We start from the raw sequence: 57671 nt of genomic DNA, 5'->3' as shown, positions 1-57671 counted from the left end.
GAACAGGCAAGATGCCTGTTCCACAAGAAAATTTTGTGGAACAGGCATCTTGCCTGTTGCTGACAATGGTGCAAAATATCAGCTAAAATCGATAATTGCGATCGCCCACCCACAAACTCACAGGCACAGCATGGCCTGTTTTGTCAACCTTTACTTCTACCACAAAAGATTGTCGCTGCTTCCTTTGAGCTTCGCTAATCTCCTGATTGACTTTTTCCCTTTCATCCTCTGGCATATAATAAGTTTCTAAGCCATATTCCATCTGCCAACCGTTATATTTGCCCTTAATTGCGATTTGATTGGCGGGCAACTTGGTGGGATTTTCTAGACTGACGCGGACGGGTTTCCAAGCTTGGGGGCGGCCGGGATTAGTCGAGGCTTTTGGCGCTTCTAAGATTACATAAAAACTGGTTTTTGCCTTGACACTGTGCGTATTTTGTGGACAAACAACTCCGGGCGGACAATATATTTTTTCTGCCGGTAAATCTTTCCAGCCGGGGAGTTTTTGGAGATTTGTGCTAGCAGAAATATCATAGCTCAAAACTTGGTAATATCCGCGCAAAAAGTCGTAAGGGTCTACTGGTACTGTTTGCAGGACAACTGTTTTGCCAGTAATAAAAGTGTAAACGGCGGTGGCGGGTACGGCGGCAATTAGTCCGATTTGCAGCAGCAAAGGAACCCACAGCCGCCACGCAGGAAGGCGTTTTGCTTCCGGGGAAAGCTGAAACAGATTTGTTGTATCTGGATTTTCAACTAATAAGTCAATGTTGTTGGTGTTCATATTACTAATTGGGCATAGGGCATAGGGCATGGGGCAGGGGTCATTTATTCCTTAAATCCGTTACATCCGTTAAATAATCCGTTGCCGAACTTCTCTTTCTATTCATCTTTGATTGTGGCGAAGTGGCGCTCGAACCACAAACCCGCAGCAATAACACCGATTCCGCATAAAACAAATACAAAAGATTTGAGCAACAATTCTGTGTTATATTCAAATAATCGGCTGATTATTTGCAGGGTAATTAATACCATTCCTCCCCAAAAAACCTGGCGGTTTCCTAATGCTAAACCTTCTCTGATTAAGCCGGCAGCGAGCAGAAATGATAAAACATTAAACAGGAAAGTTGCTAATTGAGGAATGGGAGTAAAACTGAGGTGAAAAAACGGTATTAAGGCGTTGGCGAGGATGAAAATGCCGATCGCACCTGTGGTCAAATCGACTCCTTTTTGTTTTGGTCGCCGCCGTTCCAAACGTCCCAAACGCAGCCACTCAAACACCGTTAAAGCGCCCACAACCGCTACATTTGCGAGCAAAACCCCATCTGGCTGAATTTGCTCAGGATTCGGCAAATCTTGCCAAAACCAGTGGAAAGAAAGAACATAAAACACACCGGCGAGAAATAGCAGTGCTAAACTGCGGGCGGTAGGTTGAAACAGCTTGCTGCGTACTTTCGGCCAGATTGCATCGTCGTATCCCCACAGCAAAGCGGGCGGCAAAGCACAAAAAATTGCAGCAGCCCAGCTTGGATTTAACCCTTGGACAATAGAAACTTGTAGCGAAAAAATTATCGCGATCGCACCTATGGCAAAAATAGCACGCGATCGACACCAATAAGCCAGTGGCACAAACATTATACTGGCTGCGATCGGCATTTGCCGCACCAAAACTTCCAGCCAAGAAAACTCGACTTTGGAAGACCAATCTAAGACAGCAAGCCAATAGCCCAAACCGATTAAAAGTGCGGACAAAACGCCCAAGGAAGTCAACCGCAAACTGTAAGCCATTCCGAGCACGCCGATTCCCCAAGCAAGTAAAAGTCCGTAGGAAGAACCGCCTATGTGGAACATTTGCGCCATCAAAGCCATATTTGCTCCTAAAATCAGAGCTCCTAACAGCAACAATCCTTCACCTAGGAATTTGTTTCGCCCTTTTGTTGCGGGCAAAATATTTGGATTTGAGCTTTGGCTTCGGGATGGGGGAATTCGCCACAGATAGAAACCCGCCGCATTGACTGCGACGAAAAGACTTAGCAGCAGTGCGACTCTCACTTCGCGCGACCAAACTTGCCAGTTTGCGGCTACAAAGGTGATGACTCCTATACCGAGGAGAATGCCGCCGAGACTCATCAGAATGGTGAGAAAACGGTTGCGGGAGGCGGTTTCGAGTGTGTTGAATTGGTAGCGTTCCGAAAGTTGTTGGTAGAATGAAGTGTCGATGAGTCCTTCTGCTTGCCAGAGTTTGGCTTGTTCCTGCAACTCGCGTCGAAATTTATCTGAAATCATTGTTTATATTCCAGAGGATTTGAACTGTGATAGCTATTAATCTGTCACTTGTGGGGGGATTGTCGATGGAGGCTGGGACACCTGCTAAACTAGCACAGCAGATTTGATTGATATCCTTCGGCTGTTGAAACCGTTTCTACATAAACAAAATCCCAGCAGAAAGGAACGAATAAATCAAGGAATCTAATATTATGGTACAAGCTCAATCTAAAAAATTCACTTTTGACGAGTACCTTAATTACTCAAATGATACGGGTCAACGCTATGAGTTAATTGATGGGGAGTTAATAGCTTTGCCGCCAGAATCTGAACCTAATAATTTCATTGCTAACTATCTATTTTTCTATTTTGCCAGCAGCGGGCTAGTGCCACTCAGGCTGATTAAAACGCATAATTGCGAGGTTCAAGTTGCCGTTTTGCGTTGGCGAAGCCCTCGAAGAGGATCGGGAGATGCCGCCAATCGCTACCCCGATTTGATAATTCTGGAACCTGAACATATTCCGCTGACAGCAACCAGGCTAACTATCACTTTTGATATGCTGCCTCCTCGGTTGGTTGTGGAGGTAGTCAGTCGGGGTATAGTGGGCAGCGATCGGGATTACGAGCGCAAACGAGCTCAGTACGCAGCGCGGGGCATTGCAGAGTATTGGGCGATCGATCCAATAGAAGAAGTGGTGACGGTTTTGCGGCTTCAGGATGGGCAATATGTTGAGGTTGGGGTATTTCGGGATGGGGAGGCGATCGTATCTCCGATGTTTCCACAGCTAAGTTTGACGGTTCAACAGATTTTGAGTGGAGAGGTTTAAGGGCGGATCAATAGCTAATTGGTTAGCATTCATCTAACCACCTACCGATTAGTGAAAATCTCCACCCTCAACCTGATTGAGGCCATGTTTCAATCCCTAATAGGGATTTAGGTTGATTGCAACCTGTAAGTTTCGCTAACAGTCACACCATTTTTAGATAGTGACGTGAGAATATCACCAACCTTACTTTGCTAAATAAATCTAGGCGGGGAAACACACATTTCCCCGCCTAGAGCCTACAACCCTTAAAACCACATCAGGAAATATCCATAATTTCCTGATTTAGAGCTTCAAACGTATACTAAAGAATATCTATACAAAGCTATTGAATCTGAATATAAACATTTATATTTATTTCATTGATGTAGTTCATCGGCTGTAAGAAATGGTGAGTATTGAACTATCTTCAACCATATTTCGCCCCAAAAAATTAGTTAGCAATCCAAAAATTACATTTTCATCGCTCAAATCTAATAAGTTAATTTCATCCGATGATACCAACTTAGTAAAAACAGATTTATAGTACAAAAGCTCTTCATGTAACGATGGGTCTACATCTCTCCCCCGATGTAACATCAGATCGACAACATCGTTTTTTGAATAACCTTCTAAAAATTGAACATCACTACTGAATATAGAATATCTTTCTACTGGATATAAAGAAGAACTAAGTAACTTGTTTCTAACTATGTTAAAATCATTACCTAAATCAAAATAAACAACTGGATAAAGTGTTGAAAAGTGTTTAGTCTTAAAGTAATCAGTGACATAATTACCACGTCTACCAGAACTTACTTTTATTTGAATCCCGGCATTCTTACGTTTTCCGGCGGTTATATTCTTAGGAACCAATAATTCTATTGCTCTTGTCGCGTTATCAATCCAGCATATATCTCTGGGACTCTGGTAACTGTACCATGTAGGATTTTCAGTAAATGTTTTTGCAAAACCTGTTCCTATTGCACGATATTCATCTGGTTTTTGCAAAAGAGGATACCAAAAAATTTTCTTTACTAGATTAGTAAAAAAATTCTGTTCTTCTTTAAGAAATCGTGCAATATTAGCCCACTTAGCATTTTTATTTAGATCACTATTACATTCTCTTACAACAATTCCTTCTGCTGTGTATCCCAACATTTTAGATACCATTAATGAAAATCTTTTTTTTACATGATCACCCTTTATAAAGGGGTTGTAACTATACATATCAATTGTAGAATCGAAATATATAATCCCAACATCCTCTAACAATTTAATTAAATCTTTTGTTCGCTTATAAAGCTGAATATCAATTAACTGTTTACCCTCATCCGCAATAGATTCTTTTATATGGTCTTTTGGAAGGATTAATTTTTTACCTTCTTTCGCAATAGATTGTTTTATATGGTCTATGGGAAGAATTAAAACAGAATTTAACATAATAGTTTATTTCCTATAAAAGGCATTGTGAAAAATTAGAGCTTAAAATCATTACCTTTAGATTAACACAGCACTATTTTTGATGTAAATACTTTATATCTAGACCGTACAACCTTGCCACCGCTCCGACCGCTCCGACCTTTCCCGACCTTGCCACCTTGCCAGCGCTCCGACCGTGGTTAAGGTGCGACTGTTGCGACTGTGCAACCGTGCCTGTGGTGCGATTGTGCCAGCCGTGCCAGTGCCAGCCATCCAATCACCCCAAAAACCCCCACAATGCCCTAAATCACTGCATTTTGCCATCCGTGCCAGTGCCAGCCGTGACACCGTGCCAGCGAGTCGATCGCCCCGTTGCCTCGGAGTCATCCGATCGCCCTGTTGAATCTGGCAATTTGAAGGGGTAACGACAGCCGAAAAAAATTACTCCCTCAAAAAAACACCTACCCCTAGGCGCAAATTTTATCCATCAACCCGATTTAAATTCCAGTCGTAAGGCAAAAAAACGATCGCCCATCCATCACCCACAGCCGCCTCCGGCCCCAAATAACCGCCCACATACTCAGCCACCGAACCCGCCGCCTTTACAAAATCCTCGCCGTACCACTTAAAAATCTTGCTCAAATAAAGCGTCTTTTTCTGGGCATCATATCGCACCTTATCAGGATTGTGAATAAAACGGCTCGCATCCGCTTCTAGTTGAGTCCGTACCGACTCCGGGAAATAAGCCCCCCGGCGCAGCAGCGGGCACCCGACTGAAGCGCAAACTAATGCAAAATGGATGCGCGGTTCCGCAAATTCCGGCCGCAAAATTGCGTGTTCGATTTGATTGAGACTGTACTTTTTGCCGCCAATAATCGTATTTGAACGAGTGAAAAAATCCAAAAAACTCAGCCAGTTGGGAATTCCCAAAACTTTGGGACGGATGGATGCGATCGGGTATACTTCCAGAACTTGAGAAATTGCGATCGCATTATAGGCATTCAGCCACAAGGCCAGCCGCGCATCCGCATCTGTACAATCCGCCAAATCCACATCAGCCAAACTTTCCAGCCACGCCCTCAAAACATCCGCCCCCTCAGTTGTCCAGCGCCGATAATTGACGCGGCCCAAATCGTCAACGTAGCGTTGCAGCAACTCGTCCCAAATCGTAAAGTCGATCGTACCGATCATTGATTACTACCCATAATATAAGGCGGGCATGGCTTTAACTTGTGCTTCTATTTAATACTACCGTCAACCCAGATAACACCTGCAACGGTAGCATTTTTTAGATTAGCCCCGTCAAACGGGATCAGGTTAAATTAGCATCGCTCAAATTAGCGCCTTGTAAATTAGCTTGTCGCCAAGCAGCCCCGCTCAAATTTGCCCCGGATAAATTAGCATCTCTAAAATTTACTTCTCTCAAATCTGCCGCTGGCAAATTCGCATTTGCTAAAGTCGCGTGCGCCTGGGGAATGCCCATCAAATCCCCGCCCGGACACTGGTTAGTTTACCACAACTAATTGACTTGCTGCGGCTTAGGTGCAATCACCGGTGTAGCCAACCCGACAATCATTCCCCATGAAACTGCTCCCAAAGTTACAGATTTCCTGCTCTTTACATTCTACAATCTTAAAAGATTCTTAATTTCAATTTCAACGGGGATCGGTTTCTTCCGGCACAACACCAATCCCACTTTGAGCTGCATTTTTTTTAATTTCCCTTACCTTCCTAACAAATTATGACGGATCGAACCGACTTTTTCGATAAACTGTTAGCGGCTGTTGAAAGCAATCAAAGTTTGCTGTATTTAGCCCTCGACCCCGACCCGGAAACCTTGCCCCCGCTGGTTTCGATGACTGGGGAGGAAACTCAAACTTTTGTAACTGATTTGTTTGACAAGCTAAAAAGTGCGATCGACCAAACAGCAGATTTAATCTGTGCCTGCAAAATCACCCTCGGTTTTTACCAATCTCTCGGTATTCCCGGTTGGGCATTGCTGGAACAAATTTTAACAATTATTCCCCCTCACCTGCCAGTAATTTTAGATGCCAAACACTGCGATTTAAATACCAGCACAGTATTTGCCAAAATTGTATTTCAAGACTGGCGAGTTGACGCTATTACCTTAAGTCCCTATGCCGGATTCGACCAAGTAGCGCCTTTTTTGTTATACGCCGGAAAAACTGTTTTTGTACTCTGTGCCACCGCCAACCCGTCAGGGGCTGCTTTGCAAGAATATCCGACGCCAAAAAACCCTTTTTACTTGCAATTAGTCCGACTCTCTCAAACTTGGGGAACTCCCGAAAAACTCGGTTTAGAAGTAGGAGTAATGCCGGATATGTTAGCCCGGATCCGCAAAGAAGCTCCTGAACGCCTAATTTTAGTCGAAGGAGACATCGCCGAAGAAAATGACCTGACAGAAGAAAACGACCTCGCAGAACTGCTGGCAGTCGGTTTAAGCACAAATGGTGACGGTTTATTGCTGCCAGTCCCCCCGATTTTATTAGCGGGGAAAGAGCCGCGCCGAGAAATTGAGAAACTGCGGGATAGTATTAATAAACAGAGGGTGCGGGCAATAGAAGGTAGTCCCACTTGCGAACTGTGGCTGCCCGATGTTTGCTTTTTGCAACCGGAACCTCACCGCGATTTAATCTTGCAACTTTATGACATCGGCTGCGTAGTTTTTGGCGACCACGTACAAGCATCGGGAGCCGTATTTCCATATTACATCGACTTGCGGAAAATTATCTCAATTCCGCAGATTTTTCACCAAATTGTCAGCGCTTATGCAGACATTCTCAAGGATTTAAAATTTGATCGCATTGCGGGAATTCCCTACGGTTCTTTACCCACAGCAACGGGTTTAGCATTGCGGATGGAACGCCCGATGATTTTCCCGCGCAAGGAGGTGAAAACTTATGGTGCAGGTAAGTTAATTGAGGGGCATTTTCAGGCAGGAGAAACGATTGTCGTAGTCGATGATATTTTGATTAGCGGCAAAAGCGTAATGGAAGGCGCGGGCAAGTTAAAATCTGCCGGGTTGAATGTGGAAGATATCGTGGTATTGATCGACCACGAACAGGGAGTTAAAGATAAATTGCAGGCCAACGGTTATCGCGCTCATTCTGTGTTAGCGCTTTCGGAAATAGCTGAAGTTTTGTATCGAGCAAATCGCATTGATACCGAGCAATTTCAGCTTTTGACAGCGGAACATTAAACCCCAATTCCTGTAGGGGCGGGTTTTACCAACCATCTGGGCTAAAAATTAATAATCTTATAAACCCGCCCCTCAATGTACATTTTTTACCTGCGTTCAAAGTCAAGGTTGATATAGGTTATTAGTTGTGTGGGGGCGGGTTTATGAGGTTGTGTGTGTGCGTCGAATATTATTCGTAAAACCCGCCCCTACCAGACCATCGATCAACCTTGCAAAACTTCAATTAAAGCATCGCCCATCGCCCGACAGCCGACGAGTTTCATGCCTTCTGACATGATATCACCAGTGCGATAACCTCGATCCAAAACTTCGACAACTGCTTGCTCGATTTTATTAGCAGCTTCCGGCTGATTTAAGGCGTAACGTAGCATCATTGCCGCACTCAAAACTTGGGCGATGGGATTGGCTTTATCTTGTCCGGCGATGTCCGGTGCGGAACCGTGTACGGGTTCAAAAACCCCCGGCCCGCTTGCTCCCAAACTAGCAGAAGGCAGCATCCCAATACTACCAGTTAGCATCGCCGCAGCATCGGAAAGAATGTCGCCGAATAAATTGCCAGTGACAATCGTATCGAACTGTTTCGGCCAGCGAATTAACTGCATGGCTGCGTTGTCAACGTAGAGGTGAGAAAGTTCAACATCAGGGTATTCTGAAGAAAGGGCAATAATACGATCGCGCCACAGTTGCGAAACATCCAAAACATTCGCTTTATCAACGGAACACAGCCTTTTCCCCCGCTTCCTGGCAGTCTCAAAAGCCACTCGCCCGATTCTATCAATTTCCGACTCGGTGTAAGCCATCGTATTAACACCGCGTTTTTCGCCTGTTTCCGTCTCAAAAATACCTTTCGGTTTGCCGAAATAAATGCCGCCTGTGAGTTCGCGGATTACCATAATATCGACGCCTTCGACAACTTCCCGTTTCAAACTAGAAGCATCAACCAATTGCGGTAAAATAGTCGCAGGACGCAAATTTGCAAACAATCCCAATCCGGCGCGCAGTCCTAATAATCCCGTTTCTGGGCGCTGTTCGCGTGGCAAATTATCCCACTTGTAACCGCCGATAGCTGCTAACAATATTGCATCGCTGTTGCGGCATTTTTCCAGAGTTTCTTCTGGCAGCGGATTACCTGTTGCGTCAATAGCAGCGCCGCCCATTAAAGCTTCTTGAAATTCAAAGCCGATGTCCAATTGTTGACCGACAAGTTTCAGGACATCTACCGCCACAGCGATAATTTCCGGGCCGATGCCGTCTCCTGGTAAAAGAGTGATGCGGTAGTTTTGAGTCATATCGATTTAGGAGTTTTGATTTGAGATTTGAGATTGAGAGTTAATGGGAATTCTTTGGAAATGCAAGATATTCTCACAAGGCTATAATCATATCAGGATAAGCAACCTCAGAATTCATTATGACATTCCCGACTTACCCGCCTGCTCAAGCTGAACCGCCTCTAGACCCCCGGCAGAGTTTGCCAACAATGTATGATTTACCTAGCGAAGACCCAAAGGAGCCCGGTTTGCCAGATACGTTTCATTTAGATCAGCCGCAACTCTTGGAATTCACGTTTTTGCCGCCGGGATGGGATGCGGAACAAGTCTTTACAGCCAGTAACCTAAATTTGTATTACGATGCAACACAACCGCGCTGGCATAAACGCCCGGATTGGTTTGCTGCGGTGGGTGTGCCAAGGCTTTATCAAGGGCGCGATATGCGTTTGAGTTATGTAGTTTGGCAAGAACGGGTAAATCCGTTTGTGGTGGTGGAATTGCTATCGCCGGGAACTGAGGATGAAGATTTGGGGCGGACTGTTCAGCAAGTAGGGGAACCGCCGACTAAGTGGCAAGTTTATGAACAAATTTTGCGGATTCCTTACTATTTTGTGTTCAGTCGCTACACGGATGAATTGCGAGCTTTTCATCTTGTAGGAGGCCACTATGAACCGGCAGAATTAATTGATGGGCGGTTATTTATTCCTGAGTTGCAGTTGAGTTTAGGTTGGTGGCAAGGCAGTTATAAGAGTATGAATCGTTTGTGGTTGCGGTGGTTTACGGCCCAAGGAGGGTTGATTTTGAGTCCGGGTGAAAGAGCAACGGCGGCGGAACGGCAACTGATAGAATCTCAACAGCAACTGACAGAATCTCAACAGCAACTGACAGAATCTCAACAGCGAGAGGAAAGACTAGCGGCGCGGTTGCGGGAGTTAGGCATCGATCCTGAACAGTTGATTTAATAGTTCTCGCACCCAGGCCTGGTGAAACCCGGTTTCAACTCCTCGAATCCGCGCAACAGGAGTGAAATAAGATAAAAACAGTTCGATCGCACGCACGTACAAAAAAATCGGCAAGGAGTCGCACCAGTGGCAGAGGGCGAAGGCATACCAACATCAGCACAGATTGATTCTCGGGACTATTCTTGGGCTTTTTGGCCAGTCGTCCCCCTCTATCCCTACAGCAAGCGGCGCACCATCCGCAAGGAAATAGTCAAGGATACAATCTGGACTTTTGACCAGCTACAAGGCATTTTTTACGTTGTCGTCCCGATTCGGATGACTGTAATTAAACTAGAACCCGAAGGCCTTCTCGTCTACGCCCCCGTTGCACCGACTCCTGAGTGCATCCGCTTGGTAAAAGAGTTAGTAGCAGAGCACGGCGAGGTGAAGTACATCCTGCTGACAACGGTTTCCGGCATCGAGCACAAGGTTTTTGTCGGCCCCTTTGCGAGGTGTTTTCCCGAAGCGCAGGTGTTTGTCGCCCCGCAGCAGTGGAGTTTCCCCGTGAATTTGCCGCTGAGTTGGCTGGGTTTGCCCGCCAAACGCACCTCTGTACTGCCCTTTGACAGCAGCAACACCCCCTTAGCCGATCAATTTGACTGGGCAATTCTCGGCCCGCTGGATCTCGGTTTGGGCAGATTTGCTGAAGTTGCCTTATTTCACAGACGATCGCGCACGCTGATGTTAACAGATTCGATAGTTTCCATTCCCGAAAATCCGCCCGCGATCGTCCAACTCGACTCCTACCCGCTGCTATTTCACGCCAAAGAAAGCGCCTCGGACACGGTGGCAGACACCCACGAAAATCGGCGCAAAGGCTGGCAGAGAATCGCCTTATTTGCCATGTATTTTAGCCCCAGCGTGCTGGAAGTGCCGCCGTGGTCGGAGGTATTTGCCAGCGCACGCAAAGCGCCAGAACGCTCTAGGAAAGCTTATTTCGGGTTGTATCCGTTCAAGTGGAAAACACATTGGGAGCGATCGTTTGAGGCTTTGCGGGGAGGAGGGCGGTTGTTTGTGGCGCCGATTTTGCAGACTTTGATTCTCAACCGCGCGCCGAGGGAAACTCTCGATTGGGTGGATAAAGTGGCGAGTTGGGACTTTCAAAGGATTGTACCTTGTCACTTCGATAGTGCGATCAACTCCCGGCCGCGTGAATTTCGCCAAGCATTCTCATTTCTGGAAAAACACTCGCCTGTTAATTCCTTACCCGAAGACGATTTTAAATTGCTGAGGCAAATTGATGCCGGTTTGAATAAAACTGGTTTGGTTCCGCCTGCAAAAGACAAGGTTTAATCTTACATCTTGCACCTTTGTTCAGAACAGGCAAGATGCCTGTTCCACAATAAAATTGAGTTTTGTGGAACCGGCCGGAGAGCCCGTTGCTAAACAGCTAATTAAGAATGGTGCAACATCTCAGTTTAATCTTACACCTTGCACCCTTTTCAAGAACAGGCATCTTGCCTGTTCCACAAAGAATGAATTTCTTTCTTGTGGAACGGGCCGGAGAGCCCGTTGCTAAACAGCTAATTAAGAATGGTGCAACATCTCAGTTTAATCTTACACCTTGCACCCTTTTCAAGAACAGGCATCTTGCCTGTTCCACAAAGAATGAATTTCTTTCTTGTGGAACGGGCCGGAGAGCCCGTTGCTAAACAGGTAATTAAGAATAATGCAACATCTCTGTTGACTCAGATATCTGTAGGAACACGGCATTACCGTGTCCTTATCTTTCGCAGTTAAACTCATCAAACTTCACCACTTCCGACTCCGGTTTCCGCGTATCAAAATAGTAGCTGCTAACCGTACCCTCCCCCGTATCAAAAATAGTAAAAGCCGTAATATCATTGCTATCAATATACGGCAGCGGCCGCCCGTCTTCTCCCAACAAAGGCGCCACAGTCGGCACCACAGGTTCCAAGCCGTTCGGGTCTCCAATAGCGCTGTAATCTTCCCGATATCCCGGCGGCACAAATCGGCGCTTTTCCCCCGCAAAAGCACCGTAACTGTTGCCCACATTAGAAGTCTCCAAAAAGTGCATTCCGCTGGAACTGACAAATCGATTCCACAAGTGCGAATGTCCGTAAAATACCAACTGCACCCCCGCTGTTTCTAGTAGCGGCACTACATCCCGAATCAGATAATCTTGCTGTTTCGGATACTCGTAACGCACCATTTTAATCTCGCCATCGAGAGCGCGATCGACTATTTGCACTGGATCAGTATAAGCAGGTACAATATTGTCACCCAGAGAATGTGGCGGGTAGTGAAACATCACAATTTTATATTTTGCCTGCTGGAATTGCGAACTCTTTAACTCTTTTTGCAGCCAAGTATATTGAGCGCTGCCCTTGACAATCGGCTCAAAAATATGCTGTCCGTATCCCCATTTTTCGGGATTATTAAAATCTGCGTCCCGTTCGCGATACCTGCCTCTCGCACCCGGATCTAAATTCGGAGTCCGCCAGATATTCGCCACGTACAAAGTAACTAACCGCACGTCCCCAAAAGTCACAGCATAGTAATTTTTACCTCCAGGAAAATTGAAAATTTCGTCATAGGTATCGCTATTAAAAGTATTGTTTTTCAGCCAGATTTCCCGCACTGAAGAGTCATTATTAGGATTCAAAGAGGCAGCACGTTGAGCGTATATTTTCTCGGCAGCAGCGCGGGGAAAAGGATCGTTAAATTGGTCGCCGAGTGTGCTGTTGGTTGCAAAGCGACCCATGATTTCGTGATTGCCAATCGCCGGAAATAAAGGCGCGTGTTGGATCAGTTCGCCGCCGCTGTAAACGGTTTTGATGCCGTTTTTGTCCAGTTCGGAAAATGCGCGACCTTGCAAAGCGGGAAAGAAGGCGCGGCCTCGGTAGTCGTCAAACCATTCGGAAGCGCGATCGGGTATATTAATTAAATCTCCTGCCATAAAAACCGCGTCAACTCTCCCAATTGTTTCGGCTACTTTCTGGAGATTGGCTGCTGTCATAGGCATCAATTGATGGTCGGAAGTGAGGAGAATTTTGAGCGGGATTCGTGCTGCTGGTGTCGGAGAAAGAGTGAAAACTTTGCTGCTGACAGATGCGCCGTCTTCTCTTTCGCTAGTGACTCGATAAGGAATGCGAACACCGGGCTTTAAATTGGGGACTTCTGCTTCGTGGCGCCAGATATCGCGGACAATTGGATTGCTGTCAATTATGCTTTGTTTGACTTCATCGGAAATGCGCGAGTCTTTGTCTTCGCGAGTGCGGCTTAACTTGGTAGTATTTGCAGCCGCAATTTGACTCAAATTTTCTCCGTAAGCAACAGTGTTGCGAGTACCGGTAAACTCGGTGAACCAGACAACTCGCACCGAGTTTGCTGTTGGGACTTGCAGAAACGGATCGGTTAAAAGTTGAGGTTTGTTAAGGTAAGATTGCATCATGAAACCTAGCAATAGGACAATCAAAATCAAAACACCAAAAAACCAGGGATTGCGAGAATAACCTTGAGAAATTTCTACTTTATTGGGCAAAGGCGTTAACATAATTCATTAGTCATTAGTGTGTAAGGGCGGGTTTCACCAGCCAAACAGAACTCCCCACCCAAATACATATAAACCCGCGCCACTAACTTTAAATTTTAAACTACCAACGTTATCAAAAAGTTAAGAAATTAGTAAAATATCTCACATATAACAAACTTTAACCATTTTTTCAGATATTCTGCTCTCTCCATTCTCTTTCTCTGCGCCCTCTGCGCCCTCTGTGGTTCATTTAAAAAAATTCTCAAAAATGATTGAGACTTGCGATATAACATTCTTAACACCCTTCCTTCAATCTAAAATCTAAAATCTAAAATCTAAAATCCCATGACTCGCCACCTTCTCAAAGCTAACTGCCAAACCGTACACTTGGGCGGTTTCTCTCCGAATATCGAACCTGCTTTAACTGTCGATTCGGGCGATCGCATCGATATCGAAACCTATTCAGGATATTATGTTGCTGACAAAGCGCCGCCGGAATTTCTGACGCCGGAATTTTTAGATATTTGTCAGAATTTGCCTCCCAACCGCAAAGTTGGCCCAGGGCCCCACTTGCTGACAGGCCCGATTTATGTTAACAATGCCGAACCGGGAGACGTTTTAGAAATTCACATTGAGGATGTTTACCCGAGTTTACCAGTAGGATTTAATGCAATTCGCGCCGGATGGGGAGCATTACCTGAGTATTTCCCCGAACCTAAATTGCGGTTTATTCCGCTAGATTTAGAGCAAAAAATTGCTGAATTTCCCCCAGGTAGCGGCATTCGGATTCCCCTGCATCCTTTTTTTGGAATTATCGGCGTTGCCAATGCAGAAATTAACCGTTCTTCTATTCCTCCAGAGCGCTACGGCGGCAATATGGACAATCAGGAACTTCAACCAGGAACGCGGTTATTTTTACCTGTTTTTATGCGCGGCGGTTTACTGTCCATCGGCGACGGACATTCGGCACAAGGAGACGGTGAAGTTGACGGTACTGCCATTGAAACTTCGATGAACGGGACTATTCAAATCATCTTACGCAAGGATTTATTTCTGATATTTCCGTTTGCGGAAACGCCCACTCATATTGTGATTATGGGATTTGGTAGAACATTAGATGAAGCGTTTGAGATGGCTGTAAAACAGACGGTTTATTGGCTGCAAAATTTTGCAGGTTTCAAAGAGGAAGATGCTTATGTTTTGTGTTCCCTATCGGTAAATTTTCGGATTACGCAGGCTGTCAATAATCCTCAAAAAGGAGTTCACGGAATGATTCCCAAGTGTATTCTGCTCGATGTGAACATTATTGACCACCGAGTGTGAGGTAAAATGATAACACGCGATCGACCAAAAAATTAGGATCGCGATCGCACAAACTACACAAATTTGTCACTGCTGTGGTCGATCTGGAGCGCGATTCTGTTGACAATTAAGGTTAAAATGGGATAAGTTACAAATCTACCTAAATCGAACTCAACATGAAAAACCAGACTGACGATGTTGCCAAAAAAGATTTAGTCGATCAAGCTTTTGGGAGTGCAGCAATACCAGATCCGACAGCGTGGGTGCACGAACATTATTTTCTGGCTAATTTCGCCGATACTCTGGCCCTCATCCAAGAACATATGTCTGATGACAGTTGCGACATCGGCGAGAATGGTGACTCTGGCGAGGGACTCTTATCGATCGATGCCAAAATTAGAGATATGTTGAGAGCTACTTTTAGCGACGACGGCTGGCAGTATGTCGAAAGTTTATTGTGAGTTTCGTAAAATCCCTAAGTATTTGTACGTTCATCACTTGAGAGCGTAAGTTATACCAGTTTAAAAAAAGAATCCAACTTTCGGCAGGTGATCTAAACAATTAGATCATCCGTTATTCCCAATTCTTTAATCTCAAATCTCAAATCTCAAATAATATCAGTTTCCTCCCCCAACACAGACTCGCAACTGGGAGTAGCTGCGTGCATTTCCACCCGAATTTGAAGTAAATTTGACCTATTGTGATGTAGGATACTTTAGATTGGCGGGAAATTACTGTCGCTAGGAATTTCGATTGATCGCAAAAAAGCCGCACTTTCTTCGGGCAAAGCAGTATTGATAAACATCCCGCTGCCCAACTCAAATCCAGCTTGCTTGGTGACTCTGGGAATAATGGCGATATACCAGTGAAAGTATTTTGTTCCCCCTTCGGCGATCGGCACGGATCGAATATTATAGTTGTAATCGGGATTGTTCAATCCGTAATAAAGCTTAGCCAGTACAGTTTTCAAAGTATAAGCAAGATCCGCAATTTCCGCATCAGTAAGGTCATCAAACGAAGAGGAATGCCGACGCGGAAAAATCCAAGTGTGAAACGGTGAAAGTGCAGCGTAAGGGATAAAAGCCACAAAATGTTCACTCTCACAAATCACTCTTTCCTTCGCAGCTAATTCATCTTCCAAAGTCCGGCAAAACAGACATTCTCCCGTGTCGTCAAAATATCTAATCGCTTCGTCGATGCGGCTGCGAAATTGGCTTGGTACAACGGGCGTCGCTGCTATCTGCGAGTGGGGGTGTTCGAGAGAAGTTCCGGCAGTTTCCCCGTGGTTTTTGAAGATAATAATTGTTTCAATGTGGGGATTTTTTCTAATTTCTACATAGCGCTGGCGGTATACTAAAAGTATGTTTGCAACTTCTTCAACGCTCAACAAAGCTGTCGTCAAATCGTGTCGCGGGTGTTCGACAATTACTTCGTGCACGCCGATTCCCGCCATCGTGCGGTGAATTCCCGATGATATCCTCATCCATTCTGCTGTCGGGGAGAGGGCGGGATATTTGTTGCAAATTGCCCTGACTTTCCAGCCAGCGCGATCGCCCAAACGGCAAGTTTCTAAGGTTCCGTCTTCCTCATTTCCCACGCAAAACGGGCAATCGGCGCGGTGCGGTGGCACTACTGCTGCCAACTTTTTTTTGTTTGCGAATTGATCCGGTCTTGTCGCCCGTTCGGTGGCGATGATTACCCAATCTCTGGTAATTAGATTTTGTCTAAGTTCAGACATTTTCTTACCTTCAGTTGCAGGGTTTAACCGTTGATTATTGTATAGAATAATTTGTATTTTGTCACTAGCTATTGCATTTTTTTAACAAATCTTGATTTCTAAAGTTTCCAGCAGTTCCCAACAGAAGTTAAGAACAGTTGGCATCAACGATAGAGGGCGATTAGGACTAAAGTGGTACAGAATATGTGTCTCTGCATTACGGGTAAGCACAGCTTTTAACCGCAGAGATTAAGCCAACTGCAACTGCACATTCTGCAACTTGCAAATCGCTTTCAACACTTGCGCCAACAAGAGAGATCGCTCTCGGTCAATCAAATTCAATTCCGGTAAAATCTGATAAGTACAAGGATTGCCCCGCGTCAGATACACAAACTGATAGTTGCGTCCATTCGTTGTCAATCCCCAAACAGAGGATTGCGGCTGCAAACTTTTATAAGCATAAGTCAGCAATTGCGGCAAACCGGCCCAAGGATCGATCACACTATTTTTCGCCTCCACTACCAAAATCCAAAACTGTGCCGCCGCTATGTCTGCATCCGGCTGATTTACCGCTAAAATATCCCAGCGCCCTTTAATTAAAGTATCCTCATCCTCAACCTCGATCGGGATGCTATCTTCCATTGTCAGCACGATCGGAATATCAAAAAATCCTGCTAATCTCATTAACGGTGAAAGCACTAAAAATTTAACCAGTTCTTCTGAAACTTTTCCGGCGGATAAGTAGCGTCGAAAGTCAGTTCTAATTTTTAATATTTCCTGCTGTTCTAATTCTGACAGCGGTTCCAGAGAGAAAAAATCGGTGAAGGCGTCTCCTTCTCGCTCTTCCAGTTTGAGAAGGCGGCGAACGTCATTTAGCCAGAGTTGGCTTGCTTCTAAATTTTGCGTCATGGCTTTAGTGCGATCGGCTGTTAATGTCAATTATAAAAGCATTACCATCGAATTTGTTATAATATAATCATACCAGATATCGCTCCTGTAAATCGGGTAGATTGTATGAAAGCAATTAAAGTGATGGCAACGATCGACGATCGAGGACAATTGTGCGTTGGTGAACCGCTCAATTTATATCGCAACAGCCGAGCCGAAGTAATTGTGCTGGTTCCCGAAGGAACAGACATTAATAAAGAGAAGCAATCTCATGAAGCCAACCACCAAACCACGCAACTAGAAGACTACTTCAACTTCCTGAGACCAGATGATATTCGGCTCAAAGGTTCCCGCATTGGCATCGAAACCATTCTTTATGAATACCTGTTTCGCGCTCGAACTCCCGAAGAAATCGCTAACATTTATACATCGCTCACCCTCGAACAAGTTTATGCGACCATTTTGTACTACCTGCACAACAAAGAAGCAGTCGGTAAATACATAACCGAATGGCTGGAGTGGGGCGATAAAATGCGAGAAGAACAACGTCGCAATCCTCGTCCAGTATATGAAAAAATCCGCAAACTGAGAGCAGAAAGAGATGCAAGGAGAAAGGCTGATGGCAATCCAGTATCTCTTTGATGAAAATGTCGATCCTGCGTATGTCAATCAAATTCGCAGACGCAATCCCGATCTGGTTGTTCTAGCAGTGGGAGAACTAACAGCACCTTCCACAGGCACTCTCGATCCAGAAATTATTATTTGGTGCGAAATCCACAATTTCATTCTTGTTACCAACAACCGCCGCTCTATGCCTGTTCATTTAACAGATAATCTAGAGCAAAATCGCCATATTCCTGGAATTTTTATCCTGAATACCAAGTTGAGTAGTGGTCAAAACATTGACGAACTGCTTCTGATTTATCAAGGCTCGTTTGATGATGAGTACCAAGATAAAATTGAGCATTTACCGCTACCATAATTTATAATACAGTCCCAACATTTACAAAATTTCCCAAAGTCTTAAGGAAAATAAACATACTTCTGCCCCAACTTATGCAAACAATAGTTACAAAGACTAACCGAAGTTAAAGTTAAAAGCAATGTCACAAGATACGATCGAATCAATTCTGCATGAAAAACGCCTCTTTCAGCCGCCCGCTGAATTCTCTCAAAAAGCTCACATCAAAAGCCTAGAAGAATACCAAGCCCTCTACGACAAAGCCAAAGCTGACCCCCAAGCCTTCTGGGCAGAACTCGCCGCCCAAGAATTGCACTGGTTCCAAAACTGGGATACCGTGCTCGACTGGCAGCCGCCTGTTGCTAAATGGTTTGTCAACGGTAAAATTAATATTTCTTACAATTGTCTCGATCGCCACTTAACCACTTGGCGCAAAAATAAAGCCGCCCTGATTTGGGAAGGTGAACCCGGAGACTCCCGCACCCTCACCTACGCGCAACTCCACCGCGAAGTCTGCCAAATGGCGAACGTCATCAAACAATTGGGAGTCCAAAAGGGCGATCGCGTCGGCATTTATATGCCCATGATTCCCGAAGCTGCGATCGCCATGCTAGCCTGCGCCAGAATCGGTGCAGTACACAGCGTTGTTTTTGGCGGTTTTAGTGCAGAAGCTTTGCGCGATCGGCTTAACGACGGCCAAGCAAAACTCGTCATCACCGCTGACGGTGGCTTCCGCAAAGATACCGCCGTCGGCCTCAAAACACAAGTAGACAAAGCATTAGCAAATAATGCCACACCAAGTGTTACCAACGTTCTCGTAGTTCAGCGCACCAAACAGAAAATTGACATGGAACCAGGGCGCGATCATTGGTGGCACGATTTGCAAAAAGGTGCATCGGCAAATTGTCCCGCCGAACCGATGGACAGCGAAGATATGCTGTTCGTACTCTACACCAGTGGCAGTACCGGCAAACCGAAAGGAGTCGTCCATACAACCGGTGGTTATAACCTTTATACCCACATGACAACCAAATGGATATTCGACCTCCAAGATACCGATGTTTACTGGTGTACTGCTGATGTCGGCTGGATTACTGGACACAGTTATATTGTCTACGGCCCGCTGTCCAACGGTGCGACAACTTTAATGTATGAAGGTGCTCCTCGCCCTTCAAATCCTGGCTGTTTTTGGGATGTAATTGAAAAATACGGCGTCACCGTTTTCTATACTGCACCCACAGCCATTCGCACCTTTATGAAAATGGGCGAACACTTGCCAAATGCCAGAGATTTGTCATCTTTACGATTGTTAGGAACCGTCGGCGAACCGATTAACCCTGAAGCTTGGATGTGGTATCAACGAGTAATTGGCCACTCGAATTGTCCGATCGTCGATACTTGGTGGCAAACAGAAACCGGGGGAATTATGATTACCGCTTTGCCCGGTGCAATTCCTACAAAACCCGGTTCTGCAACCCTACCGTTCCCCGGAATTGTGGCTGATGTTGTTGACCAAGATGGCGAACCAGTAACTAACGAAAGCGGCGGTTATTTAGTGGTGAAACATCCTTGGCCGGGAATGATGCGGACACTTTACAACGATGCCGATCGCTTCCGCCGCACTTATTGGGAATATTTGCACCCGAAAGATGGCGAATTTGTGTACTTTGCAGGGGACGGCGCGCACAAGGACAAAGACGGTTATTTCTGGGTAATGGGCCGCGTTGACGATGTAATTAATGTGGCCGGACACCGACTCGGCACGATGGAAGTCGAGTCGGCTTTGGTATCGCATCCAGCGGTGGCGGAAGCTGCGGTTGTTGGTAAACCGGATGAGATTAAAGGTGAGGAAATTGTGGCTTTTGTCACGCTGGACAACTCGCAGCAACCTAGCGAAGAATTGGCTAAGGAATTGAAGCAGCACGTTGTTAAGGAAATTGGGGCGATCGCCCGTCCCGGCGAAATTCGATTTACTGATGCTTTGCCGAAGACTCGAAGCGGGAAGATTATGCGGCGTTTGCTGCGTTCTTTGGCTGCGGGACAAGAGGTTTCTGGGGATACTTCGACTTTGGAAGACCGGACGGTTTTGGATAAGTTGCGGGGAGGTGCGTAGGGGTATGCAACCGCAGATTTTAGCTGATTAACGCGGATGAACGCAGATGAAATTCCCATCCGCTCATCTGCGTTTATCTGCGTTTATCTGCGGTTTAATTGTTAATTGGTTTATTTACCGCGCCACAGATGAACGGCATCGGGGTTAATTTCCGATCTTACTTGCAGCCACTCGTCTAACAAGTAGTCATCATCGACGGCTTGCTTGTGCTGTTCGTCTTTGAGAATTGCCAAGACGTGAACTCCAGACGGATAGTTGACATGACGAATTTCTGGGTCATATCCTAAGTCTTGAATTTTTGCTAAAATGCGATCGACAGCACCGGCAACAGTAAGATCGACGGCAAGAATAATTTGACCGAGTTTAGCACCCGGTTTTACACATTCCAGAACAGCCATTACTCTTTCTCCTTGTAGTTGCAACGGTACACTTGAGGGCGATTTTCAACTTTTCGGGGTTGAGTCACAGATTCTAATTCAACCCGGTAGCGATCGGCTCGTTTTTGGCAATCCTGTTTCGCTTGCCTGGGATTATCCGCTAAAATCGGCTCGTCCCAGCGTTCAGGATCTTTTTCTGGATCTTGAATCATAATTAAATTGCTCCTTTGTTGGACGTTCAACTTCGGGGAAGTCGTCTTGGCATGGTGCGGCAACATTCTGCCAAGGCGCATTTATCTGCTATAATTGTACTGCATTTTTTAGTAGAATTGCAGTATGAGTAAAAATGTTAAAGTTCTAACCATCCGACTGCCTGAAGTAGAAATGCTTCGGCTAGAAGCTTATTGCGCGAACAGCGGTAGAACAAAAACCGATGTGATTCGCGAACAGATTAGGAGTTTAAAAGTTGAAGATAAGTTGCGAGGTGGTTCTTAGGGGGATTCTAAAACCGCAGATGAACCTAGATTAACGCGGATAGTAATCTCGTTTATCTGCGGTTTTAGATAATTTCTATTGTCAATAAACAAGCTATTTGGGGTTTGGCAAAATTTGATTGAACGTCAAAAATATGAGCTACAATCAAGATAACTTCTGGACTGGATCTGAGCGCGATGCCTCCACTACTTAGCAAAACCACAGATCAGCGAATTGTTCATCATGGAATGTGGGAACGGTTTAAATTTATCCAAAAAGGCTTTGAAGGCTCCCCTAGAGTGCGACTATTTTACTATGATGGGACGATCGAGATTCTGATGCCGGGAGAAGACCACGAAACTTTTGCTCATGTTATCGGTTACTTAGTGACTACCTTTCTCGTCGAACAGGGAATTTTCTTCAAGCCCACAGGGGCAATGACGCAGGAAAGATCGGGAGTTGTCTCTGTGCAAGCAGATGAATCTTATTGCATCGGGAGTGTAAAACCAATTCCAGATTTGTCGATCGAAGTTGTCTTTACCAGTGGAGGAATCAGTAAGTTAGAGCGCTATAAAGCTTTGGGTGTTCCAGAGGTTTGGTTTTGGGAAGATGGATTACTGAAGATATATCATCTCCAAGATGGTAGCTATGAAAATAGCGATCGCAGTCAGCTACCCGGACTCAATAACCTCGATCTCGATTTGATGAAACGCTGTATTTTGATGGCGGAAACTGATGCTGGGGAAGCTATTAGATTGTTCCGTCGAGAGATGTAGCCGATCGCAATTTAGCAAATTATGACGGTAGGAGCCAATAGAGCGTCAGTATTTTGATGCCATCAGTTTCTCCTTAAAAAGCAGTGTTTGGCAAATTCTCTCAACAGTTTTAAGATGAACAGAGCTACCCATTCAATCCCTACATTTGACTCAATGCTCTTGCCCACAATTCAGGCTCTACAAATGCTGGGTGGATCGGGAACTACTGAAGAGATTTATGACCGAGTAGCCCTGATTCTAAACTTACCTAACGAGGTGCTGGATATCCCACATGGAAACAAATCCCAGAGTGCTGTTGAGTATCGACTTGGTTGGAGTCGTACTTACTTGAAGAAATACGGGCTTTTACAAAATTCCTCACGTGGCGTGTGGTCTTTAGTTTCAACATCTATAGATTTTGATATTCTGGATGCAAAAGAAATTGTCAAGGTGGTTCGGGATACAGACAAGAAAAAGGTGATGCAGCCAGACAATTTAAACGAAAATGTTGAAGCTGTTGAAACTTTGGAAGAAGTTACATGGCATCAACAGCTTCATCAAATAGTGCTATCACTAGAACCTTCGGCATTTGAGCGTTTGGCACAGCGCCTACTACGTGAATCTGGCTTTATACAAGTACAGGTTACAGGTAAGTCCGCCGATGGTGGAATTGATGGTGTAGGTATTGCCCGTATTAGTGGTTTCTTGAGCTTTCATGTTCTGTTTCAGTGCAAGCGCTATCAGGGTTCGGTTACGGCGAGTCAAATTAGAGACTTCCGTGGGGCAATGCAGGGACGAACGGACAAAGGTTTATTCATTACAACTGGGACATTTACTAGAGATGCTGTCAAAGAAGCAACACGAGATGGCGCACCCCCAATAGATTTGATTGATGGTGAGCAGTTAGTTCAACGACTAAAAGAGTTGGGCCTTGGTGTCAAGATAAAAATGATTGAGTCTGTGGAAGTGGATGCTAATTGGTTTACGAAGATTTAAGCTTCTATTGTGAAGCGATCGAGCATCAATCGATCGCAAGCAATATTTGAACGTGGGTGGAGCGATCGCCTGCATACTACAGTTAGACGATCGCTCTATTGCATAATAATTTGCTATTATATAACCGTGAAGTCTTATATTGCTCGTGTTGTTCTATGCCCGCTTTAGACCTGTACCACAATACAGTTAAAAAATCTCTCCTCAATGATGGGTGGATAATTACTCACGATCCTCTCCATCTGAAATGGGGGAAAAAAGATATGTATGTGGATCTGGGAGCAAAACAGGTGCTGGCTGCAGAACGAGGAGAACAGAAAATTGCTGTGGAAGTCAAAAGCTTTGTCAGCGATTCAGAAATGCAGGACTTGAGAGAGGCGATCGGACAATTTACTATTTATCGATCTGTGCTTCAGAGAACTTATCCAGAACATACGCTTTATCTGGCTGTTCGCGATATCACCTATGAATCTCTATTTGAAGAACCGATCGGTCAATTAATGATTGAAGATGAAAAGCTCAAGCTGATTGTATTCGACCCAAATCAAGAGGCGATCGTAAAATGGATACTTTAGCTAACTTTAGAACCACCATTAAAACAGTTCTCGAACCTTACACAAAAATTCCTTACTCTCATGGCGATATAATTTGTAAAGCCGTGTTTGATGAAAAATCTGATTGTTACCTGCTAGTTACTTTAGGCTGGGATAAAGCCAAACGAATTCACGGCTGTTTGGTTCATATAGATATTATTGATGATAAGATTTGGGTACAGCGAGATGAGACAGAATACGGCGTGACGAAAGAACTTGTAGCTGCTGGAATTTCCAAGGATTCCATTGTTTTAGGTTTTCATCCCGCCGATGTCAGACCTCATACAGGTTATGCAGTTGTGTAGTTAATGAATTATTTGGCTCATCTATTCTTATCAAAAGGCACGCCAGAATCCCTGATTGGCAACCTCTTAGGAGATTTTGTCAAAGGTTCGGCAATCAACCTTTATTCCGATGAAATTAGAAAGGGCATCGATTTTCACCGCAAAGTAGATAGCTACACCGACTCTCACGCCATAGTGCGATCGAGTAAAAGCCTTGTTTGCGCCGAGAGACGCAGGTTTGCTGGAGTTTTGATTGACGTGTTTTACGACCACTTCTTGGCTAAAAATTGGCTGGAATATTCAGAAATTCCCCTCCGCGATTTTTCTTGCCATGTGTATAAAGTCCTGCAAGACAACCGCGATATATTGCCTGAATCTCTCCAGCGGGTGCTGCCAACAATAATTGCGCGCGACTTGCTTTCATCTTATCAGGAAATTGCAGAAATCCGCATCACTCTTACAAGAATGTCGGCGCGACTCAAACGGACAAATAACTTGGCAAGCGGCATAGAAGATTTGACAGCTAACTATCAGCGATTAGAATCAGATTTTCGAGATTTTTTCCCCGACTTGATAAAATACGCCACACTTGACAAATATTAATACAAACAACAAAAATTACAGTTGCTATTGATAGCGAACTCGTGTATGATTCAACCGATACCTGCATGAAATCTCAAGTGCAACAGGGTTCAAAATATGGCAACCAGAATCCCGAACCTGCAAATAACTAAAGTAGTTGATGGCGACAGCATCAAAATTTCTCTCAACGGCAAAACCGAGGCTCTGCGCCTGATTTGCGTCGATACAGAAGAAAGTCATCCGGGAGGTTCCAAACCTGTAACTGCGGCGGGCAAAGCAGCTTCGGAAATGGCTAAAAAATACTTCGGCACAGCAGATGGCGGACTTGCTCAAATTGACATAGAATTTGATACAGATGACCCAATAGAAATTGCGGTGGAAAAACACCGCGATAACTACGGGCGTCTCCTCTGTTACGTACATAAAGACGGAGAAAATTACAATCTTAAACTGATTGAAGAAGGCTGGAGTCCCTACTTCGTCAAATACGGGCGATCCCGATTGTATCACCGACAAATGACTGAGGCAGAATCGGCAGCCAAAGCTTACAATCTGATGATTTGGAATCCGATTATCAATGCCAAAATCCCCTCTCGCAACTATGCTAATTTACTGCCTTGGTGGTCGATGCGAGCCTCGATTGTTGAAGAGTTTCGGTTATCGGAAGCAACGGCAGGAGCGCTTTCTTTGAGGTTGCACTACCCGAAAATATTAGCTGCTTCTGAGAAAGCTAAATCTATTACTATTTTTTGCGATTTGCAGGCGGGGATTACTAAATGGATCGGCAGCAGCGCTCTGATTTATGCTGGCTCAGTTTATCATAAATTAGATTTGTGGATACCAGATGCTGCAACTGATGAAAGAGCTCCCTTGAAACGGCTAATCGAGAAGCGTTATGCGGGTTTGGGACGGGGATATGTGTATGTCAGTGGGAAGGTAGAACAGTACAAAGGGAAGCCTCAAATAGTTTTGAAGGATATCAAACAACTATCAGACTTTCCCTCACAAAAGTGAATTTTACATAAATCTAATTAAAAAAATTGCAGGACAAATGGAACGATGAAGACTGTTCTCCGGGGAACGCGATTGAATTTTGGGCGATTCCCTACCGCAACGGACTCGCTTAACGAACGGGATACCTTGGCTTCACGCATTTTTTAAAATTTAAGTAGCATTACGGTTGACAATCCCAAATTATTCGGTTTTTTTTATTAGGCTAAATCAATTCATACTATAATAGTACAATCGCAAATCTGTAGCGGCCAATAGCTGCGACATCCATCCAAACTCCAGAAATTTAAAAGCTATGTGCCAATTACTGGGAATGAACTGCAATGTTCCGACAGATATTTGCTTTTCTTTTGAGGGTTTTTCTGCAAGAGGTGGCAGAACAGACGTTCATCAAGACGGTTGGGGAATTGCTTTCTTTGAAGGTTTGGGATGTCGCCTTTTTATAGACTCTAAACCTGCGATTGCTTCTCCGGTGGCAGAAGTAGTGCGTCGCTATCCCATTCATTCAACTAACGTGATTGCTCACATTCGCAAAGCTACGCAAGGCGAAATTGCTCTGGAAAACTGCCACCCTTTTATTCGGGAACTTTGGGGACGTTATTGGGTTTTTGCTCACAATGGAAATCTCGAAAATTTTTATCCAGAATGTGCCGGAGTTTACAAACCAGTTGGCAAAACAGACAGCGAAAAAGCATTCTGTTTGATATTAGAAAAGCTACGCTCTAATTTTCCTCAAAGTAAGCCTGCTTTAGCGGAAATTTACCCTGTTCTGGAGGAAATTACTAAAACTTTGGCCGAACACGGAATTTTTAATTATTTACTTTCCGATGGAGAACACTTGTTCACCCACTGTTCTACTAATCTGCATTATATTGTGCGACAAGCACCTTTTGCTAGCGCTCACTCGATCGACGAAGATGTAACAGTCGATTTTCGGGAATTGACTAAGGAGGACGATCGCGTGGCTGTTATTGCCACTTTTCCGCTGACAGATAACGAAGTTTGGACGCAAATTCAGCCGGGAGAATTGCTGGTATTTCAGGATGGTTGGCCTGTCAATTCTGGGCTGCTGGAGTTAAGTTAACGAGACTTAAACAAATTTAAAGCCTAAACAGAGCATCGAACCTGCAAAATGACCAGCTTTCCAGTTTGATTGATAAAGCCAGATTTGCCATCGCGCTTGACAGCGGCTAAGCCTTCAAAAAAACTGCCCGCAGCCGGAAATTGGGGGGCGATCGCCCACTAGCCTGCTTAATTGATATATCCCCACCCTTTTGAAGCCCTAACTGCTGCTAAACCTTCATTAAATGAGCGGGGGTTGCACAATTTGATGATGATTCTTGTGGCGTGTCCCGCCTGCGGTGAAAATACACCGGACAGGCTACGAGATCCCATCCCACAACACAATCACAATCATCCCCCAATTATGCAACGGCTTCCCACTGTTCCCGAACTAAAAACAGAGGGATTAATTCGGTTGAATAGCCGCTAGAATTTGTCCGGCTGTCACCGTTTGCCCCTTTTCACAAAACAATTCGGCAACAGTGCCCGCAACATCAGCAGTAATAGCAATTTCCATTTTCATCGCTTCCAAAATTAATAGCCGATCGCCATCAGCAACCGCATCTCCAACATTAACCAGCACCTGCCAAACATTGGCCGAAACGTGAGCGACAACAGCCTCACAGCCGATCGGCAAAGTAACCTCCGCCGCTGTTTCCGAAGCCACATCCGCCGAGGCTTCTGCGATAGCTTCAGCGTCAAATTCCCCGGATGCGGCCCAGCGATCGCGCTCTGCATTAAATGCTGCCTGCTGCTGCGCTTTAAACTCAGCCGCACTGTTAGCAATAAAATGCAAAAACTCATTGTATTCTCTCAAATTAAAAGTGATTTCCTCAACCTTTAATTTAAACTTACCTTCAATAAATTCTTCCCGACAGCGGTGCAATTCCTCATGAGAAACCGGATAAAATCGGATTTGGTCAAAAAAGCGCAAAAGCCAAGGTTTACCCGACTGGAAATCCACCGTTTGTTTGAACCGATTCCACATTTGCACCGTGCGGCCGACAAATTGATAACCTCCGGGCCCTTCCATCCCGTAAACGCACAAATACGCGCCGCCAATGCCAACTGCATTTTCAGGAGTCCAAGTGCGGGCGGGATTGTATTTAGTAGTAACCAAACGGTGGCGCGGATCGAGGGGAGTTGCGACGGGCGCGCCTAAATAAACGTCTCCCAAACCCATCACTAAATAGCTAGCATTAAATACAATTTCTCTGACTTGTTCGATGCTGTCAAGCCCGTTTATGCGGCGAATAAACTCAATATTGCTGGGACACCAAGGTGCATCCGATCGCACAGACTGCATATATTTTTCAATGGCCAACAGCGTCGATTCATCTTCCCAAGATAAAGGCAAGTGCACAATTCGCGCCGGCACTTCCAAATCCTCGATCGCCGGAAGTTCCGCCTCAGCCGCAATCAGCGCCTGCATTAGCTGCTGTTGCGAAATCTGGCGGCCCTCAAAGTGAATTTGGAGCGATCGCATTCCCGGCACTAATTCAATAACACCAGGCAACGGATTTGCTTTCAACTGTTCCATCAAGGCGTGCGCCCGAAAACGCAAGTTTAAATCCAGCACCAACGGGCCGTATTCAACTAGAATATATTTATCCCCAGCTTGACGGTAAGTAACAGCAACCTGTCCCGGAGATTCGGGAATTTCGTGCAAAATAGGAGAAGCGGGAACGGCGGGCAATTGCTCCGCATTTCCCCCAAAAATAGGCAAACTAAAAGTAGCAATTTGCTTATTTTGTGCTAATTCCCGCTGCAAAGCTTCAGCAAAACTCAAACAGTGAAAGCGAATGCTGTCCCCCGGTTTCAGTTGCCCGATTTTCCACAATTCCGACTGCACAATAGTAGCAGGACAGACAAAACCTCCCAAACTCGGGCCGTCCAGACCGAGAATTACAGGCATATCGCCCGTAAAATCGATCGTGCCGATCGCGTAAGCATTATCGTGAATGTTAGACGGGTGCAAACCCGCTTCTCCCCCGTCTTGACGCGCCCAGGTGGGCTTCGGGCCGATCAGCCGAATGCCCGTCCGCGTCGAGTTATAATGCACCTGCCATTCTGTAGAGAAAAACATTTCAATGTCTGACTCAGTAAAGAAATCCGGCGCGCCGTGAGGCCCGTACAAAACGCCGATTTCCCAATTATTGCTGTAGGTGGGAATTAGTTCCGGAGGCAAAGATAATTCCGCTTCCAGAGTTGCAGTTTGATTGAGTTTTAACACATCTCCCGGACGCAGCGTGCGGCCCGCGTGTCCGCCAAATTTGCCCAGTACAAAAGTTGATTTGCTGCCCAAATAATCGGGGACATTAAAGCCGTATTTGACTGCTAAATAAGTGCGGTAGCCGCCGCCTTGAATGGCTTTTAACTTGAGAATGCTGCCAGCTTTTACGGGAATTGCCGTCCAAAACGGCACCGATTCGCCGTTTAGCGTTCCCTTCATAGTTGCACCAGTCAAACTAATAACTGTATCGGCATTAAAGCGCAGAGTTGGGCCTGTAGCTGTGAATTCCAATCCTGCTGTCGATTCGGGGTTTCCTACTAAACGATTTGCCGATCGAAATGCCAGATGATCCATCGGCCCAGAAGGCGGCACGCCAACATCCCAATAGCCAATCCGCCCCGGATAATCTTGAATGCTGCTGTAGGTTCCCCCATCCAATACATCGATCGTTAAAGGTGCGTATTCAAAAGAGTTTAAAAAGCGCGTGCTCAGTTCGCCCCGGCTGAATCGGGAATCGTCTAAAATCTGGCGGAGGTAATCTAAATTAGTTTCAATTCCCGCTATTTCACTGGCATCTAAAGCAGCTTTTAGTTTTACAATCGCCTGTTCTCTATTTTCACCGCAAACGATTACTTTGGCTAGCAGCGGATCGTAAAAAGGAGTAACCTCCGTCCCGGTTTCTATCCAACTGTCGCAGCGGACGTTTTCGGGAAACGCAACTTGATTCAGCAACCCGGAACTCGGCTGAAAGTTCTTGCCGGCATCTTCCGCATAAATTCGCACCTCAATTGAGTGTCCCTGCGGTCGATAGCGGTACTCTTCCAGGGGGAACAAATCTCCAGAAGCCTGTTTTACCATCCACTCAACGAGGTCGATGTTGTTGACAGCTTCAGTAACGCCGTGTTCAACTTGCAAGCGCGTGTTGACTTCCAAAAAATAAAACAGTTTCGCATCGACATCAAACACAAATTCAACAGTACCCGCTGACTGGTAATTTACGGCTTTTCCCAACCGCACTGCTGCACCGTACAACTGATTTCGCTGTTCGTCGGTAATAGCAGGGGCGGGGGTTTCTTCTATTACTTTTTGATTGCGCCGCTGCACCGAACAATCTCGCTCGCCCAAGGCTATGACGTTTCCTTTGCCATCTCCAAAGATTTGGACTTCAATGTGTCTGGCTGTTTGAATGTATTTCTCTAAAAAAACGCCGCTTTGTTTAAAATTGCTTTGACTCAAACGCTGTACTTTTTCAAATGCTTCTGCCAAATCTCGATCGCCAAAACAAGCCTGCAAACCGATGCCGCCGCCGCCTGCGGTACTTTTGAGCATCACCGGATAGCCGATCGCCCCAGCCGCTTTTTGGGCATCCTCTAAACTTGCTAAAAGTTCGCTTCCGGGAGTTAGCGGCACTTGATTTGCAGCGGCTATTTCCCGCGCGGTGTGCTTCAATCCAAAGCAGCGCAACTGACTCGGAGTCGGGCCGATAAATGCAATATTTTCGCTGATACAAGCTTCTGCAAATTCTGCATTTTCGCTCAAAAAGCCGTAACCCGGGTGGATAGCTTGAGCTTTTGTTTGGCGCGCAACTTCGAGAATGCGATCGAACCGCAAATAACTCTCGGCTGCGGCGGCTGCACCGATACAAACGGCTTCGCTGGCGGCGAAAACATGCTTGGCGCGGGCGTCGGCTTCAGAATATACTGCTACTGAAGCAATTCCGAGGCGATCGAGGGTGCGGATAATTCGGCAGGCAATTTCACCCCGATTTGCAATTAGAACTTTCTTAAACATTTAGGTAATTGGGAATTGGGAATTGGTAATGGCAGGGGTTCAGAAACCGGGTTTCTTCCTAAATTTTGGTGAGGATACAAAAATCATCGCAGAAACCCGGTTTCTTGGACTTGGGGCCGGGACTCAGAAACCGGGTTTCTTCCTAAATCTTGGTGAGGATACAAAAATCATCGCAGAAACCCGGTTTCTTTCTTGGACTTGGGGTAGGGGCTCAGAAACCGGGTTTCTTCCTAAATCTTGGTGAGGATGCCAAAATCATCGCAGAAACCCGGTTTCTTGGACTTGGGGCAGGGGTTCAGAAACCGGGTTTCTTCGTAAATTTCGGTGAGGATACAAAAATCATCGCAGAAACCCGGTTTCTTGGACTTGGGGCAGGGGCTCAGAAACTGCGGAGTGCGTAAGTCCTAATAATTAGATATTTTCAGATTACACCGCATCCCAAACAATCAACTGAATCGGCGTAGGATTGTAAGCATTGCAAGGATTGTTCATTTGCGGACAGTTAGAAATAGCCACCAGCGCGTTCATTTCAGCTCGCAAATCAACTGTACTTCCCGGATCGGAGATGCCGTCAACAATTTCAAGCGTGCCATCTTCGCTAACCGGAACATTCATAAAGAAGTTGATATTGCTGACTAAATCTCGCTTACCCAAACCGTAGGGAAGAATTGCGGCGAGGAAATTTTCAACACAGGCGTGCTGGTATTTTTTATCTAGCCCAAACCGCACCGAATTGCTCTCGCAGCTACAGGCGCCACCGGAGGTATCGTGCCGCCCGCAGGAGTCAGCAATTATGGTCATAATGGCTCGCCCTTCATTGGAAATGAGTTGGCTGTTTGTAGTGACAAAGATGTTGCCTTGATTGACGATCGTATCGGGGGCGCTGTAGCGTTCGGAAGGGTCATCGGCATTGTAAACTAAAAAATCTACTGCTTGATTTCCGCCTAAATCTACAATGCGGAGAATCTGTCCTTTTTTGATGACGCGAGCCCAGGGATGTCTGGCGGGTAAAACTTCGTTATAAATTGCAGTTTTTGGATCGAGGATTTGTTGGGTGGTTGCAGTCATGGTTCACTTGGGTTGATGAATTTACAGCATTTTTTGCCGCAGGTCGGTGCGGATTAGATATAGTTTTCAAATCTGGTTTATTAGATGTTTTGCCTCAGTTTTTGATGGCTCTTTTAACCGCAGATGTTATGCAGATAAACACTGATAAACGCAGATGATGGCGGGAATTGGAGGCGATTAAATTCAGTGTTGTCTATTGCACGAACAAAGCATCGGTGTTGATGAACCCGCGCACGGCTTCCGGGTTGGCGGTGCGGCACAAGTCGTCGGGTGCGGGGGCGGGGGTTTTCACAATCTGAATTTGGATGGGTTTTGGATCGTAAATTGAACTCGGATGCAGGATGTGGGGGCAGTTAGATATAACGGTTAATACGTTCATTTCGGCTCGCAAATCGATAAAACTACCCGGTTTCTCGCAGCCTTCGCGAAACTCCATCGTGCCGTCTGGTTTGACGGCAATTCGAGTAAATAAGTTGAGGTTGGGCATGATATCTTTTTTGCCCAATCCCCACCGAGTTAGGGCTTTGAGGAAGTTGTCGCGGGAGTTTTTCCAGTCTCCTTCGCCGTATTTTTTTGCATTGCTAACGGCGTTGCTGCATCCTCCTAGTAAATCGTGACAGCCGGAGGTGTCTTGGGTGATGGAAAATAGAATGCGTCCCATGTCTGTGTAAAGCACCATGCCTTGTTTGAGAAAGGCGTTGAATTGAATTTTGGCTGTGTCTGCTGCGTTGAAACGTTCGATCGCATTGTCGGCGTTGTAGCACAGCATGGAAACGCCGCGAGAGCCTTCTAAATCGGTGATTCGCAGGGTGTTTCCCCGCTTGATGACCCCCGACCAGTACGCGCCGCCCGGTACGGTTTCTTCGATTAATACGAGGCTTGAATCAATTTGTGAATTTGTGTCGATCGATAGTTGCACCATAAGTTCCTCTTGATGTATTTGGGGGGGTCAGCGAAACAAAACAATAGTATTTTGTAGTGGCAAAACCCGCCCTCTCCGAATGTAATGTTTATCTCCACTGATATCTTGCACCATTCTCAAGAACAGGCAAGATGCCTGTTCCACAATAAAATTGAGTTTTGTGGAACAGGCATCTTGCCTGTTCCTAAATAGGTAATTGACAATGGTGCAAGATGTTAAGTTTCCACTTACTTAGGTTTGCAGTTAAACTCTTGGCGCGGGTGCAAAAAGTGCAACTACAAATTTATTTGTATTTAAGCCGCCATTGCAACTGCTTCCTGTCCATGTTTCCGCATCAAATCCATGAGTTCGTCGCGGTAATCGTGGAATTTGGCGTGGCGTTTAACGCTGGGAGTGCGATCGGGCAAATTAATCGACATTTCCTTTCTCACTGTACCGGGACGAGCACCCAAAGCATAAATCCGATTGGAAAGAAACACCGCTTCTTCGACATCGTGGGTAATCATAAAGATTGTAATCTGAGTGCGGCGCCACAAATCGAGCATGAATTCGTGCATCGATTCTTTAGTGTGGATATCCAAGGCGCCGAAAGGTTCATCCATTAATAACACTTTAGGTTCAGAAGCGAGGGCGCGGGCGATCGCCACCCGCTGTTTCATCCCGCCCGACAATTCCTTCGGCAGCGACGAAGCAAACTGCGTCAATCCTACCACACTCAAATAATAGCTGGCTTGTTCGCGCCGCTTTTTCTTGGAAACGCCTTGAAGTTTGAGGCCAAACTCGGCATTTTCCTGCACGTTCATCCAAGGATAAAGAGTGTAATGCTGAAATACCATACCTCGATCCGGCCCAGGCGAAACAACTTCCTTGCCGTCAATTTTAACTTCCCCTGTTGTCGGCTTGTCCAATCCCGCAATCTGCCTCAACAGAGTAGATTTGCCCGAACCGGATGCGCCTACCGCGCAGATAAATTCGCCTTGCTTGATGCTCATATTGATGTCTTTGAGGACAACTAATTTACCATTTTTCGTTTCAAAGTTTTTGTGCAGATTGTTGATTTGTAGAAACATGAGTTTATCCTCTGTATTGCAAGTAAAAAAATGACACCATTCTGCTTTCTAACCTCTGCAGGACTTACGCACTCCGACAAAGAAACCGGGTTTTTTACCTAATATGCGGGCTACAACCTGTGTATTTTCGTAAAAAAACCCGGTTTCACCGGCCCCCATGCGTAAGTCCCGATCGGCTTACTGTTTCTGACTTGACCATTTACAAGAAACCCGCAGTAGATATTGAAAAAGCAAGTCAAAAGTCAGTCCGATCGCCCCAATGACAATCAGCCCCACAAAAATTTCATCGGTTCGCAGAAATCGACCTGCGACGCTGATCCGGCGGCCTAAGCCTTCGGTTGCCGCAATCAATTCCGAGACGATTACCAATTGCCAAGCCGCAGCTAAGTTGATGCGGCTAGCATCAAGAATTCCCGGCAAAACGTGGGGAAAAATAACTTGAGTTAGGATTTCCCAGCGATTCCCACCCAACATATAAGTAGATTCGATCAAGTCTTTTGGAACAAACTTGACTGTATCCATCACCATCAGCGAATTGAAGAAAAAGACGCCGATAAATATCAGCATTATTTTGGGTTCTTCGCCGATTCCCAAGTAGAGAATTAGCAGGGGAATGAACGCTGGTGCGGGCATATATCGCATCAAGCCGAACATGGGTTCCAGTAAGGCGCGAATACTGGGAAAACTGCCCATCAGCACGCCAATTGGTATGGAAAAAACCAAGGCGAACAGAAAGCCCACTCCCACCCGCCACAAACTCGCTACTGTGTCTTTCAAAAGTTCGCGAGTGTTCCACAGCCGACCAAATGCCTCTAAAACTTTGCCGGGGGAAGGCAAAAATTTGGGGTCTACATCGGCGAAAGTTGTTACTAGCCACCATACCAGCAACGGCAGTGCGATCGATGTTACCGTTAACCCAATATTGAGGGGTTGTGGTATCTCTTCCGCAATCCGCCAGAAAACGGTGGGATTTAGGCTTTTTTGCTTGAGGTGGGATTGGATCGATCGAGGATCTGGATTTGGTGGCATGATTTAATTGCGGAACGGTTTGTAGAGTAATTGCAGTAGATTTTGGGGATTATAAAAAGTATTTTTTTTTAAGGTTTTTTGTGTCTGCACAATCGTAAATTATGCCTTTTAGCTTTTACCTTCGGCATAAGCTTTGATAAAGCGATCGTCAAATAATGTGCTGATATCTGGTTGGGTTTTTGCTAAATTTACATCTACGAGAAATTTAGTCATTTCTGCCGCCGCAAACTGCAATGATGTCATGTCATTTCCCGGTTGAAAGGCTTTCAAGTTTTCTTCGATCGTAAATATCTTAGTGCCGTTTTCATATTCTTTGTATTCCTCAACGGTAACTCCGGCGCGGTTGGCGAGAATCTCGTAAGATTTCTCTTTATTTGCTTTCATGTATTCCAATGTTGCAAACCAGGAATTGACCAGGGCTTGCACTCGATCTGGGTGTTCGCCGATAAACTTTCGCGTGAATACCAAATGGTCGGAAATCGCCCCCGGAAAATCTTTGGAACTAAACAGTTCCTTGCTGTTCGATCGTTTTAATGCCTGTGTGGTAAACGGCGCAAATACTGCCACCGCATCCACTTGTCCTCCGACGAAAGCCGCCGCAGCTTTGCCTGTTTCCAGCGGTACAAATTGAATATCTTGCACTGATAAACCTGCTTTTCTCAGCCCTAACAGCAATAGAAAGTGATCGACAGTACCCTCCTCTGCGGCAACTTTTTTACCTTTCAAATCGGCAACGGAATTGATGCCTTCGGCGACAATCACTTTGTCATTTCCCGTCGAGTTGTCGTTGACTAAAACAATTACTTGGTCGGCGCCGCCTGATATAGAGTTTACTGTATCGCCGAGGGTTTGGCTGTTAGCATCTATCTGTCCTGCTGTGAGGGTGCTGATCGATTCTAAGTAGCCGTCAAACCATTTTAAGTCTACAGCAACATTGTTAGCTTCAAATATCTTTTGCTCTTTGGCAATTTGCCAAGGAAACCAGCCGGGCCACGCGCTGAATCCGAGGCGAACTGCGTTAGCACTTACTGAAGAAGCTGCTTCGCTTTCTGTGGTTGTTTTGATATAAATTGCCGGGTTGACGCAGCCGACAACGAAAAACAAGGTGATGAAAAATATGGCGCAGTAGGATAAGGGCGATCGCGTTATTTTTGGGGAGGAATATCGGATATTCATAGCATATTCTGGTTGCTGGTTAGAGGTGAATATGTCGATCGAGCTTTTGCACCTTTTTTGGCTTCCTTAGCTTCCGCAAACCCCCTTGATATACAAGGATAAAGCCCGAGAGCTAACGAACCGAGTCTTGCTGACCGATCGCGTTTCTCCCGGGCTTTTATCCCGCCGTGTAACTGGCTAGTGTTTCCCTAAAATTAAAATCTTGGGAGAACCAGTCTGCTTCTCTCGGACCAGCACTTGAACTTTCTAAGCTGAGTTAGAAACTGATTCAAATCGGAACCCTAGAAGCGGTTAAATTTTTCGTTTTTTGTCTTTCTACAGCACTTTTCAGGTAAGGTGCTTAGCCATTGTAGGACACTCCAAAAGCCAATTGGTTTCAACTTTCCACGTTAAACCCGTAGTCCGACAGGGGTTGAAACCCCTGTCTCAAAGCTAAAGTCCTCGCTATGAGGACTAATAAAAATTTTAAACTCATTAGTCCTCATAGCGAGGACTTTAACTATTACACAGGGAATTCATTCCCGGGCGGACTCAGGGATTTATCCTAGACTGTTGATTGCTGCAATTCACTTACTTTTTTTAAAGGTAAGCATACTGTAGCGTGCAATCCTACTAGATTGCTACGTTTCAAACGGTAACAGCAAACTTGATGATAAAATGTGTTAAATGTTACAAAAAACGGTTTTTCTCGAATTTGTAAAATTAAAAGTTTTGCAAGATTAAACCGGGCGATTGGAAATCGCGACGTTTACCAGCACACAAAGACGAAACCCGCAAGGTCATGGTTGAATATTTCTCCAGAAATACTTCGAGTCCTAGACTGTATGCGAGTACGATCGACAATGCGGTAAACTAAAATTCTATTTGTTGTAATAACGATCGCCTAACACAGCCTGTGAAGTCAAATCCGTTAGCATTGGAATTATTCATCTCTCTCCGATCTCCCTCTGCGTTCTCTGCGTTCTCTGCGGTTAAATCATCCTCATATAACCAGAAATGATATGAAGTCAAATCTTCAATCTAAAATCTAAAATCTAAAATCTAAAATCGACTGACGGTGCACTATGGAAAAATTTAACTACAGCAACAGTCTCGACATTCATTCGCTGCTTGATCGCTACCGCACCGGCTCGATCGCGCCTGCAGATGCGGTCGCGAGCGTGTACGATCGGATCGAACGCTATGCAGACCCGGCAGTATGGATTTATTTAGCACCGCTGGCGGAAACCCTCGAACGCGCCAAAGCCTTGGAAAACCTAGACCCGCAACAATTGCCGCTCTACGGAATACCTTTTGCGATCAAAGATAATCTCGATTGGGCGGGCGTTCCGACTACGGCGGGATGTCCGCAGTTTGCTCGCACTCCAGCGCGATCATCCGCAGTCGTAGAGCGCCTGTGCGCGGCAGGTGCGATCGCGATCGGCAAAACAAACATGGATCAATTTGCCACAGGATTAGTGGGAACCCGCACGCCCTATGGAGTTTGTCGCAATCCGTTCGATCGGCGCTACATTCCGGGCGGATCGAGTTCCGGTTCCGCAGCAGCAGTCTCCGCCGGATTGGTGAGTTTTGCTCTGGGTACCGATACCGCAGGATCGGGGCGGGTTCCCGCTGCTTTTACCAACATTGTCGGGCTGAAGCCAAGTTGCGGCTCGATCGGCACTCGCGGCCTGCTACCAGCGGTGCGATCGCTCGATTGCGTTTCTGTGTTCGCTCTCACCTGTGCGGATGCGGCCTCCGTGCTGCAAGTAGCCAGCGGTTTTGACGCTGAGGATGCGTTTTCTCGCCACCCTGAAACGAAAGTTTTGCCGGATTTATCCCGCTTGCGGGTGGGAGTTCCCGGAGAGGGCGAACTCGAATTTTTCGGGAATGCAGAAGCCGAACAGCGCTACAGAGAGGCGATCGCGCGCTTGCAATCATTGGGCTGCACGATCGCAACTATTGACTTCAAACCCTTTGCGGATGCTGCCGAACTGCTCTACGGCGGGCCTTGGGTAGCAGAAAGGTTGGCCGCGATCGGCGATTTCCTCGACGCGCACCCAGAGGATATCGATCCGATCGTCTACGAAATTATCAGCGGCGGCAAACGCTACGATGCTGTCTCTGCCTACCGCGCGTCGTACCAGTTGGCCGAACTCCGCCAGCTTGCAGAAATTCAGTGGCAGTCAATGGATGTGTTGGCGGTTCCCACGACAGGCACGATTTATACTGTCGCAGAAGTTGCAGCCGAGCCGATCGCCCTCAATACCAATCTCGGGCGCTACACGAACTTTGCAAATTTGCTCGATTTGTGCGCGATCGCAGTTCCCAGCGGGTTTCAAAGCAGCGGATTGCCCGCAGGATTGACACTGATGGCTCCTGCGTGGCACGATTTCTCTCTCTGCAGCCTGGGATCTGCTTTCCACGATCGCTTGGGGGGAACTTTGGGCGCAACCGGTCTGCCCCTGCCAACCGTCCCGGAACCCGCCAGCACTGCCAAATCTTCCTCAGAAGAACGAGTCAAAATAGCCGTGGTTGGCGCTCATTTGAGCGGTGAACCGCTGAATTATCAACTAATCGAACTCGGAGGTATTTTGGTTCGCGCCTGTCGTACCAGCCCGATTTACAAGCTGTATGCTTTGACGGGTACTGCTGTGGGCAAGCCGGGATTGGTGCGTCAGGTAGAGGGCGGTAGCGCGATCGAGGTGGAAGTTTGGGAGTTGTCGATCGCGGCTTTCGGCGGATTTGTCGCTAAAATTCCCCCGCCGCTGGGAATTGGTACGCTCGTGTTGGAGGACGGCTCGACGGTGCAGGGCTTTTTGTGCGAACCTTATGCTGTGGCGGATGCGAGCGATATTTCTCATCTCGGCGGTTGGCGAGCATATAACTTCCGCTTTTAAGTTAAGTTAGAATTGCAAATTTCTACCCATCTTCAGAATCATGCCACCAGCAGTGCCACTTGTACGAACTCCCATCACAACCCCAACCCCCACCGGCGGTAGCGGTACCAGTCCCGGAGGGGCCGCTGGCGGCACTCGCGGCACCAGCGGCCCCGACTCTCTCAGGGGTACTGCGGGCGCTAACTTGATATTTGGTTTGGGTGGGCCTGACAGCATTTTGGGCTTAGGCGCAGACGATTCCCTCTACGGCGGCGACGGCGATGACTCACTGCTGGGCGACGTTGGCAATGACCGACTGTTCGGCGGTGCCGGCCGTGACAGCGTTTTGGGCGGCACCGGCGACGATACTTTCTACGGCGGCAAAGGTTCTGACTCAATGCTGGGCGACGAGGGTAATGATTTGCTGTTTGGCAACCAAGACACCGATACTTTGTTGGGCGGCGCGGGTAATGACACGTTTTTTGGGGGTGCCGGCGATGACTCGCTGTTTGGTGGAATCGGCGATGACTGTTTATCGGGCGATCGCGGCCTAGATACTTTAACTGGCGGCGCCGGAAACGATACTTTTGCGATCGGGCGTTTTGCAGACGGGGATGTGATTACAGATTTTACTGATGGTACGGATCGAATTCGCTTGGCTGCCGGCCTTACTTTTGGCGAACTCACCATTTCCGCTGGGGCCGGAACTTCGCCCACTACAATTATTCAGCTTACAAGCACCAAGGAAACTCTGGCTACTTTATTCGGAGTTGCCCGCACTTCTATCAGTCAGGCAGACTTTATTCTTTAATTGGGAATTGGGAATTGGGAATTGGGAATTGGGAATTGGGAATTGGGTACTTTGTAGTTTTAAGTTTTCAATGTTGAACTTTTTAACTCAAAACCCCTTTTGCGTTGCGACTAACGTTAGCTTTCGCAAGGCGAAGGCCAGCAATGTAAAAAGTTTTTATCTCCATCTTCCCTCTTCGTTCTATCAGTTAAATAATATCATTTCCGGTAACACCGGAATGATGTTGACTGTTGACGGTTGACTGTTGACGCCGTGCACACTCAACCGTCAACGCCGTGAACAGTCAACTCGAATTTACTATTCCGATGCTAACGGATTTGATATAACATAAATTGCCCGTTGCATTCTTCCTTCTTCCTTCTTCCTTCTTCCTTCTTCCTTCTTCCTTCTTCCTTCTTCCTCCTTCCTTCTTCCTTCTTCCTTCTTCCTTCTTCCTTCTTCCTTCTTCCTTCTTCCTTCTTCCTCCTTCCCTCTTCCTTCTTCCTTCTTCCTTCTTCCTTCTTCCTTCTTCCTTCTTCCTTCTTCCTTCTTCCTAATGACTACTGACGGTTTTCTCAATCTCAACAAACCTGCAGGCATGACATCTCACGACTGCGTGGGGCGAGTGCGCCGGCTATTGAAACTCAAGCGAGTCGGACACGGAGGAACCCTCGATCCTGCTGTGACTGGCGTTTTGCCGATCGCCCTGGGCAAAGCAACCAGACTGCTGCAATATCTCCAACACAATAAAGCTTACCGAGGCACGATTCGGTTTGGCTTAACTACTGCTACTGACGATTTAGAAGGAGAAATTATCCATTCTCGACCGGTGCCAGAGTTGAGTTGGGAACAAGTCCAAGCTGCACTCCCAAAGTTCCTAGGAAAAATCGAGCAATTTCCGCCGAGTTTTAGTGCGGTTCAGGTGGGAGGAAAACGCCTTTATGAGTTAGCGAGAAAAGGCGAAACCGTGGAAGTTGCTGCTAGAAAGGTCGAGGTTTTTCGGCTGGAAATATTGGATTGGCGATCGGGGGATTTTCCTGAATTGGATTTGTCGATCGCCTGCGGGGCGGGTACTTACATTCGGGCGATTGCGCGGGATTTGGGGGCTGTCTTGAATACAGGCGGTACTTTGGCTTGTTTGACTCGCACCGAAAGTAGCGGTTTTTCGATCGACCAAAGTCTAACTTTTGAACAATTGGAACTGCAATTGCAGGAAAATAAATTCTGCCCGATTTTGCCATCGGCGGTTTTGGGACATTTAGGGGCGATCGTCCTTTCCCCTGAATATACCAAACGCTGGTTTCAAGGACAGCGCCTCCCGATTCCAGAAACGCCGATCGGGCCACAGGAAGAAAGTAGCAACCATCCCCCCCACAACCCAATACCCCAACCTCCCTATCCCTTGCAGGTTTACGATCGAGACGGTAATTTTTTAGGTATCGGTCAAGTAGCTAACTCAGAGACAAGTACCATATTATCTCCTCAAATTGTGCTTTAAGTATCTAAAATAAAAATGAAAAAAGGTATAATTGGTACAGGAAAAGTTGGCGGAACTCTAACCGCTGGGAATGCTCTCGATGCACCTAGCTTACAGCGGTACGGGACGAGATTGACCTATTAATCTAATCAATCGCTGAGGTAAAAATTGTGAAAATATTGCTGATCGGATTAATCCGAGGCTACAAAATGGGCATTTCTCCTTACCTGCCTAACGCCTGTAGATTTCAGCCAACTTGTTCGCAATACGCGATCGAAGCAATAGAAAGATTTGGGTCGGCCCGCGGCTGCTCAATGGCAGTTAAGCGGATTTTGCGCTGTCATCCTTTTCATCCAGGGGGTTACGATCCAGTACCTCCCACAGATAGCGAGGACAATTAGTTATTAGTCACAAACAGTATTTTAGTTATTAGTTAATAGTGCAAAGAGGCGTTGCATCCTACGGGAGCATCTCAATGAAAGCAGGTAAGCCCAAAATTGGAGTTAGGAGTCAGGAGTCAGGAGTCAGGAGGAAAGAGGAAGAAGGAAGAAAAAAAGAGCCAGAAGAAGTGTTTTCACAAATATGAGATGCTCCCCATCCTACTGGCTAAAACTACCGAGGGGAAGAACTCCCTGATGGGGTTAAATTCGCACAATTAGTGGTTTTTCTTAACCCAAATTCAGTAATATCACTGTTATCTTTCAAAACTCAGCAGCTATATAATGGTACAAACAGAGTACAGGGGATGCGAGTTGATATGTCTGCTACCGCAATCGGATACAAAATGTTGTCCCATACTCTGGCTGTACTCAGCCAGAAACAAGCCACGGGGAAACTGCTGTTAGAGCAAGGGGAACAACAGTGGCAACTTTACTTTTTTCAGGGTAGTTTGGTTTATGCCACGGGAGGATCGCACAGATCGAGGCGCTGGTACAGGGCGATCGGGCAACACTGTCGAAACTTTCAAGTGGATCTCAGAAACCTCGATGCTGGAGAACTGTGGGAATATCAACTGCTTCAGCGAGGGGTAGCAGCCAGCGAAATGAGTCTGGAACAAGCTAGGGCGATCGTCCACACCAGCCTTTCGGAAGTGTTATTTGCTCTGATCGGTCAATCGGGTTTGCGCCGGGAGTGGCGTCCGTCCCAGAAATATTTTTCTACCATTACCTCTTCTTTGCTGCTGTCTTTAACAGAAGTAGAGAAAATTCTGTGTTGTACAGAAGAAATTTGGCAGAAGTGGAAAGCAATGGGTTTGTGGCTGGTAGATCCAGAACAAGCACCACTTTTAAAAGCATCGGCCCAGTTGCAGCAAAATCGATTTAGTTCTAATTCTTTGATCGCTTTGGGTAACGTATTCAACGGCGAGAATACTCTTTGGGATATTGCATTTAAGAAAAAGCAGTGCGTGACAGTGGCAACTCGCGCTTTAGTTAATTACATCAAGCAGGGTTTAGTAAATTTCCGAACCGTACCAGACTTGCCGTCGCCTATAGAACAGTGGCGTCTTGCCGCGGCGATCGCAGGGCCGGGTCGCCCTTTGATTGCCTGTATCGATGACAGTCCGGCAGTATGCGAATTTTTAGAGCAAATTTTATTGCCCCAGGGGTATCGAGTCCTAAAAATTCAAGACCCCATGCAGGGAGTGGGCCTCCTCGCCAAACAAAAGCCTGCTTTAATTTTTATGGACGTGGTGATGCCGAAGACAAGTGGCTTTGCTTTGTGCAATTTTTTGCGAAAGACACCTGCTTTTCGGGAAACTCCGATCGTGTTTTTGACCGGTCAAGACAGTATAATTGACCGCACGCGAGCGAAATTGACAGGTGCTTCCGATTTTTTGAGGAAGCCAGCCAATCCCGAACAGGTTTTGCAAATAGTTGACAAGTATTTGAAGGTAAAAGGCGATCGCTACCCTTCAGCAATTCGCCCCCAAGATATACTTAATCCACCACAACTTACCCTGGCAAATTCTTGAACCAAAATTAATGAACACAATAACCCCTTGCTGGGTGCGTCAGGAACTGACGCACCCTACGATTATTGTAAAATAAAGACGCAATCGAATTTAAGATAATTAATTATGAGTAATGTTACCAGCGATCGCACCCCGCAGGTGAGCGTAGTAATTCCGGCTTACAACTGCGCGGATTACGTCGGCCAAGCCGTAGATAGCGTTCTGCACCAAACCTATGCTAACTGGGAAATTATTGTCATAGACGACGGTTCCAAAGATGACACTAGATTAGTTTTAGAGAAATATGGCGATCGAATTCGCTACATTTACCAACAAAATCGAGGAGTTTCGATTGCCAGAAATCACGGCATCGAGCTAGCGCGAGGAGAATTTATCGCCTTTCTCGATGCGGACGACTACTTTTTTCCTGACAAATTAGCAGCACAAATGGCTGTATTTGCAGCGAAACCACATCTAGGAATCGTCCACAGCGGCTGGCGTCTAGTTAATAGTATAGGCGAACCGCTAAAAGATGTCAAACCTTGGCAAAATGTACCTAAATTAGACTTAGAAATGTGGCTGCGGTGGAAACCAGTATTACCCAGCGCGATGGTATTTCGCCGTCAGTGGTTAAAGCGCGCCGGCGGATTTGATCCTCGATTTCCCCCAGCGGAAGATACAGATTTAGTGCTGCGTTTAGCCTTAATGGGATGCGAAGCAGAGTGGTTGCAGCAAGTAACTGTTTGCTACCGCCAGCACGAACAAAGCGCCATGTACAAAGGTTTACCGCAGGCTAAATCCCTCGCCGCAGTCATGGACAATTTTTTTGCCCGCCCCGAGTTGCCGGATAAAATACGTTTGTTGGAAAAGCAAATCAAGTACAGTACCTTAGTTTGGATTGCTTGGTATTTGTACCGCACCGGTCATTCTGTTGAGATGGTAGAGTTTTTGCAGCGTTCTTGGAATTATACGCCTTATTTGCCTGTGGAAACAGTAATTAATTGGGCGGAAGCTTTCGCCGAGTTTTCGCAGGATGCGGGAAATGAATTCGATGCAGATTTATTAGCTCAATCTGCAGAGTGGGAGCAGTTAATGCAGTGGATTATTCTCGGTACGCCAGCTTGATTGAAAGCTTTTCCATTGCACTGATATCGTTTACGGTTGCATAGGAATTATTTAACCGCAGAGAGCGCAGAGGACACAGAGGAAGAGAAGAGAGGCTTTTCGCATTTCTGGCTATGTAAAACCTGCATAAACTTTATTAGGCTTCAGTTTGAGTTTCTGCTTCAGTAAAAATTGGCGGCCACAGTTCAGCAATTGGCAATTCCCAACCAGGGAAAAGTTCGGGGACAGTCAAAATATCTTCATTTCCCAACACAATCGGTTCACCTTCCTGACGATAAACTGTTACATTTTCTTCATCTGGATCGATCAAAATTCCTACTTGCGCTCCGAGTTCTAGGAAATTATGAATCTTTTTTTCTAGCGGTTTAATGCGATCGCTCTGTGATTTAATTTCTACTACCAAGTCTGGGACTAATTCTCCGAAATAACGGGGACTTTGCCTGAGACGTGCGGCGCGGACAAAAGAAACATCAGGTGCTGTAAGGTTAGCATCAGGTAAAATAAAGCCGCCTGCGGAGTCAAAAACTCGACCCAAACGGCGGGGATAAACCCAATTGGCGAGCAGCCAACTGAAAATTACACCTATTTCGCTAGATACAATATCTGACGGGCCCACAATGATAATTCTCCCGCTTTCTAGTTCAACTTGGTAGTCTTGACCGGCTTCTTTGAAGGTTTTTTGGACTTTTTCTAAGTCTTTGAGTGTCATCATACGATTTTAGATTTTAGATTTTAGATTTTATAATTATCTGCAACTGACGCACTCTAAATCATATTGGTTATTGCTTATTTTGTCAGGTGCGTCAATCTATTTTAGATTTTAGAATTGAAGAATTATCTGCAACTGACGCACCCTACAGGTTGGTTATTCCTTAGCAGAAAAGGAGTTGCCGCAGCTACAGCTTTGGGCGGCATTGGGATTGTGAAATCGGAAACCTCCGCCCATCAAGTCTTCTGAATAATCCAAGGTGAGCTCATTGAGATATTTTAAGTGCTGGGGGTTGATCGCAACGGAAATTCCCTCCGACTCGCATACAGCGTCTTCTGGGGCTGGCGCGTCGTCAAATGCCATTGTATAAGACAAACCGGAGCAGCCGCTCGATTCCACGCCCAGACGAAATAAAGCATTGGGGTTTGGATGCTTCGACTTGAGGCGCGTGACTTCTGTTGCTGCTGTTTTGCTCAGATGAATCATTATGAGTAATTGGTAATTGGTAATTGGTAATTTGGGAGTAATGTTGAGTTTTGAAAATGTAGAATGTGCCTAGGCGTGTACCTTACCCGGAGAATGTAGGGTGCGCCGGACCGCGCACCATACCCCTATATTTTTAGCAACTTGAGTTACTTGGCCTTTTCTGTACGGGCATAATCATCTTGAAAGCGAACAATATCATCTTCTCCGAGATATTCGCCATTCTGCACCTCAATTAAAACCAGAGGGATAACTCCCGGATTTTCCAGGCGGTGAGAAATGCACTGAGGAACGTAGGTAGACTGATTTGTAAACAGAACTTGTTCAGTTTCGCCACAAGTAACTTTTGCAGTACCTGAAACCACAATCCAGTGTTCGCTGCGGTGGTGGTGCATTTGCAGGCTGAGGCGGTGTCCAGACTTAACTTCGATCCGCTTAATTTTATATCCTGGGCCTTCTTCTAGAGTCGTAAATGAGCCCCAAGGCCGCAATTCTGTAGCGGCTATTCCGTTGGGTGCTGCAAGTGTGTGCAGGGTAGATACTTGAGAAATTTCTTGAATCTGAACCATGATTTTCACTCCTTAAGGATTGCTTGCTGAATCCTTTGGTAAACGACGTTGTTTTTTGAGATTAACTAATCTATAGTTAAAATCTAAGCCCACCTGCGGGGACTGGTTAGCCGACTGTAGAGTTTTGCAAGAGTTGTGCTCAGCCCGATCGACCTGCCTTAACAACCATAGCAAAACCAACATAGCTGTTGTCACCTGTTATTAGATCGATCGCCCCAATCTACATCAAATCTTCATAGAAAGGGCGCTGCTTCTGGAATATTGATTAAAGGTGAATCCTAATCCAGCTCTTGAGACTGCTGCTGCAAAACTTCTAGCATCTGGTTAGAGACCCTCTGGGATGAAACCTGGTTGAATAGTTAGACTTGAATAAGTTTGGCTAATTTCTGTGAAGCAGTGATAAGTAAACCGAACATCGTAGAGTTTTTTCAATTCTGCAACCAGGGTGGGAGAAATCGGACGAAAGCTATCCAACCAGGCTTTGAGTCGATCGACTTTTTGCAATTTTTCAGAAATACTCATTGCTGATGAGAAGGCAAAATGCTGGTGGAGAATATCACCCAGACGCTGAGTTTATAGCATTAACAATGCTATAAACTCATTTCTCAATAACAGGCTTTCCGGCCTGTTCCACAGAGAGTAAATTTTGCGGGCTGGGCATCTTGCCCACCCTTGAAAAGCTTATTAACGAGGGTGCAAGATGTGAGTTGGTATCGGAATTACTCATCTCTCTTCTCTTCCTCTGGGCTCTCTGCGGCCTCTGCGGTTTAATAATTCACATAATTGAAGAGTCTTTAAGCATAAATCTTTAACCTCCGGGTTCCATAGTTAAGTGATCGGCTTTAACTATTTTTTTACTCGGATCGAATAAGTTGGGATTTTTTGGTTACTCTACCCAATTGAGTAGATCCACATATAATACATGATACTAGAGCGATCGGCATCCCATCCTCTACCCTAGATCAAAATCTTTTCACCACTTTGACAGGAGCATCAAAATGAACAGCAACGGACTGCCACAAAAGCAAGGTCTGTACGATCCGCAGTTCGAGCACGACGCTTGCGGAGTCGGATTCATCGTACACATGAAGGGTAACAAATCCCACGAAATAGTCGAGCAGGCATTGACAATCCTCTTGAACCTCGACCACCGGGGCGCGTGCGGCTGCGAACCCAACACCGGAGACGGGGCGGGGATTTTGATGCAGGTGCCCCACAAGTTTCTCAAGAAAGTAACCGCAGCCCTAAACATCGAACTTCCCGAAGCCGGCGAGTACGGTGTTGGCGCGATTTACTCGTCGCCAAATCGAACTGAACGGGAAAACGGCAAACGCATTTTTGAGGAAATCGCCGCAGAAGAAGGCCAGGAAGTGCTCGGCTGGCGCGATGTTCCCACCGACAACTCGTCCCTGGGCGACACCGCCAAATCTAGCGAACCCTTCATGCAGCAAGTGTTCATCCGGCGCGCCGCAGGTATTGACGAGGCGGCTTTTGAGCGGAAACTGTACGTCATCCGCAAACGGGCTCACAACGCCATCCGCAGGACTAACACAGACCCCTACTGGTACAATTCCACTCTCTCGTGCCGGACGATCGTCTACAAGGGTATGTTAATGCCGGTGCAAGTCGGCGATTACTATTCCGACCTGCACGACCCAGACATGGAAAGCGCTCTAGCCCTGGTTCACTCGCGCTTCAGCACGAATACTTTTCCGAGTTGGGAACGATCGCACCCTTACCGCTACATCGCCCACAACGGCGAAATTAACACGATGCGCGGCAACATTAACTGGATGCACGCGCGGCAATCGCTGTTTGAGTCGGAACTATTCGGCGATGACTTAAAGAAAATCCCCAATTTAATCAATATCGAAGGCAGCGACTCGACGATTTTTGACAATGCTTTGGAATTGCTGAATTTGGCCGGGCGTTCTTTGCCCCACGCTGTAATGATGATGATTCCCGAACCTTGGACAGCCCACGAGTCCATGAGTGACGAGAAAAAAGCTTTCTATGAATACCATTCTTGCTTGATGGAACCTTGGGACGGCCCAGCTTCGATCGCATTTACCGATGGTACTTCGATCGGGGCCGTGCTTGATCGCAACGGTTTGCGCCCTTCCCGCTACTGCGTTACCAAAGACGACTTGGTAATTATGGCATCGGAAGCGGGAGTTTTGCCGATCGCCCCAGAACGAATTGTATCAAAAGGCCGCTTGCAACCGGGGCGGATGTTCCTGGTAAATACCGAGGAAGGCCGCATCGTCTCTGACGAGGAAATAAAAACCAAAATCGCCACAGAACACCCGTACCGCCAGTGGATCGACCAGCACATGGTCGAAATAGCCAAACTCAAAGATGCGCCTGCAGTAGCAGAATCTCATCCCGAAACATTATTGCAGCGGCAAATGGCCTTTGGCTACACCTTTGAAGAACTGCGGTTGCTGTTAGCACCGATGGCGAAAGATGGCGTGGAAGCTGTTGGCGCGATGGGTGCGGATACGCCGCTGGCGGTGCTTTCCAATCGTCCAAAACTGCTTTATGAATACTTCCAGCAGTTGTTTGCTCAAGTTACCAATCCGCCGATCGATTCTATCCGCGAAGAAATTGTAACTTCTGCCGAAACTACGATCGGCGCTGAACGCAATTTGCTCAAACCAGAACCCGAAAGCTGTCATTTGATTGAACTGAAAACGCCCATTCTCAGCAATGAAGAATTAGCTAAGCTCCAACACGTAAATGAGGGCAATTTCCGGTCGATTACACTGCCGATTTTGTTTGACCCCAAAAGCGGCGTGAAAGGTCTAGAACAAGCCTTAGAAGAGGTTTTTGCTGGAGCAGACAGCGCGATCGCCTCCGGGGTGAATATCATCATTTTGAGCGATCGGGGTATCAGTCCCGACAAAGCCCCAATTCCGGCGCTGCTGGCAGTTGCAGGCCTGCACCACCACTTGATCCGTAAAGGTACGCGCACGCGGGCGGGACTCGTGCTCGAATCCGGCGAACCGAGGGAAGTGCATCACTTTGCAACACTTATTGGCTATGGTTGCGGCGCGATTAATCCGTATTTGGCCTTTGAGACGATCGCCGATTCGATCCGCGAAGGATTGCTGCTAAATGTCGAGTACAAAACAGCTTGCAAAAACTACGTCAAAGCGGCAACTAAAGGTGTGACGAAAGTTGCCTCGAAAATTGGGATTTCCACAATTCAAAGTTATCGCGGCGCACAGATTTTTGAGGCGATCGGCTTAAACAAATCCGTAGTCGATAAATACTTTGCTTGGACAGCCTCGCGGATTGAAGGGGTAGACCTCGAAGTCCTCGCCCAAGAAGCAATTTTACGCCATACCCACGCTTTCCCAGACCGCCCATCCAGCGGACATACTCTCGATGTCGGCGGCGAATATCAGTGGCGGAAAGAAGGCGAGGCGCATTTGTTTAGTCCGCAGACAATTCACGCGCTGCAAAAGTCGGTGCGCGAGGGCAGTTATACGCTTTTCAAACAGTATTCTGGGCTGGTTAACGAACAAAACCAGCAGCATTTTACCCTGCGCGGTTTGTTGCAATTCAAGCAGCGGGAATCGATACCGATTGAGGAAGTTGAGCCGATCGAATCTATTCTCAAACGCTTTAAAACTGGGGCGATGAGTTATGGTTCGATTTCTCAAGAAGCCCACGAATCTCTGGCGATCGCCATGAACCGCATTGGTGGCAAATCGAACACCGGTGAAGGCGGGGAAGACTCGGAACGCTACACTTGGACGAACGATCGCGGCGACTCGAAAAACAGCGCGATCAAACAAGTTGCTTCCGGGCGTTTCGGCGTTACCAGCTTGTACCTTTCCCAAGCGCGGGAACTGCAAATCAAGATGGCGCAAGGCGCGAAACCCGGTGAAGGCGGACAGTTGCCGGGTAAAAAAGTATACCCGTGGATTGCCAAGGTGCGGAACTCGACTCCGGGTGTGGGTTTGATTTCGCCTCCTCCTCACCACGACATTTATTCGATCGAAGATTTGGCCGAATTGATTCACGACTTGAAAAATTCCAACCGGGAAGCGCGGATTAGCGTCAAATTGGTGTCGGAAGTTGGAGTCGGGACGATCGCGGCGGGTGTTGCGAAAGCCCACGCCGATGTCGTGTTGATTTCCGGCTACGACGGCGGAACCGGCGCTTCGCCACAGACTTCGATCAAACACGCGGGATTACCTTGGGAATTGGGACTGGCGGAAACTCACCAAACTTTGGTGCTCAACAATCTCCGCAGCCGGATTGTCGTGGAAACTGACGGGCAAATGAAAACAGGCCGCGATGTAGCAATTGCTGCCTTGCTTGGTGCTGAGGAATTCGGTTTTGCGACCGCGCCGCTGGTGACATTGGGCTGCATCATGATGCGCGTTTGCCACCAGAACACTTGCCCGGTGGGCGTGGCGACGCAAGACCCGCTGCTGCGGAAAAACTTTACCGGCGACCCCGAACACACGGTAAACTTTATGACCTTCGTCGCGCAGGAAGTCCGGGAAATTATGGCGCAGTTGGGCTTCCGCACGCTGAATGAAATGGTTGGCCGCACTGATGTTTTGGAACCTCAGCAAGCTGTGGAACACTGGAAGGCTAAGGGTTTGGATTTCTCGAAAATCCTTTATCAGCCGGAAGTTGGGGCGGATGTCGGGCGCTATTGTCAGATGGCGCAGGATCACGGTTTGGAAAAGTCCCTGGATATGACTGTGTTGTTGGATTTGTGCAAAAGTGCGATCGAAAATGGCGAAAAAGTCCACGCCAAAATGCCGATTACCAATGTCAACCGCGTTGTCGGCACAATTCTCGGCAACGAAATCACCAAACGCCACTGGGAAGGTTTGCCGGATGGCACGGTGCACCTGCACTTCCAAGGCAGCGCTGGGCAAAGCTTTGGCGCATTCGTGCCCAAGGGTGTCACCCTGGAGCTCGAAGGCGAAGCTAACGACTATTTGGGCAAGGGGCTCAGCGGCGGCAAAATCATCCTGTATCCGTCGCCAGCTTCTACCTTTGTCGCGGAAGAAAACGTGATTGTCGGTAACGTAGTGCTTTACGGCGCGACTGCTGGCGAGGTTTTCATCCGAGGGATGGCGGGCGAACGTTTTGGGGTGCGTAACTCTGGCGTTAACGCAGTAGTTGAGGGTGTGGGCGATCACGGTTGCGAGTACATGACTGGCGGCAAAGTTGTAGTTTTGGGTGCAACCGGGCGCAATTTTGCAGCGGGTATGAGTGGCGGTGTTGCTTACATTTTGGATGAAGCGGGGGATTTTGCTACTCGCTGCAATATGTCGATGGTGGATTTGGAAAAATTGGAGGATGTTGAGGAAATTAGCGATTTGCGGCAGATGCTTCAGACTCACGTTGATTTGACTGGAAGTGCGAAAGCATCGAAGGTTCTGGCTGCGTGGGATGAGATGGTGCCACTGTTTGTGAAGGTGATGCCGAGGGATTATAAGCGGGTGTTGCAGGCTATTGAAAGGGCGATCGCATCGGGTTTAAGCGGTGATGATGCGCTGACGGCTGCGTTTGAAGAAAACGCTCGCGATGTCGCTCGGATTGGCGGCAGTTAGTCCAAGACACCGGGTTTATGCGACAATCTTGAAATCCCCACGAAGCGATTACTCGCGATGTGGCTAGGATTGGTGGAAGTTAGAGTTTAAGATGAGGAATGGGTAATGGCTGTTATTAAGCAGTAATTGCCTATTTCTCATCAATAACCAAAAAACAATGAAGGGCGGACTATGTATATACGTAAAATTGAAATCAAGAACTTTCGACGAGGAAATGATTTTTCGTGGATACTTAATACAGATGTCAATGTTTTGATTGGCAAGAATGGTTCGGGCAAATCAACTATACTGCGAATGCTTAATGAGGCGGTATCGCCTGAAGATAGCAGACTTGATTTTAGATTGTTTGACCCGATCGATAAAATGATTATTGAGTTGGAAGACGATATTGTCATCGTGGTTGATAGTGCAAGTAGAAGTATAACAGGCAACCAAGGAGATATGAGTTATGACTTAAATACAAACTTTATTAATACATTCGATGTTTTTGAAAATAATTCCCCTCCCAATACAACATTGCTTGACTATCACCTCAACAAATTAAAACAAGAATTCATTATCTATCAAAGAGATTTGCTAAATCACGTTGAAGAAATACTTACAAATGACGACGATAGCGAATCAAGAAATAATAAATTAGAGACAATTGAAGCTGTTTATAGAACTAAAAAGATTTTTGTCAAAATTTTATCTGAGCTTTTCAGCCAAACAGGAAAAAAGTTTGATGAAAAAGCATTTAATTTTTTGGAAATGGGTATCGAGAATCCAATTTTACCTGAAAATCTTTCATCTGGTGAAAAACAAATTTTGATAATTCTATTGACAACATTGCTTCAGGATGGAAAGCCCTATATATTACTAATGGATGAGCCGGAGATATCATTACATATTGATTGGCAACGGAGCTTAATTCAAAATATTAGGCAAATAAATCCGAGCTGTCAAATTATTATGGTAACTCATTCACCAACTACCTATTACGGAGGCTGGATTGAAAATGTTACTAGAATCGAGGAGATTCAATTCCTTCCAAATTTGGTTGTAGTTAGTGAGATTTTAGCAGAAAAAACTGAACATTCAAAAGAACGCATACAAAACATAGAAGATGAATTTAATGACTTCTCAGGTAACAAACTAGCTCAGCTTTATCAATTCAATCGCAAAATTAATACCTATACATCATTCACAAAAGATGAATGTATTTCATTGTTAGATTTTCTCAATGATCGAGAGATTTATCCTGATGTGATAACATTTACCACTCTCATCTCAAAATTGAATAACTATGAAGATGCTAAAGAGATTTTTGATTTAATGGAATCCGAAACCTACTCGAAATTGTCTCATGTAAAACCTAATGACATCACTCTAAATACCTTAATTAAAAAAGTTAATGGGGTTCAAGAAGGTATTGATTTGATTCAATCCCTAAGTGCTAATGGAAAGCTACAGCTATATCCCGATATTATTACTTTTAGTACCTTGTTGGGAAAAGCAAAAAATGCAGATGAAATTAAATTGTTGGAAGAAGTGCGAAACTATTACGGAATAAAAGCCAATAATATTTACTTAAACAAACTAAGTTCCAAGAGGTAGCATGATGGTGGACGACTTATATAAAGAGATTTCTGAAAGAATAGTAGCTGATGCCTTTCATAGTAGGGGTTGCCATCTTTCTGTGTTGTGTGAAGATATCTATGACAATAGTTTTTGGCGATGTATTATTGAACACGCCGAGCCAAGTTTAAAAGATAAACTTTATTTCCCAAATCCGCATCCACAAGGAACACGTGGAAAGAATGTTTTGAAAAAATTCAAGGACTACGTTAATAAAAAAATGATTATCTGCGTTGATAGTGATTGCGAATATTTATATGAAAATAATGTTTGGTATATTGACCGATATATCTACCATACTATTGTTCATAGTAGAGAGAACTTTCAGTGCCACCCTTTGTCATTAAATGAAATCTGCAAGCAAATAGCTGACAAGAGTTATGATTTTAGAACTTTGTTTGAACGTATTTCTCAAGAAATTTCTACTCTATTTTACATTTGGATATATCTTAAAGAAACTGGAAGTTATTCTAGCTTCGATAGAATCGTAAACAATGAACAGTTTAGGAATATTTTGGACTTTCACAATATTCAATTTAATAGCCTTGAAGATAAAATAAACTTAGTTCTGGATATTGAACGCAGAGTAGATATCGTATTAAAGAATATTGAAGCATCAATGGGTGAAGGATGGTATCAATCAGTTATAGAGTATGAAGTTCCCCTAATCCGAAACAAATTAATAGAGCAGTACGGGATAAATCAAGAAGAAATTTTATTATTTTTTTACGGGCATGGTGTCTTAGAAAACCTTGTTGAACCACTTACGATAAAAATTACTGACTTATTGAAAAAATTAAGGATAGAGGAGGTTAGAGGGGAACTAAGCCAAGCTTCAGAAAACGATCTAAACAATACAATAAGCCGTATTGAAAATGCTTCCAAACAAGATGTCAAGACTAAAATAGGTAATAGCTTTCTATATATTATTTATGCTATTGAAGATAAATATATAAAAGCAATCCAACAAAAACTCGTTAGTGAACTTTCCTGTGACGGCGAAACTGAAATTATACCGGGAAAACGCGATTGATGGGGCGATCATACTTAATTGTTGGGCGATCGCAAAAATTAACAAAGGATAATATGAACTATAAACTTTATTCGGATGTCATCTTGCTATGCAACCTTGCTGAAGAAGGACTTAATGCCGGCGATATCGGTACGGTTGTTGAACAGCATCACGTTGAGGGACTAGAAACAGGTTATGGCCTTGAGTTCTTCGATTTGTTGGGGAACACTGTAGCAGTTGCGACGCTACCTGGAAGTTATTTGCGATTTAATGGAGCGATCGCAACCGATCCACAACCGATCGCAATTGAACTCACCCCCGAATTGCTGTTGAGCGACCCATTTGATATAATATTGTTACTAGATTGTAGAATAACAATAAAAAAAAGAGATAATTATGACCGTCGAACAAGCCATTTTGGAAAATGTGAAGGTCTTATCACTAGATCAGCAACAAGAAGTCTTAGCTTTCATCAAATTCTTGCAGTCCGATAAATGGGAAGATATCTATAAAGGACGCTTCAAAGAACTCCAGCAAGAAATTCGTCTGGGAATGGATGCGGCCGGGCGGGGTGAAGTAATCGATGCTGAAGATATGTTTCGGAGTTTGCGATTAAAGCTGCAACAACGTCGCACGCAAGCAGATATATGAATCGGATTTGTAGATTTACAATTCCGGCAAGTCGGGACATAGAAAGCATTATGGACTATATTGCCGATCGCAGCGGTTTCGATGCAGCAGAAAGCTTCCTGGACAGAATTAACGATAAGTGTCAAACCCTCTCGCAGTTTCCGAGTATGGGACGGAATCGCGATGAGTTAATGGAAAATGTACGGAGTTTTCCGATCGATGATTGCCTCATTTTCTACAGTCCGATTGAAGCAGGAATTGAAGTTCTGCGGGTTGTTAGCGGCTACAGAGATTTAGAAAATTTATTCTCTGAGTGAACTGTATCGAGTTTCTTATATTATGAAAGCGATCGAAACCACCGGAAAAATTGACGATGGAGGGTTCCTTGGTATCGATCGACCCCTTGCTATTGCCAGCCACAGCCACGTTCGGATTATTGTTTTAGTGCCGGAAGACACTGACATCGATCCGGATGATGACCCCACTGAAACTGTCCTCGAAGGGCTTCAGCAAGGCTTCCATGAGGCAATTACCGGACAAACTCTCCCCTTGTCCCAACTGTGGGACGGAATCGATGATAATTAATCCACAACAGATCCAATGGGTAATCACTGTATTAATCAAGTAGTTTATGTATGAACGATAAATTGCCGGAAATTTTAGCAGAACTACGCCATTACTTTCAAAACTTGTACGGCGAAAGACTGGTGAAGTTAATTCTGTACGGTTCCCAAGCAAGAGGAGATGCCAAACTAGATTCTGATATTGACATTTTAGTTGTGTTGGACGGGCCTGTTCATGCTGGTAAAGAAATCGCTAGTACCAGTGAATTTATTTCTGCTTTGTGCTTAGATCGTACAGTTGTCATTTCGCGTGCTTTTGCCTCCGTCGCACGTTTTCAGCAAGAAGAAAGTCCTTTCTTTTTAAATGTTCGCAGAGAAGGAGTGCTGATTTGAAACCCGAACAAACGGCTCTGTTAAGAAAAGCTGGTGAAAGTCTGCGCGCCGCTCAGTTACTAGCAACTAATGAACTTCTTGATTTTGCAGCGTCCCGCGCTTATTATACTATGTTTTATGTGGCCGAAGCTTTCTTATTGAATGAAGGTTTAACTTTTTCCAGTCATGCTGCTGTGATTTCGGCATTTGGTCGAGATTTTGCTCGTACAGGGCGGGTTCCAGTGGAGTTTCACCGTTACTTAATTGATGCTCAAGATCTGCGAAATCAGGGCGATTATGATATCGATTCGGCAATTACAGAAGCGGAGGCTAATGAATTAATTGGTCATGCACAACAATTTTTAGAATTAGCAGAACGTTTGCTGGGTTAATGGGTTTTTAGGCGATCGAGTTTTAGCAAAAGGAATATATCAAAAGGAGCGCCTCAAATCCCAGAAACCTGGTTTGTGCGATAATTCTGGCATCCTCACGCCCGATTTGGGTAAAAAACCCTAGTAATAAAGTTTCAGCTTACGCCGATGCCCATCCTGAAGAAATTGCGATCGCATCGGGTTTGAGCGGTGATGATCCGCTGACGGCTGCGTTTGAAGAAAATGCTCGCGATGTCGCTCGGATTGGTGGCAGCTAGGGTTATGGGGTAGAATTCTACTCATGTAGTAAGGGGCTTAAAGCCCCTTGTCCGAGTTCCTACACACTATGCAATGGAATATCTAACTTTTAGAGAAACCGATCGAGAGGACATACAGGCGATCGTCAATATTCACAATTCTCATGCGCGCGGTCAAAATACGTCGATCGATCGCGGCTTTTTGCTAACACAAATTACTGAAGATGAGATTGTCCAAAGCTTAAATAATTCATGCAGATATTTTGTTGCCGCTAAAACCGATGGGGAAACTCTGGGATTTGTGGCTATATCACAACCCAAAATATCTGATGAAATCTTGGATAAAATTATCTGGAAAGATGATATTTTTAAGAAAAGAGTCACCAGCCATCGGCATTTTTATCTCGAAAGAGTAGCAACCAAGTTAAATTGGATGGGTAGAGGTGTTGCTCAATTTATGTATAAAGAAATTTATCAAGTTTTTCCAAATTCATTTATTTCGCTGTTTATTGTTTCCCAGCCAATAGCTAATACTCGTTCCCTAATGTTTCACCAAAAACAGGGATTTGAACAAATAGGAACTTTGCAACTTGACCGATTTCTCGATTTAGAAAATTATGAATGTATTGTGATGTTTAAAGAAACTTGAATTTATCATGAGTGAGTCTCCAAGCAGAAGCCGATCTCAATCCAGCCTAACAGGAATTACCAGAAGCGAGGGACTCGATATAACGCAGTAAAAATATTTTCCCCAAACAAAAAGCGCCCCTATTTCTAGGAGCGCTATTTGTCAATCAAAAGCTAAAACTTAGCCATTGATAGAAGGAGCAACCATTGCTACAGGAGTGACTTCACTAGCAGCCAAGTCGAGAGGGAAGTTGTGAGCATTGCGCTCGTGCATTACTTCCATACCCAAGTTAGCGCGGTTGATGACATCAGCCCAAGTATTGATGACACGACCTTGCGAGTCGATAATCGATTGGTTGAAGTTGAAACCGTTCAAGTTGAAAGCCATCGTGGAGATACCCAAAGCGGTAAACCAGATGCCGACTACTGGCCATGCACCTAACAAGAAGTGCAAGGAACGGCTGTTGTTGAAGGAAGCGTATTGGAAAATCAAACGACCGAAGTAGCCGTGGGCTGCAACGATGTTGTAGGTTTCTTCTTCTTGACCGAATTTGTAACCGTAGTTTTGCGATTCGGTTTCGGTTGTTTCACGAACCAAGGAAGATGTTACCAAGGAACCGTGCATGGCGGAGAACAAGCTACCACCGAAGACACCAGCAACTCCCAACATGTGGAACGGGTGCATCAGGATGTTGTGCTCAGCTTGGAACACGATCATGAAGTTAAATGTACCGGAGATACCCAAGGGCATACCGTCAGAGAACGAACCTTGTCCAATTGGGTAGATCAAGAATACTGCGGT

The 57671-nt window shown here is 45.7% G+C and carries 57 protein-coding genes, 1 pseudogene and 1 riboswitch; of the genes and pseudogenes, 33 read left to right on the top strand and 25 right to left on the bottom strand.

Features of this window, described 5'->3' with window-relative positions:
* Window positions 1-82: 82 nt before the first annotated feature.
* On the bottom strand, window positions 83-781 hold the full coding sequence (locus tag QUB08_RS03020; protein WP_333223372.1) for a GDYXXLXY domain-containing protein: 699 nt from the start codon (window positions 779-781) through the stop codon (window positions 83-85).
* A gap of 98 nt (window positions 782-879) precedes the next feature.
* The gene (locus QUB08_RS03015) at window positions 880-2283 is read right to left on the bottom strand and encodes a DUF2157 domain-containing protein (RefSeq protein WP_333223370.1); all 1404 of its coding nucleotides are present in this window, start codon (window positions 2281-2283) and stop codon (window positions 880-882) included.
* 191 nt (window positions 2284-2474) lie between these two features.
* On the opposite strand from QUB08_RS03015, the gene QUB08_RS03010 reads away from it, so the two are divergent.
* Window positions 2475-3089, top strand: a complete 615-nt coding sequence (locus QUB08_RS03010) for a Uma2 family endonuclease (RefSeq protein WP_333223368.1) — start codon at window positions 2475-2477, stop codon at window positions 3087-3089.
* Between the two features lie 369 nt (window positions 3090-3458).
* Here the strand turns inward: QUB08_RS03010 and QUB08_RS03005 are convergent, their stop codons facing one another.
* The 4 genes from QUB08_RS03005 to QUB08_RS02990 all read right to left on the bottom strand — a co-directional run bounded on the left by QUB08_RS03005 (window position 3459) and on the right by QUB08_RS02990 (window position 5970).
* Entirely contained in the window at window positions 3459-4508 is a 1050-nt protein-coding gene (locus QUB08_RS03005) for a hypothetical protein (RefSeq protein WP_333223366.1), read from the bottom strand.
* Between the two features lie 99 nt (window positions 4509-4607).
* A complete protein-coding gene (locus QUB08_RS03000; protein ID WP_333223364.1) occupies window positions 4608-4874 on the bottom strand; it encodes a hypothetical protein in 267 nt (88 codons plus the stop codon).
* Between the two features lie 93 nt (window positions 4875-4967).
* A complete protein-coding gene (locus QUB08_RS02995) occupies window positions 4968-5678 on the bottom strand; it encodes a DUF547 domain-containing protein (RefSeq protein ID WP_333223362.1) in 711 nt (236 codons plus the stop codon).
* Window positions 5679-5799: 121 nt separating this feature from the next.
* On the bottom strand, window positions 5800-5970 hold the full coding sequence (locus QUB08_RS02990) for a pentapeptide repeat-containing protein (RefSeq protein ID WP_333223361.1): 171 nt from the start codon (window positions 5968-5970) through the stop codon (window positions 5800-5802).
* A gap of 258 nt (window positions 5971-6228) precedes the next feature.
* On the opposite strand from QUB08_RS02990, the gene QUB08_RS02985 reads away from it, so the two are divergent.
* Entirely contained in the window at window positions 6229-7707 is a 1479-nt protein-coding gene (locus QUB08_RS02985) for a bifunctional orotidine-5'-phosphate decarboxylase/orotate phosphoribosyltransferase (protein ID WP_333223359.1), read from the top strand.
* Between the two features lie 203 nt (window positions 7708-7910).
* Here QUB08_RS02985 and leuB read toward each other — a convergent pair whose 3' ends face one another.
* The gene (leuB, locus tag QUB08_RS02980; protein ID WP_333223357.1) at window positions 7911-8996 is read right to left on the bottom strand and encodes a 3-isopropylmalate dehydrogenase; all 1086 of its coding nucleotides are present in this window, start codon (window positions 8994-8996) and stop codon (window positions 7911-7913) included.
* Window positions 8997-9115: 119 nt separating this feature from the next.
* Between leuB and QUB08_RS02975 the strand changes: the two genes are divergently transcribed.
* Both QUB08_RS02975 and QUB08_RS02970 read left to right on the top strand, forming a co-directional pair.
* Window positions 9116-9937, top strand: coding sequence for a Uma2 family endonuclease (locus tag QUB08_RS02975; protein ID WP_333223355.1), 822 nt, complete (start codon window positions 9116-9118; stop codon window positions 9935-9937).
* 126 nt (window positions 9938-10063) lie between these two features.
* A complete protein-coding gene (locus QUB08_RS02970) occupies window positions 10064-11269 on the top strand; it encodes a DUF4336 domain-containing protein (RefSeq protein WP_333223353.1) in 1206 nt (401 codons plus the stop codon).
* Between the two features lie 430 nt (window positions 11270-11699).
* Here the strand turns inward: QUB08_RS02970 and QUB08_RS02965 are convergent, their stop codons facing one another.
* A complete protein-coding gene (locus QUB08_RS02965; RefSeq protein ID WP_333223351.1) occupies window positions 11700-13493 on the bottom strand; it encodes a metallophosphoesterase family protein in 1794 nt (597 codons plus the stop codon).
* 324 nt (window positions 13494-13817) lie between these two features.
* On the opposite strand from QUB08_RS02965, the gene QUB08_RS02960 reads away from it, so the two are divergent.
* Both QUB08_RS02960 and QUB08_RS02955 read left to right on the top strand, forming a co-directional pair.
* The gene (locus QUB08_RS02960) at window positions 13818-14795 is read left to right on the top strand and encodes an acetamidase/formamidase family protein (protein WP_333223349.1); all 978 of its coding nucleotides are present in this window, start codon (window positions 13818-13820) and stop codon (window positions 14793-14795) included.
* Window positions 14796-14950: 155 nt separating this feature from the next.
* Window positions 14951-15235 (top strand): hypothetical protein, encoded by a 285-nt coding sequence (locus tag QUB08_RS02955; protein WP_333223347.1) that lies wholly within the window; start codon window positions 14951-14953, stop codon window positions 15233-15235.
* Window positions 15236-15489: 254 nt separating this feature from the next.
* Here QUB08_RS02955 and galT read toward each other — a convergent pair whose 3' ends face one another.
* Both galT and QUB08_RS02945 read right to left on the bottom strand, forming a co-directional pair.
* Window positions 15490-16512: a galactose-1-phosphate uridylyltransferase gene (gene galT, locus QUB08_RS02950; RefSeq protein ID WP_333223345.1), complete on the bottom strand. Its 1023-nt coding sequence runs from the start codon at window positions 16510-16512 to the stop codon at window positions 15490-15492.
* A gap of 228 nt (window positions 16513-16740) precedes the next feature.
* Entirely contained in the window at window positions 16741-17400 is a 660-nt protein-coding gene (locus tag QUB08_RS02945) for a restriction endonuclease subunit R (protein WP_333223496.1), read from the bottom strand.
* 105 nt (window positions 17401-17505) lie between these two features.
* Here QUB08_RS02945 and QUB08_RS02940 point away from each other — a divergent pair, with 105 nt between their 5' ends.
* The 3 genes from QUB08_RS02940 to acs all read left to right on the top strand — a co-directional run bounded on the left by QUB08_RS02940 (window position 17506) and on the right by acs (window position 20453).
* On the top strand, window positions 17506-18021 hold the full coding sequence (locus tag QUB08_RS02940) for a DUF433 domain-containing protein (RefSeq protein WP_445300879.1): 516 nt from the start codon (window positions 17506-17508) through the stop codon (window positions 18019-18021).
* On the top strand, window positions 17999-18361 hold the full coding sequence (locus tag QUB08_RS02935) for a DUF5615 family PIN-like protein (protein ID WP_333223344.1): 363 nt from the start codon (window positions 17999-18001) through the stop codon (window positions 18359-18361). The genes QUB08_RS02940 and QUB08_RS02935 overlap by 23 nt, the downstream gene beginning before the upstream one ends.
* A gap of 121 nt (window positions 18362-18482) precedes the next feature.
* Entirely contained in the window at window positions 18483-20453 is a 1971-nt protein-coding gene (acs, locus tag QUB08_RS02930; RefSeq protein ID WP_333223342.1) for an acetate--CoA ligase, read from the top strand.
* 110 nt (window positions 20454-20563) lie between these two features.
* Here acs and QUB08_RS02925 read toward each other — a convergent pair whose 3' ends face one another.
* Window positions 20564-20851 (bottom strand): hypothetical protein, encoded by a 288-nt coding sequence (locus QUB08_RS02925; RefSeq protein ID WP_333223340.1) that lies wholly within the window; start codon window positions 20849-20851, stop codon window positions 20564-20566.
* Window positions 20851-21042 carry a hypothetical protein gene (locus QUB08_RS02920; RefSeq protein ID WP_333223338.1) on the bottom strand — a complete coding sequence of 64 codons (192 nt, stop codon included), beginning with the start codon at window positions 21040-21042 and terminating at the stop codon, window positions 20851-20853. Before QUB08_RS02920 ends, QUB08_RS02925 begins: the two co-directional genes overlap by 1 nt.
* A gap of 124 nt (window positions 21043-21166) precedes the next feature.
* Here QUB08_RS02920 and QUB08_RS02915 point away from each other — a divergent pair, with 124 nt between their 5' ends.
* The 8 genes from QUB08_RS02915 to QUB08_RS02880 all read left to right on the top strand — a co-directional run bounded on the left by QUB08_RS02915 (window position 21167) and on the right by QUB08_RS02880 (window position 26606).
* The gene (locus QUB08_RS02915) at window positions 21167-21325 is read left to right on the top strand and encodes a hypothetical protein (protein ID WP_333223336.1); all 159 of its coding nucleotides are present in this window, start codon (window positions 21167-21169) and stop codon (window positions 21323-21325) included.
* Between the two features lie 176 nt (window positions 21326-21501).
* On the top strand, window positions 21502-22080 hold the full coding sequence (locus tag QUB08_RS02910) for a Uma2 family endonuclease (protein WP_333223334.1): 579 nt from the start codon (window positions 21502-21504) through the stop codon (window positions 22078-22080).
* 87 nt (window positions 22081-22167) lie between these two features.
* Window positions 22168-23055, top strand: a complete 888-nt coding sequence (locus QUB08_RS02905; protein ID WP_333223332.1) for a restriction endonuclease — start codon at window positions 22168-22170, stop codon at window positions 23053-23055.
* 155 nt (window positions 23056-23210) lie between these two features.
* Window positions 23211-23627, top strand: coding sequence for an element excision factor XisH family protein (locus QUB08_RS02900; protein WP_333053641.1), 417 nt, complete (start codon window positions 23211-23213; stop codon window positions 23625-23627).
* Window positions 23615-23950: a XisI protein gene (locus tag QUB08_RS02895; RefSeq protein ID WP_190740648.1), complete on the top strand. Its 336-nt coding sequence runs from the start codon at window positions 23615-23617 to the stop codon at window positions 23948-23950. Before QUB08_RS02900 ends, QUB08_RS02895 begins: the two co-directional genes overlap by 13 nt.
* Window positions 23951-23953: 3 nt before the next feature.
* The gene (locus QUB08_RS02890; RefSeq protein ID WP_333223330.1) at window positions 23954-24532 is read left to right on the top strand and encodes an ACP phosphodiesterase; all 579 of its coding nucleotides are present in this window, start codon (window positions 23954-23956) and stop codon (window positions 24530-24532) included.
* Window positions 24533-24628: 96 nt separating this feature from the next.
* A complete protein-coding gene (locus QUB08_RS02885; RefSeq protein ID WP_333223328.1) occupies window positions 24629-25525 on the top strand; it encodes a thermonuclease family protein in 897 nt (298 codons plus the stop codon).
* A 292-nt stretch (window positions 25526-25817) separates the two neighbouring features.
* Entirely contained in the window at window positions 25818-26606 is a 789-nt protein-coding gene (locus QUB08_RS02880; protein WP_333223326.1) for a class II glutamine amidotransferase, read from the top strand.
* A gap of 23 nt (window positions 26607-26629) precedes the next feature.
* Here the strand turns inward: QUB08_RS02880 and QUB08_RS32075 are convergent, their stop codons facing one another.
* From QUB08_RS32075 to QUB08_RS02850, 7 genes are all read right to left on the bottom strand, one after another.
* Window positions 26630-26758 carry a WG repeat-containing protein gene (locus QUB08_RS32075; protein ID WP_445300881.1) on the bottom strand — a complete coding sequence of 43 codons (129 nt, stop codon included), beginning with the start codon at window positions 26756-26758 and terminating at the stop codon, window positions 26630-26632.
* 232 nt (window positions 26759-26990) lie between these two features.
* Window positions 26991-30608: an urea carboxylase gene (uca, locus tag QUB08_RS02875; RefSeq protein ID WP_333223324.1), complete on the bottom strand. Its 3618-nt coding sequence runs from the start codon at window positions 30606-30608 to the stop codon at window positions 26991-26993.
* Between the two features lie 426 nt (window positions 30609-31034).
* Window positions 31035-31676, bottom strand: coding sequence for an urea amidolyase associated protein UAAP2 (locus tag QUB08_RS02870; RefSeq protein WP_333223322.1), 642 nt, complete (start codon window positions 31674-31676; stop codon window positions 31035-31037).
* Between the two features lie 193 nt (window positions 31677-31869).
* Window positions 31870-32598, bottom strand: coding sequence for an urea amidolyase associated protein UAAP1 (locus QUB08_RS02865; RefSeq protein WP_333223320.1), 729 nt, complete (start codon window positions 32596-32598; stop codon window positions 31870-31872).
* Window positions 32599-32891: 293 nt separating this feature from the next.
* Window positions 32892-33668: an ABC transporter ATP-binding protein gene (locus QUB08_RS02860; RefSeq protein ID WP_015175425.1), complete on the bottom strand. Its 777-nt coding sequence runs from the start codon at window positions 33666-33668 to the stop codon at window positions 32892-32894.
* 177 nt (window positions 33669-33845) lie between these two features.
* Complete coding sequence (locus QUB08_RS02855) at window positions 33846-34697, bottom strand: ABC transporter permease (protein WP_333223316.1); 852 nt, start codon at window positions 34695-34697, stop codon at window positions 33846-33848.
* A 108-nt stretch (window positions 34698-34805) separates the two neighbouring features.
* Window positions 34806-35873 (bottom strand): ABC transporter substrate-binding protein, encoded by a 1068-nt coding sequence (locus QUB08_RS02850; RefSeq protein ID WP_333223314.1) that lies wholly within the window; start codon window positions 35871-35873, stop codon window positions 34806-34808.
* Window positions 35874-36017: 144 nt separating this feature from the next.
* Window positions 36018-36169, bottom strand: a riboswitch (guanidine-I (ykkC/yxkD leader).
* 768 nt (window positions 36170-36937) lie between these two features.
* On the opposite strand from QUB08_RS02850, the gene atzF reads away from it, so the two are divergent.
* A complete protein-coding gene (atzF, locus tag QUB08_RS02845) occupies window positions 36938-38752 on the top strand; it encodes an allophanate hydrolase (RefSeq protein ID WP_333223312.1) in 1815 nt (604 codons plus the stop codon).
* 40 nt (window positions 38753-38792) lie between these two features.
* Window positions 38793-39542, top strand: a complete 750-nt coding sequence (locus QUB08_RS02840) for a calcium-binding protein (protein ID WP_333223310.1) — start codon at window positions 38793-38795, stop codon at window positions 39540-39542.
* A 297-nt stretch (window positions 39543-39839) separates the two neighbouring features.
* Here QUB08_RS02840 and QUB08_RS02835 read toward each other — a convergent pair whose 3' ends face one another.
* Window positions 39840-40121 carry a hypothetical protein gene (locus QUB08_RS02835; protein WP_333223498.1) on the bottom strand — a complete coding sequence of 94 codons (282 nt, stop codon included), beginning with the start codon at window positions 40119-40121 and terminating at the stop codon, window positions 39840-39842.
* On the opposite strand from QUB08_RS02835, the gene truB reads away from it, so the two are divergent.
* The 4 genes from truB to QUB08_RS02815 all read left to right on the top strand — a co-directional run bounded on the left by truB (window position 40078) and on the right by QUB08_RS02815 (window position 44074).
* Window positions 40078-41019, top strand: coding sequence for a tRNA pseudouridine(55) synthase TruB (gene truB, locus QUB08_RS02830; protein WP_333223308.1), 942 nt, complete (start codon window positions 40078-40080; stop codon window positions 41017-41019). The two genes, QUB08_RS02835 and truB, sit on opposite strands and share 44 nt — an antisense overlap.
* 149 nt (window positions 41020-41168) lie before the next feature.
* Window positions 41169-41399 carry a membrane protein insertion efficiency factor YidD gene (gene yidD, locus QUB08_RS02825; RefSeq protein ID WP_333223306.1) on the top strand — a complete coding sequence of 77 codons (231 nt, stop codon included), beginning with the start codon at window positions 41169-41171 and terminating at the stop codon, window positions 41397-41399.
* A gap of 356 nt (window positions 41400-41755) precedes the next feature.
* The gene (locus QUB08_RS02820) at window positions 41756-42970 is read left to right on the top strand and encodes a response regulator (protein ID WP_333223304.1); all 1215 of its coding nucleotides are present in this window, start codon (window positions 41756-41758) and stop codon (window positions 42968-42970) included.
* Between the two features lie 105 nt (window positions 42971-43075).
* Window positions 43076-44074, top strand: a complete 999-nt coding sequence (locus tag QUB08_RS02815) for a glycosyltransferase (RefSeq protein ID WP_333223302.1) — start codon at window positions 43076-43078, stop codon at window positions 44072-44074.
* Between the two features lie 136 nt (window positions 44075-44210).
* Here QUB08_RS02815 and QUB08_RS02810 read toward each other — a convergent pair whose 3' ends face one another.
* From QUB08_RS02810 to QUB08_RS02795, 4 genes are all read right to left on the bottom strand, one after another.
* Window positions 44211-44783: a Uma2 family endonuclease gene (locus QUB08_RS02810; protein ID WP_333223494.1), complete on the bottom strand. Its 573-nt coding sequence runs from the start codon at window positions 44781-44783 to the stop codon at window positions 44211-44213.
* Between the two features lie 156 nt (window positions 44784-44939).
* Window positions 44940-45269 (bottom strand): iron-sulfur cluster assembly accessory protein, encoded by a 330-nt coding sequence (locus tag QUB08_RS02805; protein WP_333223300.1) that lies wholly within the window; start codon window positions 45267-45269, stop codon window positions 44940-44942.
* A gap of 146 nt (window positions 45270-45415) precedes the next feature.
* Complete coding sequence (locus QUB08_RS02800; RefSeq protein ID WP_333223298.1) at window positions 45416-45835, bottom strand: cupin domain-containing protein; 420 nt, start codon at window positions 45833-45835, stop codon at window positions 45416-45418.
* Window positions 45836-46159: 324 nt separating this feature from the next.
* Window positions 46160-46357, bottom strand: coding sequence for a hypothetical protein (locus tag QUB08_RS02795; protein ID WP_333223296.1), 198 nt, complete (start codon window positions 46355-46357; stop codon window positions 46160-46162).
* Between the two features lie 476 nt (window positions 46358-46833).
* Here QUB08_RS02795 and gltB point away from each other — a divergent pair, with 476 nt between their 5' ends.
* The 10 genes from gltB to QUB08_RS02745 all read left to right on the top strand — a co-directional run bounded on the left by gltB (window position 46834) and on the right by QUB08_RS02745 (window position 56891).
* Window positions 46834-51420, top strand: coding sequence for a glutamate synthase large subunit (gene gltB, locus QUB08_RS02790; RefSeq protein WP_333223295.1), 4587 nt, complete (start codon window positions 46834-46836; stop codon window positions 51418-51420).
* 171 nt (window positions 51421-51591) lie between these two features.
* A complete protein-coding gene (locus QUB08_RS02785) occupies window positions 51592-53016 on the top strand; it encodes an AAA family ATPase (protein ID WP_333223293.1) in 1425 nt (474 codons plus the stop codon).
* Window position 53017: 1 nt separating this feature from the next.
* Entirely contained in the window at window positions 53018-54070 is a 1053-nt protein-coding gene (locus QUB08_RS02780; RefSeq protein ID WP_333223291.1) for a DUF4435 domain-containing protein, read from the top strand.
* Window positions 54070-54543, top strand: a complete 474-nt coding sequence (locus QUB08_RS02775) for a DUF4926 domain-containing protein (protein WP_333223289.1) — start codon at window positions 54070-54072, stop codon at window positions 54541-54543. The genes QUB08_RS02780 and QUB08_RS02775 overlap by 1 nt, the downstream gene beginning before the upstream one ends.
* Window positions 54446-54700 (top strand): hypothetical protein, encoded by a 255-nt coding sequence (locus QUB08_RS02770; RefSeq protein ID WP_333223287.1) that lies wholly within the window; start codon window positions 54446-54448, stop codon window positions 54698-54700. Before QUB08_RS02775 ends, QUB08_RS02770 begins: the two co-directional genes overlap by 98 nt.
* Entirely contained in the window at window positions 54697-54996 is a 300-nt protein-coding gene (locus QUB08_RS02765) for a type II toxin-antitoxin system RelE/ParE family toxin (protein WP_333223285.1), read from the top strand. Before QUB08_RS02770 ends, QUB08_RS02765 begins: the two co-directional genes overlap by 4 nt.
* Before the next feature lie 22 nt (window positions 54997-55018).
* A complete protein-coding gene (locus tag QUB08_RS02760; RefSeq protein ID WP_333223283.1) occupies window positions 55019-55264 on the top strand; it encodes a type II toxin-antitoxin system RelN family antitoxin in 246 nt (81 codons plus the stop codon).
* Between the two features lie 50 nt (window positions 55265-55314).
* Window positions 55315-55635, top strand: a complete 321-nt coding sequence (locus tag QUB08_RS02755) for a nucleotidyltransferase domain-containing protein (protein WP_333223281.1) — start codon at window positions 55315-55317, stop codon at window positions 55633-55635.
* Window positions 55632-56006, top strand: a complete 375-nt coding sequence (locus QUB08_RS02750; RefSeq protein ID WP_333223279.1) for a HEPN domain-containing protein — start codon at window positions 55632-55634, stop codon at window positions 56004-56006. The genes QUB08_RS02755 and QUB08_RS02750 overlap by 4 nt, the downstream gene beginning before the upstream one ends.
* 330 nt (window positions 56007-56336) lie before the next feature.
* A complete protein-coding gene (locus QUB08_RS02745) occupies window positions 56337-56891 on the top strand; it encodes a GNAT family N-acetyltransferase (RefSeq protein WP_333223277.1) in 555 nt (184 codons plus the stop codon).
* 159 nt (window positions 56892-57050) lie between these two features.
* On the opposite strand, the pseudogene QUB08_RS02740 reads toward QUB08_RS02745, so the two are convergent.
* Window positions 57051-57671: pseudogene (locus tag QUB08_RS02740) on the bottom strand (photosystem II q(b) protein); the annotation flags it as partial.

The organism is Microcoleus sp. BR0-C5 (genome assembly GCF_036705045.1).
Classification (GTDB): Bacteria; Cyanobacteriota; Cyanobacteriia; order Cyanobacteriales; family Microcoleaceae; genus Microcoleus.
Note: the sequence above shows the minus strand (reverse complement) of the source record. Positions and strands in the feature narration are given on the sequence as shown.

Coding starts and splice junctions, on each gene's coding strand:
- QUB08_RS02800 (WP_333223298.1), bottom strand. CDS start 45,835: ATGGTTCAGATTCAAGAAATTTCTCAAGTATCTACCCTGCACACACTT.
- QUB08_RS02940 (WP_445300879.1), top strand. CDS start 17,506: ATGAAAGCAATTAAAGTGATGGCAACGATCGACGATCGAGGACAATTG.
- QUB08_RS02855 (WP_333223316.1), bottom strand. CDS start 34,697: ATGCCACCAAATCCAGATCCTCGATCGATCCAATCCCACCTCAAGCAA.
- QUB08_RS03000 (WP_333223364.1), bottom strand. CDS start 4,874: ATGACTCCGAGGCAACGGGGCGATCGACTCGCTGGCACGGTGTCACGG.
- QUB08_RS02840 (WP_333223310.1), top strand. CDS start 38,793: ATGCCACCAGCAGTGCCACTTGTACGAACTCCCATCACAACCCCAACC.
- QUB08_RS02775 (WP_333223289.1), top strand. CDS start 54,070: ATGGGGCGATCATACTTAATTGTTGGGCGATCGCAAAAATTAACAAAG.
- QUB08_RS02860 (WP_015175425.1), bottom strand. CDS start 33,668: ATGTTTCTACAAATCAACAATCTGCACAAAAACTTTGAAACGAAAAAT.
- QUB08_RS02770 (WP_333223287.1), top strand. CDS start 54,446: ATGACCGTCGAACAAGCCATTTTGGAAAATGTGAAGGTCTTATCACTA.
- uca (WP_333223324.1), bottom strand. CDS start 30,608: ATGTTTAAGAAAGTTCTAATTGCAAATCGGGGTGAAATTGCCTGCCGA.
- truB (WP_333223308.1), top strand. CDS start 40,078: ATGACTACTGACGGTTTTCTCAATCTCAACAAACCTGCAGGCATGACA.
- QUB08_RS02995 (WP_333223362.1), bottom strand. CDS start 5,678: ATGATCGGTACGATCGACTTTACGATTTGGGACGAGTTGCTGCAACGC.
- QUB08_RS02785 (WP_333223293.1), top strand. CDS start 51,592: ATGTATATACGTAAAATTGAAATCAAGAACTTTCGACGAGGAAATGAT.
- QUB08_RS02990 (WP_333223361.1), bottom strand. CDS start 5,970: ATGGGCATTCCCCAGGCGCACGCGACTTTAGCAAATGCGAATTTGCCA.
- QUB08_RS02815 (WP_333223302.1), top strand. CDS start 43,076: ATGAGTAATGTTACCAGCGATCGCACCCCGCAGGTGAGCGTAGTAATT.
- QUB08_RS02850 (WP_333223314.1), bottom strand. CDS start 35,873: ATGAATATCCGATATTCCTCCCCAAAAATAACGCGATCGCCCTTATCC.
- leuB (WP_333223357.1), bottom strand. CDS start 8,996: ATGACTCAAAACTACCGCATCACTCTTTTACCAGGAGACGGCATCGGC.
- QUB08_RS02910 (WP_333223334.1), top strand. CDS start 21,502: ATGCCTCCACTACTTAGCAAAACCACAGATCAGCGAATTGTTCATCAT.
- QUB08_RS02880 (WP_333223326.1), top strand. CDS start 25,818: ATGTGCCAATTACTGGGAATGAACTGCAATGTTCCGACAGATATTTGC.
- QUB08_RS02805 (WP_333223300.1), bottom strand. CDS start 45,269: ATGATTCATCTGAGCAAAACAGCAGCAACAGAAGTCACGCGCCTCAAG.
- QUB08_RS03020 (WP_333223372.1), bottom strand. CDS start 781: ATGAACACCAACAACATTGACTTATTAGTTGAAAATCCAGATACAACA.
- QUB08_RS02885 (WP_333223328.1), top strand. CDS start 24,629: ATGGCAACCAGAATCCCGAACCTGCAAATAACTAAAGTAGTTGATGGC.
- acs (WP_333223342.1), top strand. CDS start 18,483: ATGTCACAAGATACGATCGAATCAATTCTGCATGAAAAACGCCTCTTT.
- QUB08_RS02935 (WP_333223344.1), top strand. CDS start 17,999: ATGGCAATCCAGTATCTCTTTGATGAAAATGTCGATCCTGCGTATGTC.
- QUB08_RS03005 (WP_333223366.1), bottom strand. CDS start 4,508: ATGTTAAATTCTGTTTTAATTCTTCCCATAGACCATATAAAACAATCT.
- QUB08_RS02985 (WP_333223359.1), top strand. CDS start 6,229: ATGACGGATCGAACCGACTTTTTCGATAAACTGTTAGCGGCTGTTGAA.
- QUB08_RS02955 (WP_333223347.1), top strand. CDS start 14,951: ATGAAAAACCAGACTGACGATGTTGCCAAAAAAGATTTAGTCGATCAA.
- galT (WP_333223345.1), bottom strand. CDS start 16,512: ATGTCTGAACTTAGACAAAATCTAATTACCAGAGATTGGGTAATCATC.
- QUB08_RS02870 (WP_333223322.1), bottom strand. CDS start 31,676: ATGACTGCAACCACCCAACAAATCCTCGATCCAAAAACTGCAATTTAT.
- QUB08_RS02745 (WP_333223277.1), top strand. CDS start 56,337: ATGGAATATCTAACTTTTAGAGAAACCGATCGAGAGGACATACAGGCG.
- QUB08_RS02890 (WP_333223330.1), top strand. CDS start 23,954: ATGAATTATTTGGCTCATCTATTCTTATCAAAAGGCACGCCAGAATCC.
- QUB08_RS02895 (WP_190740648.1), top strand. CDS start 23,615: ATGGATACTTTAGCTAACTTTAGAACCACCATTAAAACAGTTCTCGAA.
- atzF (WP_333223312.1), top strand. CDS start 36,938: ATGGAAAAATTTAACTACAGCAACAGTCTCGACATTCATTCGCTGCTT.
- QUB08_RS02865 (WP_333223320.1), bottom strand. CDS start 32,598: ATGGTGCAACTATCGATCGACACAAATTCACAAATTGATTCAAGCCTC.
- QUB08_RS02820 (WP_333223304.1), top strand. CDS start 41,756: ATGTCTGCTACCGCAATCGGATACAAAATGTTGTCCCATACTCTGGCT.
- QUB08_RS02755 (WP_333223281.1), top strand. CDS start 55,315: ATGAACGATAAATTGCCGGAAATTTTAGCAGAACTACGCCATTACTTT.
- QUB08_RS02960 (WP_333223349.1), top strand. CDS start 13,818: ATGACTCGCCACCTTCTCAAAGCTAACTGCCAAACCGTACACTTGGGC.
- QUB08_RS02945 (WP_333223496.1), bottom strand. CDS start 17,400: ATGACGCAAAATTTAGAAGCAAGCCAACTCTGGCTAAATGACGTTCGC.
- QUB08_RS02760 (WP_333223283.1), top strand. CDS start 55,019: ATGAAAGCGATCGAAACCACCGGAAAAATTGACGATGGAGGGTTCCTT.
- QUB08_RS02965 (WP_333223351.1), bottom strand. CDS start 13,493: ATGTTAACGCCTTTGCCCAATAAAGTAGAAATTTCTCAAGGTTATTCT.
- QUB08_RS02925 (WP_333223340.1), bottom strand. CDS start 20,851: ATGGCTGTTCTGGAATGTGTAAAACCGGGTGCTAAACTCGGTCAAATT.
- QUB08_RS02915 (WP_333223336.1), top strand. CDS start 21,167: ATGAGTAAAAATGTTAAAGTTCTAACCATCCGACTGCCTGAAGTAGAA.
- QUB08_RS02765 (WP_333223285.1), top strand. CDS start 54,697: ATGAATCGGATTTGTAGATTTACAATTCCGGCAAGTCGGGACATAGAA.
- QUB08_RS03010 (WP_333223368.1), top strand. CDS start 2,475: ATGGTACAAGCTCAATCTAAAAAATTCACTTTTGACGAGTACCTTAAT.
- QUB08_RS02975 (WP_333223355.1), top strand. CDS start 9,116: ATGACATTCCCGACTTACCCGCCTGCTCAAGCTGAACCGCCTCTAGAC.
- QUB08_RS02835 (WP_333223498.1), bottom strand. CDS start 40,121: ATGCCTGCAGGTTTGTTGAGATTGAGAAAACCGTCAGTAGTCATTAGG.
- QUB08_RS02780 (WP_333223291.1), top strand. CDS start 53,018: ATGATGGTGGACGACTTATATAAAGAGATTTCTGAAAGAATAGTAGCT.
- QUB08_RS02795 (WP_333223296.1), bottom strand. CDS start 46,357: ATGAGTATTTCTGAAAAATTGCAAAAAGTCGATCGACTCAAAGCCTGG.
- QUB08_RS03015 (WP_333223370.1), bottom strand. CDS start 2,283: ATGATTTCAGATAAATTTCGACGCGAGTTGCAGGAACAAGCCAAACTC.
- QUB08_RS02810 (WP_333223494.1), bottom strand. CDS start 44,783: ATGACACTCAAAGACTTAGAAAAAGTCCAAAAAACCTTCAAAGAAGCC.
- gltB (WP_333223295.1), top strand. CDS start 46,834: ATGAACAGCAACGGACTGCCACAAAAGCAAGGTCTGTACGATCCGCAG.
- QUB08_RS02920 (WP_333223338.1), bottom strand. CDS start 21,042: ATGATTCAAGATCCAGAAAAAGATCCTGAACGCTGGGACGAGCCGATT.
- QUB08_RS02900 (WP_333053641.1), top strand. CDS start 23,211: ATGCCCGCTTTAGACCTGTACCACAATACAGTTAAAAAATCTCTCCTC.